Consider the following 51,351-nt stretch of genomic DNA (forward strand, 5'->3'; position numbering starts at 1 on the left):
CGCCGCGCTCCCGGCGATCGGCCGCGAGCGGGCCCTGGCCGTGCTGGAGGCTCGTCACCGCGGTCGCCACCGTCCATGGCCGCCACGGTGACGCGACGGCGGGTGAAGCGGCCTCACCCCGGCGATCGGCCGCGAGCGGGCCCCGGCCATGCCGGAGAGCAGCCGGGCCGGCGTGTTCGCGGTCGGCGACGTGCGCGGCGGGTCGGTGAAGCGGGTCGCCTCGTCGGTCGGCGACGGGGCGACGGTCGTACGCCTGTCCGGATCACCTCACCGGCCGCACGCCAGGCCGCCACGGGTAACCACGGCCGGCCCGCCGAGCGCGGCGACGAGCCCGCCGGCCACCACCGCGGCGACGCAGGTCACGCGCGGCCGGTCGAGGCGGTGTCCGGCGGCGCCGGGACGCCGCATATGGTCTTGGTGCGCCGGGCCTCGGGTGTCGCGGCGCGCAACGCCGAACCGGGTGCCGGAGGGGACGTCGCGCATGTCGTTGAAGATCGGGGTCAACCTGCCCCAGCTCAAGAGCTTCGACCCGGCCACCGCGGTCACGCGGGCCGCGCGGGCGGCCGAGGAGATCGGGTTCGACAGCGTGTGGGTCTTCGAGCGGCTCCTGCTGCCCGAGGACCAGAGCGGCGAGCACGGCCTGTACGGGATGCCGGGCGTGCCGTGGCCGAAGCGCTACGGCGGGATCCTCGACCCGCTGGTCGCGCTCACGCTGGCGGCCGCGGTCACGGACCGTGTCGAGCTGGGCACGTGTGTGCTCGTGGCGCCGCTGCACGGACCGGTGCGCCTGGCGCGGACGCTGGCGAGCATCGACGCGGCCGCCGGCGGGCGGCTCGTCGCCGGGCTGGGCACCGGGTGGAGCGTCGACGAGTTCGCGGCGTTCGCCCCGCGGCCGTTCGCGCAACGCGGCGCCGCGCTCGACGAGTTCCTCGACGTCGCCGCGGCGGTGTGGGGCGCCGACCCGGTGTCGTTCCGCAACGAGCGGTACGAGATCGCGCCGGCCGAGGTCGGCCCCAAGCCGGCCCGCCGGATCCCGGTGTACGTGGGCGGCATCTCGGACGTGGCCCTGCGCCGCGCCGCGCGCCGCGCCGACGGCTGGTTGCCGACCGGGCTGCCGCCCGCCGCGGTGGGCGGCACGCTGACGCGGCTGCGGCAGATGACGGCCGACGCGGGCCGGGACCCGTCGGCGATGGGCTGCACGTTCCAGGTCGGCGTCGCCAGCACGGCCGAGGTGCCGCCGCAAAGGCGCAAGCCGTACACGGGCAGCGTCGACCAGATCGTCGGCGACATCGCGCAGCTTGCCGAGGCCGGGGTCGACCACGTCTTCGTGACGGTGCCGAACGTGGCCCGCGACATGGATGAATACGTGGACGTGGCGGCGGACTTCCACGCCCGGATCCGGGCCGCCGGGCTGTAGACCCGCGCGGCACGCGGCCCGGCGCACCCGGCCGCATCGTGAACGCCGCGTTCGCCCACCGATCATCCACTGTGGACTCCCGGTGGCTCGAGCGGTTGTGAGCTGGTAACATTCACTCACGGCGAACGCGGCGCGACGGGAGGTGGCGAAGGGCATGCGAGTCAGCCCCGCGCTGCGCGCCGTCGCGGCCACGATCGCCCTTGGCGTCTGCACGTTGTTGCTCGGGCTCTCGCAGGCCCATCACGCCGTGCCCGGCGACACGTTCCAGGTCGTGCGGGCCGCGCATACAACGGTCGTTCCCGGCGCCGATACGGCGCACGGACGCAAACACTTCCAGCCGCGGGACGGGGCGCCGTCCGGGCCCCGCTGGTTCGCGCCGGCGGCGTCCGCGGCCGGCCTCGAGCCCCGCTTCGCAGCCTTCGCCGCGGCACGGTCCGGCGGCGGCGCGCACGCGGGGCGGGCGGCCGAGACCACGGGCTGCCGGGGCCCACCCACCGCTTCCTGAAGCGCAAGCATCCTGAAGCCGTGACCCACTCGGGTTGACGGCTCTGTCCCGTCTTGTCTTTCGGAGGTGCTCCCATGTCTTACATACCCTTGCACCACACCCGCGCCGCGGCCCAGCACGCCCCGCCGGGCACCGAGTGAGCGCGATCGCGGCGATCGCAATCTTCACGATCGCCTTCGTCCTCATCGCCACGGAAAAGATCCACCGCGTCGCGGTCGCGCTGACCGCCGCGGGGCTGATGGCGCTGCTGGGCTTCGTACCCGGCAAGGACGTCTTCTTCTCCGAGCACGCCGGCATCGACTGGAACGTCATTTTCCTGCTGCTCGGCATGATGATCATCGTTGGGGTCATCAAACAGACCGGGTTGTTCGAGTTTCTCGCGATCTGGGCCGCGAAACGGTCGCGCGGGCGGCCGTACAAGCTGCTCGTGATGCTGATGGTGATCACCGCCGTCGCCTCGCCGTTCCTGGACAACGTGACCACGATCATGCTGGTCGCGCCGGTGACCGTGCTGGTGTGCCGGAAGCTCGGCATCCCCGCCGCGCCGTACCTGATCGCGGAGGCGCTGGCCTCCAACATCGGCGGGGCGGCGACGCTCATCGGCGACCCGCCGAACATCATCATCGGCAGCCGGGCCGGACTGACGTTCAACGACTTCATCGTCCACATGTCGCCGATCGTGGTGGTGCTGTTCATCCTGTTCGTCCTGCTGGCCTGGGTGATGTTCCGCAAGCGCTTCGAGTACCACCCGGAGCGCGTCGCCGAGATCATGGAGCTCGACGAGCGGGAGGCGATCAAGGACCGGCGCCTGCTGGTGCGGTGCCTGGTCGTGCTGGGCCTGGTCGTGGCCGCCTTCTCGCTGCACGCGGTCATCCACGTCGAGCCGGCCATCGTCGCGCTGCTCGGCGCGGGCCTCATGGTGCTGGTCTCACGCGTCGAGACCGCCAAGTACCTGGAAGAGGTCGAGTGGTCGACCCTGGTCTTCTTCATGGGCCTGTTCGTCATGGTGGGCGGGCTCGTGGAGACGGGGGTCATCCACCGGATCGGGACATGGGCGACCGGGCAGGTCGGCGACAACTACCTCACCGCCGCGACCGGGCTGCTGTTCGGTTCGGCCGTGCTGGGAGCGTTCTTCGACAACATTCCGTATGTCGCGACCATGGCCCCGATCGTCTCGGACATCGTGGCCACGACGGCCGACCCGGAGACGGGACGCTCGCTGTGGTGGGCCTTCGCTCTGGGCGCCGACCTCGGCGGCAACGGTACGGCGATCGCCGCCAGCGCCAACGTCGTCGTGCTCGGCATCGCCGCGCGGTCCGGGGAGCCGATCAGCTTCTGGCAGTTCACTCGCTACGGCATCATCACCACGGTCATGACCACCATCGTCGCGTGGGTCTACGTCTGGCTCCGGTACTTCTCGTGACGACCCATTGAGGGAGGCAGCATGCAATCCGTCCGCACCCCCCTGCCGGGGGTCGGTTCACTGCACGTCCTGCACCTGCACGACGGGCAACGCATCGGCGTCATCCGCCACCACGACCACCGGCGGGAGATCGTCGTCTACGACCCGGCCGACGCCGGCACACGCCTGACCAGCACCCTGCTCACGGCCGTCGAGGGGCAGATCCTCGCCGGGCTGGTGGAGTCGGACGGCCCGCCGGTGCACTCGGCGCGGCTGGAGCGGGTCAGCACCGACCTGACCGTCGTACAGGTGATACTCAGCGCCGGGTCGCCCTGGCTGCAACGGCCGTTCGGCGAGCTCGCCGTCGACGGCGCCGTGATCGCCGCCGTCATCCGCGACGAGCGGGTGCTCCCCGCCGATCCGCGGCCCCAGTGCGAGCCCGGGGACGTGCTCGTCATCGTCGGGCGCCCGGAAGCGGCGCTCCAGGCGCTCGACGTGGTGCTCGCGGGGTAACCGGGCCAAGCTCGGGCGGACGCCTCACCACCGGGCGTCCGCCGGAGCGTGGCGAGTGTCAGGACCGGGGATTGGCGGCGCGGCGGGCGCGGTAGGCCGCGGCGTTGGCGCGGTTGCCGCAGCCGCCCTCGCAGAAGCGGCGGGACCGGTTCTTGGACAGGTCGACGAGGACGTCGTCGCAGTCGTCCGCGGCGCAGACGCGCAGCCGGTCCAGCTCCTTCATCCGGATCACGTCCAGCATCGCCATCGCGAACTCGACCTGCATGCGCACGTGCAGCTCGGCGTCGGGCGGCGTGGCGTGCATGTGGTAGTCCCAGCCGTCGTGCTTGACGAGCTGGGGCAGCGCGTCGGCCTCGCGCAGCATCGCGTTGACCAGCTCGACCGCCTCGTCCTCCCCCGCCCCCCACAGGCGGCGCAGCCTCGGGCGCAGCGCGCGCACGGCCGCCAGCTCGGCCTCGTCGTGGCGGCGGCGGCCGGTCCAGTTCGACGGGGCCAGGAACGCGTCCAGGGCCGCCACGTCGGGCAACAGCTCCTCGCCGGCGCCGGTGTTCACGGTGGCGGCCGCGGCGACGAGCGCCTGCTCGGTGTCATGAGCAAAAAGCATCTTGACCCCTTATTCTGATCCGCACTACCGTTCGCGTCATGAGCCTAACGCGTTTTGCTGATGACGGGCGCTCGCGGGGTGCCCTCGGGCTCGGCATCGCGCTGCTGTCGGCGGCGGCGTTCGGCACCGCGGGCACGTTCGCCGGGTCCCTGATGGCGACCGGATGGACGCCGGGGGCCGTGGTCACGGTCCGGATCGGCATCGCGGCGCTGGTGCTCACCGTCCCGGCCCTGCTCTCGCTGCGCAACCACCACGGGCTGCCGCGGCGCGCGCTGCCGCGGGTCCTCGCGTTCGGGCTGGTCGCGATCGCGGGCGGCCAGCTGACGTTCTTCAACGCCGTCCAGCGGCTCGACGTCGGGGTGGCACTGCTCCTGGAGTACAGCGGCATCCTCCTCGTCGTCGCGTGGCTGTGGCTGCGCCACGGACAGCGGCCACGACGGCTGACCGTCGCCGGCGGCATCGCCGCCCTGGTCGGCCTGGTCCTGGTGCTCGACCCCGGGGGCGGCGGCCTCGACCCGGTCGGCGTGCTCTGGGCGCTGCTCGCCGGCGTCTCCCTCGCCGTCTACTTCACGATGGCCTCGCGCGGCGACGGCGCGCTGCCGCCGCTCGCCCTGGCGTGGTCCGGCATGCTCGTCGGGGCGGTGGCGCTGGCCGCCTTCGCCGCGACCGGGCTGCTGCCGTTCCACACCGGCGCGTCCGCGGTGACGCTGCTGGGTCGCCCGGTGAGCTGGATCGTCCCGGTCGCGGGGCTGGCGCTGGTCGCCGCCGCCCTCGCGTACGCCGCGGGGATCGCCGCCTCCCGGTTGCTCGGCGCCCGGGTCGCCTCGTTCGCCGGCCTCACCGAGGTCCTCTTCGCCGTGCTGTTCGCGTGGGCGTTGCTCGGGCAGGCCCCGGGCGCGTGGCAGCTCGCGGGCGGGCTGGTCGTGCTGGCCGGCATCGCGCTGGTGCGCGCCGACGAGCGGGCCCCGGCGCCCCGGGAGGGCGACGAACGGCCCGGCGCCGTCGCCGAGCTGGTCGGCCCCGCCGGGTGAGCGGGTCAGACGGTGATGCGCGCCTCGGCCTTCGGGATCTCCTCGACCACGTCGCGGCGCGGATTCAGCGTGTCCGTGGCGACCCGGGGCGCCGTGTTCAACACCGCGGCGAGCACCGGGCGGAACAGCGCCGACGTGTCCCTGACGAACGCGCGCCGAGTGACGCCGAGCCGGCGCAGGGCCGGCCCATGGTCCAGCGCGACCACGACCGCGGCACCCAGCAGCAGCACCCACCACGCGGCGGCCGGGACCGGCCGCAGGACCCGCGGCACGCCGGCGAAGCCCTGCCACAGGCGGTCGCAGTGGAACGGGACGTGCCGCCGCTCGTCGTCCAGGATGCGCCCGGCCACCTCGGTGAGCAGCGGGTCGGCCTCGCCGTCGCGCAGCGCCTCGTAGTACCGCAGCGCGATCACCTCGGCGACCATCAGCGTCATCAGCTCCAGCCGCAGCCCGAGCGACCGCCGCACCCACACGAACACGCGGTCGCTCCAGTGCCCGTCGATGGTCGGCGCACCGGCGGCGCCCAGCAGCAGGCGCAGCAGCCGGGCATGGTTCTGTTCCTCGGCGACGAAGAGCCGCACCGCCGCCAGGTAGGCAAGGTCGCCGGCTCGCGCGCTCTTGGCGAGCAGGCTCGCGCCGTCGCCGTCCTCGCCGGTCTGAAACCGCTGGATGCTACGTACCAGCGCGGCGTCCAGCCTCGCCGTGCGCCCCCAGTCCGGATCCCCGGCGGCCCGGCGCCGCGCGGCGTGCTCCTCGAAACTGCGTACCCATGCCGTGAACATCCGACGCGCCTCCGCTCGTCCGCCATTGCCTGACGGCGATCCTGCCGCGCGCGGCGCCCGATGGGCCGCTCGTGCACCAACCCTCCACAACCTCCCCCCGGAAGCCCCGCAGGGCCGGCCCTACGTGAGCCGACGGTCCTCGCCCGCTCGTGGGGTCAGTTCCCGGGGAGGGTCGGCGTCGAGCAGGGCGAGCAGGCGGGCGAGGAGGGCGTCCAGCTCCTCGCCGACCTCGGCGACGCGGGCATCGCCGTAGCTGGCGAACAGCAGGCTGGGCTGGTCGACGGCCAGCCTGGTGCCGCCGCCGGGGTCGGTGTAGAGCAGCGTCCGCAGCGGGGCGTGCAGCATGACCGACGGGTCGTGGCGGTACATCCGCTCGGCGATCGTGTGGTTGCCCATGAGGTACTGCGTCGCGCTCCACGACCGCGCCGAGCCGGCCATCACGGCGGCGATGTCGCTGGTGTAGTACCGCATGAACCCGTGCGGGGCGTTGCGCCCGGCCAGCTCCAGCGTCTCCCCCCACGAGGCCGACCGGTGGAACGCGGCGAGGTCGGCCTGCGGGACGAGGGCCTCATAGTTTTCCCGCGCCCGTTCGTAGGTGTGCGGGAGGGCCACGACGAGCCGCCGGTCGGGGTGGTCGATAACGGTGTTGAGTGTGGACACGTGGCGTTGTCCTGCCCGTTGCCGGCCCGATCTAACGGACCGCCGTCACGGGTGATCGTTCGGGTGTCCTCGACACTCACGGCGCTACGGCGGCATGGCGCGCGCCAATGCGGGGAATGACGGCACCCGACGCAGACGACAGGTACGGGAGGACCATGGTGCTGCTGGGCCCGCGGATGCCCGCCGCGGTCTCCGGGGCGGTCGGCTTGGCCATGGGGGTGGCGGGCCGGCTGACCGGCGGGGGCCGTGACGTGTGGGCGCGTCCGGGCCGGCTGCATATCGAGACGCATGGCGTGCACGGGGTGGACGGCGCGCGGGTGGCTCGCCGGGTGGAGCGGGCGTTGGAGCGGCATCCGGGAGTGGTGTGGGCGAGGGTGAACGCGCCGGCGTGCCGGGTGGTGGTCGAGGTCACCGATCCGCCGCCGCCGCGCCGGGAGTTGGTGGCGCTGGTGGCGCGCGCCGAGTCGGTCCCGGCGAGCGTGGACGAGGAGATCGCCGAGGAGGAACTGCGCCACCCCGCCGAGGGTCTTCGGCGCAGCGGTGTGCTGGCGAACCTGGCGGTCGACGCGGTCGCGTTGGGACTGGCCGGCCTGACCCGGATAACCGCGTGGGCACCGCTGCCCGCCGAGCTGGCCGGCCTCGTCTCCGCCGTCGAGCTGCATCCCCGGTTACGGGAGTTGGCCGCCAGACGGCTGCACGGGCAGGAGCGGGCGGAGTCCCTGGTGTCCATGGCTGCCGGATTGGCGCAGGCCCTCTCGGTCGGCGGGGCGGGCGTGGTGGTGGACATCGCCGAGCGCGTCGGGCGGTGGCGGGAGGCCCGCGCGGACCAGCAGGCATGGCGTGCGGCGGAGCCGCGGCTCATCCGCGGTCCGCGGGATGCCGGGGCCGACCCGGTGACGGTCGAGCGCCCGCGCCCGCTGCCGGACGGTCCGGTGGAGCGCTACCAGCGGCGGGTGCTTGCCGGCGGGGCGGCCGTCATGGCGGCGGCTGTGCCGCTGGCCGGGCCGCGGCGAGCGGCGGCCGTGGGGATCGCGGCGCTGCCCAGGGCGGCCGAGTCGGGTCGTGCCGCGTTCGCGTCGCAGCTGGGGCTGGCGCTGGCCCGCGACGGCGCGCTGGTGATGGATCGGGCGGTGCTGCGCCGCCTGGACCGGCTGGACACGCTGGTGCTGGACGGCGCGGCATTGCGCTCGGGTCGCTGGGCGCTGACGGACCTGGTTCCGCTCGCCGGCGCCGACCATGGCGAGGTGGCCGAGCGCGGTTTCGCGCTGTTCGCCGCCGAGAATCCGTGGGACGTACGGGAGGCCGACGAGTGGACGCTGGCCCCGGTCGACAAGCTGGAGCTGCGTGGACGCACCGGGGTCCGGCAGCGGCGAGGGCTGGCCGACGCCGGCGCCGAAGTGGTGCTGGGTCTGGCCCGCCGCAGCCGGCTGGAGGCTGTGCTGGCGGTCGAGGCGGATCTCGCACCCGGGCTTGACGCGGTCATCGACGCGGCCCGCCGCGCCGGGCTCAGGATCGTGCTGGCCACGGACGAACCGCGGTCGCCGGCCGGCCACGCCGACGCGCTGGTGGAGCGCGGCGGGAGTCCGGCAGGCGTGGTGCGCGACATCCAGGCCACCGGCGGGGTGGTCATGCTGCTGTCCGGCGACCGGCGGGCGTTGGCCGCGGCGGACTGCGGGCTCGGCGTGCACGTCGATGGCGCACCGCCGCCATGGGGCGCCCACGTGCTGATCGGAACCGAGCTGGGCCCGGCCGCGCTGCTCGTGGAGGCGGTGGTGGCGGCCCGCTCCGTGGACCGGGACTGCATCGCGCTGGCGCGGGCGGCCACCGGCATCGGCGCGCTCGCCGCGCTGGGAGGCGGGGTCACGCGGCCCGCCGCCCGCAGTCTCGGCGTCGTCAACGTCGGTGCGGCGCTGGGGTTCGCCGACGGCGTCTGGCGTGCCCACCGCCTGCACACCGATGCCGGCCGGCGTATGCCGCCGGGTGGCGCCCCCGAGTCGGGGCGGCGGGCCGGGGACGATGACGGCCCGCCCGCGGGGCCGGGTTGAACGGCGACCGCGGCGCATACGGTCGACCCTGATGGTCCCTCGTACCGTGCAGACCGCGCTCGGCGTCGCGATAGCGCTCGCCGGCAACGCCCTCGCCGACCTCGCCACGTTCATCGCCGGACGCTCGGCGGGCGGGTTCCAGGGCTGCAACGCGGTCCTCGACGCCGCCGACCGGTTCGGGCTGTTCACCACCCTCGTCGCGACGTACGTGATCGCCCAGGTGGTGCTCGGCGGCGCCGCGGCCGGGCTGTCGGCTCTGGCGAAGCCCGGCGAGGCCTACTGGCAGGCACTCGGCGGCGGCTGGGCCGTGCTCGCGATGCTGTCCGTCCTGTCGGTGCTCTACCCGGGCTGCTGAGCCCGCCCGATCGCTACCCTGCCTGCTCGCGGCGCTCCTCGAGGCGGCGCTGCTCACGGCGGACCTCCGCGAAGGACTCCCGCTCGCGCACGAGCCACTCCGGCGGGTCGGCGGCCAGGGCGGCGATCTGCGCGGTCGTGAGCGCCTCGGTGATGCCGCCGCGGGCCAGGCCGCTGTTGGACACCCGCAGCCGCGCGGCGATCACGCTGCGCGGGTGCGGCCCGTCGCGGCGCAGGTCGACCAGCCACTGCGGCGGGTTGCGCCGCAGCTCGTCGAACTCGTCGCGGGACACCTGGCCCTCCTGGAACTCCCGCGGGGTGGCCGGCAGATACACGTCCAGCTTCTGCGCGGCCGTCGCGGGCTTCATCAGCTGGGGCTGCTTCGACTTGCTCACCCGGTCAGGGTAGCGGCCGGGCGGCCGGTAGTCTGGTGCGGGAGGTGCCGTGCCCAGCAACGAGGATTCCCGCCCGGTGGCGTTCCGGCTCGCGATCGTTCCCGGCGTCGTCATCGACCGGTGGGCCCGCACCTGGTCCGAGCGGGTGCCGCGGACCGACCTGCGGCTCGTGCCCGCCGAGGCCGCGGAGGCGACCGGGCTCATGCCGCAGCGCGCGGACGCCGCCCTCGTCCGGCTGCCGGTGGACCGCGACGCGCTGCACGCCATCCCGCTGTACACCGAGACGACGGTCGTGGTCATCCCCCGCGACCACGTGCTCAACGCGGCCGACGAGCTGACCCTGGCCGAGCTGGCCGAGCTCGGCGACCCGCTGCTGCGCCCCCTCGACGACGTGCTGTCCTGGGCGGAGGAGCCGGCGACGGCGGTCGAGCGGCCCGAGACGACGGCCACCGCGGTCGAGTGGGCGGCGGCCGGCGTGGGCCTGCTCATGGTCCCGCAGTCGCTCGCCCGGCTGTACCACCGGCGCGACCTCAAGTACCGCACCGTCACCGACGCGCCGACCTCGAGCATCGCCCTCGCGTGGCCGCGCGACGGGCACACCGACCTCGTCGAGGAGATGATCGGCATCGTCCGGGGCCGCACCGCGAACAGCACCCGCGGCCGCGCCGAGCAGTCCCGGCCCCCGGCAGCACGCCGGCGCCGCTAGGGGCCGTTACCGGTCCGGGTCGGGGTTCGGATCGAGGTTCAGCTTGAAGCCGACGTGGGTGGCCGCGAAGCCGAGCTGTTCGTAGAAGCGGTGCGCGCCGGGCCGCGCCACGTCGGAGGTGAGCTGCACCAGCCGGCAGCCGCGCCGCCGCGCCTCGTCGATCGCCCAGCGCATCAGCGTCGCGCCGACCCCGCCGCCCCGCTCGTCCCGCGCCACCCGTACCGCCTCGATCTGTCCCCTGGCGGCGCCGCGCCGGGCCAGTCCGGGCAGCACGGTCAGCTGCAGGGTGCCCACCACGCGCCCGGCCCGCTCGGCGACCACCAGCACCTGGTTCGGGTCCGTGTCGACGGCGGCGAAGGCGGCCCGATAGGGCGCCAGGTCGTCCGGCGACTCGCGGCCCGCGCCGAGCGGGTCGTCCGCCAGCAGCGCGACGATGGCCGGCACGTCCGCGCCGGCCGCCCTGCGGATCCGTAGCTCCGCCACCGCGTCCCCCGTCCCGTGCCACCGTGCGGCGCCCGTCGTCCCCGGCTGGCCGCCGGCGCGGCGTCGCGGCCGCGGCGGGCCGTTCGGACCGGTCAGGCGCATGGTACACAGGTGCGGGCGGAGGGCCGGGCGGTGAGCCGCTCGGCGGGGATCGGCCGGCCGCAACGCTCGCAGACGCCGTAGCTGCCGGCCTCGAGCCGGGCCAGCGCGTCGTCGAGGTCGGCGACGCGCCGCCGGGCCGCGTCCAGCACGGCGGTGAGCTGGGCCCGCTCGTACGCGATGGTGCTGCCCTCGGGATCGTGCTCGTCGTCGGCGTTGGACTCCCGGGAGGCCTCGAAGACGCCGCGCAGGTCGCGCTCCAGCGCCCGCACCTCGTCGCCGGCCCGCTCCCGCAGCCGCCGCAGCTCCGCCCGCGCCGGGGCGACGTCACCGCCCGCCACGCGTCCAACGATACGGCGATTCGTCCCGCCGGCCCGCCCCCGTGGCAGGGTCAGCGCTTGCGCAGCAGCAGCTGGGTGGCCCGCACCGGGTTGCCGTTCATGGTTCGCACCGCGAGCTGCCGGGACCGGGCCACGTCGAAGGCGGCGAACAGCGCGCGCAGCCAGTCCATAGTGTGATGGCGCAGGACGGCGCCGTCGCCGGACTCGAAGACGCCGTACGTGCCATAGGCCGCGGCGAACCGGCCGTACCGCTCGCGGTTGTGCTCGTCGTCCTGCAGGCACAGGTCGCTGACGTACAGCAGGCCGCCCGGCGCCAGCAGCCGGTGCAGCTGCGCGACGAGGTCGCGCTGGCCGCCGTCGGTCGGGACGCACGTGAGCACGGCGAACAGCAGCACCGCGGCCACGCTGCCGTCGGGGTGCGGCAGGCGGGGCGGGTCGTCCAGCAGCGTGAACCGGCCCGCCGGATGGTCGGCGCGGGCGCGGGCCAGCAGGTTCGCCGACACGTCGACCCCCTCGGTGTCGGCGAAGCCGTCGGCGTCGAGCTGGGCGACGAGCCGGCCGTACCCGCACCCGTAGTCCAGGACGCGGGCCCCCCGATCGATCCCGGCCAGCCAGGCGGGGTCGATCGGATGCCCGAACGTCTTCGTCGTGCCGGCCGTGTCCCAGTACTCCCGCTGGCTGTCGAGTCGCTCCACCCGCTCGATCCTGCCCCATGCGGCATCGACACGGGCCCGCCGGGCTTCCTCGGCTCAGCGGGCCGCGCCGCGGCTGTGGGCGAGGAGGATGGCGCGCGTCGAGCCCATGCCGTACCGGTCGGCGTCGCTCGCCATCGTGGCCACCTCCTCCAGCACGGGGCCGACGTCGATCCCGGCCCGGCGGGCGCGGTCGCACAGGTCGCGCAGCGCCAGGATCTCGTCGCGGGTGTCCGGGGCCTGGTCGTGGGCGCACAGCAGGACGAGGCGGGTCCGGAACTCGGCGGCCGTGTCCCAGCACGGGGGCAGGTGCGCGGCCCAGCGGAACGAGGGATACCGCTCGAACAGCCCCCGGATCGCGGCCCGGACCGTCCCGTCCCCAGCGGTGTACGCCTCGGCGACGGCGCGGAGCACCGCCTCGGACCGCCCGCCGACGCCGAGCGCCGCGAGCTGCGCCCCGATCGAGGCGCCGAGGTCCAGCGGCGCGCCGGGATCGGCGAGATCGACGGGCGCGGTGGCCACGGGCCGGTAGACGGCGTCCAGGCGCGCCATCTCACGCTCGATGCCGGCGAGATTCATGCGCCATTGGTACCGCACGATCGCCCGCCGGGGCAGTCGCGTGGGCCACCCGCTCCCCCTCGTTCGCGCCGGTCGGCGCGAACGCTCGTCATGCCCTCGACGGCGAGGGAGGATTGACGACATGAGTTCAGGGCCACAGGTGCGTGCGGTCGGTCTGGTGTTGCATCCGGCCAAGCCGGTGGGCGGCTCGGTGGAGGCCGTCCTCGCCGCCTCGCACCGCCACCCCGTGCGGGTGCTGGCCCGCGAAGGCGACCGGCAGCGCCTCCCCGCCGAGGTCGAGACCGTGCCCGACGCCCGGTTCGCGGCGTCGGTCGACGGCCTCATCGCGCTGGGCGGCGACGGTACCATGCTGGGCGCCATGCGGCTGACGGTCGAGCGTCCCGTGCCCGTGCTCGGCGTCAACCACGGTAACCTCGGCTTCCTCGTCGAGGTGATCCCGGGCGAGCTGCCGTCGGCGCTGGCGAGGCTCGCCGCCGGCGACTTCACCATCGAGCGGCACGCGTGCCTCGAGGCCGGCGCCGGCCGGGTCGAGCTCGCGACCCGGTTCGGGTTCAACGACGTGGTGCTGGCGCGCGAGGGCCGCTCGGGCGGCGTCTCCGTCGACCTGTGGGTCAACGACGTGCGCTACGGCTACTACCGGGCCGACGCCGTCGTCGTCGCCACGCCGACCGGCTCGACCGCCTACAACTACGCGGCCGGCGGCCCGATCCTGTCCCCCTCCTCCGACGCGCTCGTCGTCACGCCGGTCGCGCCGATGGCCGGCATCAGCCGGACCGTGGTCCTGGGCGCGGAGGACCGCATCGCGCTCACCGTCGCGACGGACAGCGCGCCCGTCGCGGTCGACGTCGACGGCACCGCGAGCGGCACGCTCGAGCCCGGCGACCGGGTCGCGATCGCCCTGCGCCGGCGGGCCGCCGAGGTGGTGCGGTTCTCGGCGAGCGAGCACTCCAGCCGTAGCCGGATCAAGCTGAGCCTGCTCGACCTGCCCCTGCGCCCGGACCAGCTGCTCGAGCTGATCCCGCCCGAGCTGCGCCAGAAGGCCGCCGATCAGGCCTTGGGTCGCGCCGAGGGTACCGCCGCCGGGGACGCCGGCAGGTAGCGACCGTTCCCGCCGGCTTCGGGCTACTGCGGCAGCGCGGCGTCCGGGGTCGCGGTGTGGCGCGGGATGAACAGGGCGAGCAGGGCCGCGGCCACCGCGGCCGCGGCGCAGATGGCGAACAGGGTCCGGTAGCCGGCCAGGGACGGCAGGGCGTGGCCGGCCAGGATGATGGTCTGGGTGGCCAGGATCGCGCCGCCGATGGCGCTGGCCAGCGAGCTGCCGACGCTGCGGAACAGGGAGTTGAGGCCGTTGGCCGCGGCCAGTTCCGAGCGCGGGGCGGCGTGGATGATGAGGCCGGGCATGGCCGCGTACGCGATGCCGGTGCCCGCGCCGGCGATGGTGGCGCCGAGCACGACCTGCCAGAGGCTGCCGGTGAGCACGATGCGGGTGCCGAAGCCGGCGGCGACGATCAGGGAGCCGACGATGAGCGCGGTGCGCGGGCGCAGCTTGGCCGACAACGGCGACAGCAGCAGCATGGCGATGCCGCCGGGGAGCATGCACAGGCCACCGGCCAGGACGGACTTGCCGAAGCCGTAGCCCGTCGCGGCGGGCGCCTGCACGTAGGAGGCGGTGCCGATGAGCGTGGCGAACAGCGCGAAGCCGACGAACAGCGACGCCACGTTGGTCAGTAGCAGGGCCGGGCGGGCGGTCGTGCGCACGTCGACCAGCGGCGAGGCCAGGCGCAGCTCGACGGCGACGAAGACGACCAGCAGGACCACGGCGGCGGCGAGCAGGCCGATCGTCCACGGGTCGGTCCAGCCCCAGGACCCGCCCTGGGCCAGGGGCAGCAGCAGGGCCAGCATCGCGCCGCCGAGCAGGACGGTGCCGACGAGGTCCATGCGGCCCTTCGCCACGCGGGCGGGCTCGCGCACCAGCAGCAGGATGCCGGGCACGGTGAGCACGCCGCCGGCGACGCAGATCCAGAACAGCACGTGGTAGTCGGCGTACTGCGCGATCAGGCCGGACAGCGGCAGGCCGAGGGCGCCGCCGACGCCGAGCATGGCGCTGATCAGGGCGATCCCCGCGGGCGCGTGCTTGCTGGGCAGGATGACGCCGATGAGGCTGATGCTCAGCGGTACCGCGGCCATGGCGAGCCCCACCACGGCCCGGCCGATGATCATGACGGTGAGGTTGGTCGCGACGGCGCAGATCAGCGACCCGGCGACCAGGGCGGCGATCGTGACGAGCAGCATGCGCCGGGTGCCGAACAGGTCGCCGAGGCGGCCGAAGGCGGGCACCGCGACCGCCCCGACGAGCAGGGTCGAGGTCAGTACCCAGGCGATGCCGTCGCCACCGGCGTGCAGGTCGACGGCGATCTCGGACAGCACCGGGACCAGCAGCGCCTGTGTCAGCGACACCATGAGTGCCGCCGTGCCGATCACCAGCACGACGACGATCTGGCCGGTGGTCCAGGACCGGCCGGTGCGAGTCCCGGTCCCCGGCGACGCCGTCTCGGCGGCCAGATCGACGGTGTGAGTCATGAACGAGCCCCATCAGCGAAGTAATATGGCACAATCTGCCATGAGGCAGAGCCTGTCACGGGATTGTTACCAACAGGTGGCCAACGGTCGAGTTGAGACCGCACTCACAGCGCCGGGTGTCTACGATCGGCAACTGATCGGCGACGAGGGAAGGGAGCGGGCAGATCGAGAGCCTCAGGGAGCGCAAGCGCGAGCAGAACCGCTCCGCCACCGTCGAGGCGGCGTGGCGGCTGTTCATCGAACGCGGCTACGACCACGTCACGATCCAGGACATCTGCGCGGCGGCGGACATCGCGCCGCGCACGTTCCACCGGTACTTCGCCGCCAAGGAGGACGTCGTCGCCGAGCCGGTCCGCCGGATGTCCGGCATCGGCCACGAGCACATCGCCGCCGCGCCGCCGGGCACCCCCGCCGCCGAGGTGCTGCGGCAGGCGCTGCTGGCCGTGGGCAGGTTCGCGGTCGAGCACCGCGAGCTGCTCACCGGCCTGCGCATGGTGGTGCTGCAGTCCAGCCAGCTGCGCTCGTCGAACCCGGGCGTGCGCCCCGACCAGGAGGCGGCCTTCGTCGCCGAGCTGGCGGCGCGTGACGGCGCGGAGGGCTCGACGGGCTGGCGGCTCCGGCTGCTCGTCGCCTGCGCGCTCGCGGGTTTCCGGGTCTGGTACGAGGAGTATCTCCGCGACGCCCCGGCGGACCCGCTGACCCACCTGGAGGAGATCCTGCGGGCCGCGTGTCCGCCGGCGGCGGCCTGATCAGCGGGCGGCGGACCACCCCGACCAGCGGGTGACGTCGATGCCGATCAGGCTTCCCCTCAGCTCGTACCCCCGGTAGCGGCCCCGCAGCAGGTCGAGCGCCCGGTGCCCCTCGGACCCCGCCGGGTCGATCTCGCGGGCCGTGCCCTCGGCGCGCACCCACCACAGGGCGGCCCAGTCGTCCTCGTAGTGGTCGACGAGCACCGCGGCGCGCGGGTTGGCGGCCAGGTTCGCCAGGCGGCGCAGCGCGGTGTGCCGCTTCGGCTTGGCGTCCACGCCGTGGTAGATCGTGTCCCCGTCGACGGCGAACACGATTGGCACGACGTGCGGGCGGCCGTCGGGCGAGGCCGTGGCCAGGCGCGCCACCGGGGCCTCGGCGAACCGGCGCCGCGCCTCGGCCTCGATCACGCGCCCTCGCCGGCGAAGTCGGCGATCGCCCGCTCCCACTCGTCCAGGGCCCGCTCGACCGTCGAGCGCGGCCCGGAGGGCAGCCAGCGGCTCGCGCGCTGCACCCCGGCGTCGTGCAGGCGCTGCAGTACCGCCGGATCCGCCGGCGCGGAGAGCACCTGCACGTCGATCGGCCGCTCCGCGCGGGCCCGCAGCTGCTCGATGCGCGGGAAGATGGTCTCGTCGTAGTTGGGGAACCAGGCGTCGCCGAAGGCCAGCACGCGGTCGAGCACGCCCGGGCCGGCGCCGCCGACCAGGACCGGCGGGTGCGGGCGCTGGACCGGCTTGGGGTAGGACCAGATCCGGTCGAACGAGACGTACGTGCCGTGGTACGTGGCCTCCTCCTGGCTCCAGATCGCCCGCATCGCCTCGACCCGCTCGCGCAGGATCGTCATGCGCACCCGCGGGTCGGTGCCGTGGTTGCGCATCTCCTCGCGGTTCCAGCCGGCGCCGACGCCGAACTCGAACCGGCCGCCGCAGAGCTGGTCGATCGAGGCGACCTCCTTCGCGGTGATGATCGGGTCCCGCTCGATGACGAGGCAGATGCCGCTGCCGACGCGCAGCCGGCTGGTCGCCGCGGCGGCCGCGGTGAGCGCGACGAAGAGGTCGTAGGTGTGCCAGTACCGCGTGGGCAGCTCACCCTGCGCGTAGGGCGTGTCCCGGCTGGCCGGGATGTGCGTGTGCTCGGCGAAGAACAGCGCCGACTGGCCGCGCTCCTCGACCAGCCGGGCGAGCGGCCCGGGCGCCACCGCGTTGTGCGTGGGGAAGTATCCGACTCCGAAATCCATGCCCTCATCTCTACCCGGTCCGCGGCCCGATACCGGCCGCGACCGAGCGTCAATCGGGAAGGCGGAGCGGATTGCCGTGGCCGGGCAGGCCCCGGTCGTCCGGGATCGGCTCCTCGACCGCGGCGCCGGCGGCGATGCCCTGGCCGCGGGTCTGCTCGGCGAGGCGCTGGTAGTAGGCCGAGACCGCGGCGAGCGCCCCGTGCGCCGCGTTCAGCAGCGTGGCGCCCGCCCGCTCGACGACGTCGGCCTCGTGGAGCTCGAATGCCCGGATTCCCTCCAGCACCGCGGTTTTCAGCTCGCGCAGCAGGTGGACGTCGACGTGCGCGTAGCCACGGCACAGCGTCGTGACCCGCCGGAAGTCGTCCCCGGCGAGCAGCAGCTCCTTGACGGCGGACACGGAATGCCGGACCAGCGCGACGTCCGGCCGCGCCGACATGGCGGCGAGTTCGGCGCCGAAGGAGCGCACGTCCAGGTTCGGGTCGCAGAAGCCGGCGGTGAGCTGCCACAGGGTGCGCAGGTCCTCGTGCACGAGCCCGTCGAGATAGCTGACCAGGAACCGCCGGTGCGCCTCGAGGACGTACTGCGCCTTGAACGGCGTCAGCTCCCGGGGATCCTCGCCCAGGGTCGTGACCGACGTGGTGAACCCATAGTCGGCGGACAACGCGTTCTCCATGCCGACCAGCAGGTACACGAACCGTACCCAGGTCCGGAACAGCTCCTCCAGCGGCAGCGCGTGCAGACCGTCCTCGGTGAGCACCACGCCCCACCGGGCGCCGAAGCTCAGCCGGCGCAGGTGGCCGATCTGGTACATCGCGAGCTGGGCGTCGATCTCGGCGTGCGCGTGGTGCAGCACCTTTCGATACGCCGCCGTCGCGTCGAGCCCGGCGTGGTTGCGGATGATGTGCGCCCCGCCGACGTGCAGGTGCAGGAATTCGCTGACGTCGAACACCGCGCCGCCGACAGCCATCCAGTAGCCCGCTTCGGGCGTGTTGTGCCGCACGAGGTCCGACACCTCGAAGCGGGGCCCCTGCTGCGCGTGGCCCAGATAGGTGGTGAAGACGTCCTGGCTCAGCCGCCCGTCGGCGGTCAGCCGGCGGAGGAACTCGCGGCCGTCGCCGGGCACGATGCCGGTCAGCGCCTGGATGACGGAGACGGCGAACCGTGCGCTGCCGCACACGTAGACGAACGCGCCGCGGCCGCCGTCGTCGGTGGAACGCAGCAGCTCCCAGAGTGCGTCCGCCTCGGCGCGGATCACGTCGTCCACCCGGCGCCGCTGTCCGGGCTGGACGACGTGGCGCCGGCCGTCGAAGCCGATCGCGGCGTCGGCGCGGGAGAACGCGACGGAGAGCCTCAGCCGGCCCGCGGCCGCCGCCGCGTCGAGGTCCGTGTGTTCGACGAACTCCTCCGGCGTTCGGATCCCCAGATAGAGCCGGTTCTCGCCGGACCCGGTGCGCGCGGCGACGAACCCCAGGAACGGGGCGATCCCGGAACCGGCCGCGAACATGATGACGGGCCGGTCGGGATCGGCCGGCGGCCGGAACCGGGGCGTGGAGACGATCTGCAGCGACAGCCGGTGCCGGCCCTCGACGCCCGCCCGGCGCAGGAAGTGCGATGCCGTGCCCTGCCGTTCCCGCGGGTACGACCACGGCGTCCGGGCGGAGGTGTAGCCGAGGCCGGCGACCACCAGCCGCAGCGTGGTGGCCGGTTGGCCGGGCGGCGGCGCCGAGGCGATCGAATACAGCCGGAACGGCTCGGGCGCGATCACGGCGCAGAACGCGTCGTCCTCGCCCGGGTCGGCCTTCCACAGCCGGGTGACGTCATATCCGCCCGCGTACAACAGGTTCAGGACGTCCCACAGCTCCCACTGGTCCTCCATGCGGGCGTCCACCACGCGCTGCCACGAGCTCACGGCGGTCAGGGTCGCCAGCCGCTTCGCCACCTGCCGGTCGATCGGCCGGAGCCTGGCGAAACGCAGCAACGTGCGCAGCGGCAGCACGTCGACGTCGCCGTAGCCGGCCCGGCAGGCCACCGCCGCTCGCCACTTAGGGGTGAGCCGCACCAGCTCGTCGCCGGTCGCCTGCAGCGCGGCAACAGTGCGGCGCACCAGCTCGTCGTCGTTGTCGGCCAGCACGCCGACCCGGTCGCCGGGCAGGTGGTGCACGCCCTGCCCGGCGACGTCGATGTCCAGGTAGCAGGTCCAGGCGCCGGATTCGCCGGTGACGACCCGACCCCGGCGGGCGGTACCGAACACCACCGGTGGACCCACCGGCGGGCGGCGCTCGTCGCGGACGACGGCCAGCTGGTCGTCCACCTTGTCCCAGGTCCGGTCCTTGAACAGCCCGGTGAACCGAGCGCCGGTCGTCACCTGCCGGCCGACCTTGAACGCCACCTCGAGGAAGCCGTACGCCTTGACGCGGTGCAGGCCCATCCAGCCGCGGTCGCCCACATAGGCGTCGAGCATCGCGTTGTAGATGCCGCGCAAGGTGCTGTTGCGGGTGTCCTCGACGTACTGGCGCACCGACACCTCGCGCAACGCGGCCACCAGCTCCCGCCAGTGCCGCGGGAAGAAGCCGGCGAGGTAGACGCTCTGCTGCCCGACCAGCGAGCCGTAGTCCTGGCGCTCGAGAAACGCGTCCAGCGCGTGGATCTGTGGCTGCGCGGTGCCGCTCGGGCTGGGCGCGCCGTCGAAGATCGGGACGCCCGCGGTGCCGACCGTCTTGGCCCACAGCACCTGGTCGAGCGGATGCCGGCCGCGCGGGTTGGGATCGATCTGCGGGTACACGGCCTGGGTGACGTGCTGCAACCGGTCGAGGATCACCAGCAGCGCCCGCTCCAGGGCGACCGGATCGTCCGCGACGACGGCCTCCTGGGCGTCCAGCATGGCACCCAGCACGGGCGTGAGCCCCATCGCGAACTCGGTGGTGACCAGGTAGAACACCCGCTCCGCCGCGTTGTTCCAGGTCGGCACGAGCAGGTCCATGTTGGCGAGCGCCCGCGGGCCGGCCGGATCGCGCAGCCGCCAGTTGTAGAAGAACAGATCGATGTAGGAGACGGCCGGCATCTCCTTGCCCAGCCGGCGCGAGACCGTGGTCCACGGTCGCAGCAGCGACTCGGGCAGCGCGGCCGGCGGATCGATCGCCATGTACTGATAGGCGTGGGCGAACACGCCGAGCAGGGTCGAGGCGCGCAGCAGGTACCTGTCGGGCAACGCCTCGGGCCGGGCATCGAGCACCGGCATCGCGTCGAACGCCCGGCGCAGCGACAGCCGGCGGAACAGGTCGGGGAGCCGGTCGGTCATCTCGTCCCAGGCCCGGTGCGACTCCGGGAAGGCCAGCAGCGGCGGCTCGGCCGGCAGAAACCCGTGCGCGAGCGACAGGAACCCGTCGAGCTCGTGCCCGGCCCGCCGGTTGTGCGCCTCGGCGGCCTGCACCACCCGGCGTGCGGCGACGCCCGGCCGCCCGACCTGCCGCAGGGCCGTGAGCTCGCCCGGATCGATGAAGGCCGTCGCCTCGGGGTCGAAGAACGTCCACGTCAGCTCGTACCGGCCGATGCGCACGCGATCGCCGGGGACGAGCACCCGGCGCGTCACCCGCGCGTCGTTCACGTAGGTCCCGTTGGTGCTGCCGAGATCGGTGAGCACCAGATGGCCGTCGACGACCTCGAGCCGCGCGTGGCGCCGGGAGACGTCGCGGTCGTCCAGCACCACCGCCGCCGCACCGCTGTCCCGGCCGAGCGTGGCCGGCAGCGCGCACACCCGCTCGACGCTCTCCCGGGTGTGCCGATCGACGAGGATCAGCCTGAGCTCAGGAATGGTAGATCACCGCACGGCACAGATCGGCCCGGGACAGCGTGCCCACGAGCGTCCCCTCGTCGACCACGGGAAGCCTTCGGATCCCGCGGTCGACCATCACGATCGCCGCCCGGGCGAGTTCGTCGGTCGATCGCACCGTCGCCGCGTCGCGCACGACCAGGGGGTCGATGACGCGGTCGGCGAGGGCGCGGCCCCGCTCCAGGAAGATCCGGAACGCATCGGCGAGCGTGCCGCCGGCGGCGGTCACGTCGTCGAAGCCGGGCAGCATGGCCCGCACCAGATCCTCCTCGGACAGCGAACCGGCGAACCGGCCGTCGTGGTCCAGGACCATCAGCTGACCGACCTCCGACACGCTGACCACCTCGGCCGCCCGCCGGATGGTCGTGCCGAGCCTGATGTAGGCCGGGAACGCCGCCATGACGTCACTGACCAGCACGCCACCTCCCAGGTCCGAACCGCGGCCGTCCCGCACAACTGTCGTACCCCGGGGTCCAGACGGCCCGCCGCCTGAGTTTAGCCGGGATCCCCCGCTCACGATCATCAGACGATCGGCGGACATCGCGGCCCCGTCAGGGCGGCCGAAGGCCGGGCTCAGGCATCGGGCCACGGCCTACGCGGCGGGCGTGAGCTGCGCGGTGAGGGCGCCGGCGATCGCGGTGGCCGGGCAGGGACGGCCCAGGAGGTACCCCTGGCCGCGGTCGCAGCCGAGGCGGCGCAGCAGGTCGGCGTGCTCGTCGGTCTCGACGCCCTCGGCCACGGTGGTCAGGCCCAGGCCGCGCGCCAGGTCGACGATGGCGCGCACGAGGGGGGTCTGGCCGGCGACGTCGTCGCTGCCGCGCGGCAGGAACGAGCGGTCGATCTTCAGGATGTCGATCGGCAGGTCGCGCAGGTACGCCAGCGACGAGTAGCCGGTCCCGAAGTCGTCGATGGCGACGCGCACGCCGATGGCGCGCAGGGCGGTCAGGTGGGCGATGGTCTGCTCGGCCTGCGGGCCGGCGCCGACCAGCACGCCCTCGGTGATCTCCAGGGTGAGCGCGGTGCCGGGCAGGCCGGAGGACTCCAGCGCGCGCAGGACCCGGGCGACGAACTCGGGCTCGATGAGCTGGCGGGGCGAGACGTTGACGCTGACGCAGGTGCCGTGGCGGGCGTGCCAGGGCGCGGCGTCGCGGCACGCCCGGTTGAGCACCCAGTCGCCGAGGGCCACGATGAGCCCGCTGGACTCGGCCGCCGGGATGAACCGGTCGGGGCCGATCGGGGCGTCGCCGGGCGGGCACCAGCGCACCAGCGCCTCGACGCCGACGACCCGGTTGCCGTTCAGGGCGACGATCGGCTGGTAGTGCACGGCGAGCTCGTCGGCGGCCAGCGCGGCGCGCAGCCGCTCCGCGGTCCGGCCGCGCCGCCGCTGCTCGTCGCGAAGCCGCTCGTCGAACGGCAGCACCCGGTCCTTGCCGGCGGCCTTGGCGGCGTAGAGGGCCACGTCGGCGTCGCTGAGCACCGCGGTGGCGCCGGCCGCGGCCGTGAACTGGCGGGCGCCGGCGGTGGCCGAGACGAACAGCTCGGCGCCGCTCACGTCGACGGGGCGGCGCAGCGCGGCGAGCATCCGTTCGCCGCGCTGCAGCAGCTCGGCGCAGCCGGCCCCGGGGCACAGCAGCGCGAACTCGTCGCCGCCGAGGCGGGCGAGGGTGTCGCCGGGCGACAGCAGGCCCTCCAGGCGGCCGGCGACGGCGACGAGCAGGGCGTCGCCGGTGGGGTGGCCGAAGCGGTCGTTGACGTCCTTGAAGCCGTCGAGGTCGAACAGGACGAGCCCGCCGCCGCTGCCGGCGGCCAGCAGCTCGGTGAGCCGGTCGTCGAGCAGCCGCCGGTTGGGCAGGCCGGTGAGCGCGTCGTGCAGCGCGTGGTGGCGCAGCAGGTCCTGCATCTGCCATTGCTGCCGCAGCGCGTCCTGCAGGTCCAGGGCGCGGCGCTGCTCGGCCCGGCTGGCGTGGCCGAGGCGGACCACCAGCAGGACCCCGGTGATCGCGGCCGCGACCAGCGGGACGACGACGTCGAGCGGGTCGAAGCTGCCCCGGTGCAGCACCAGCAGCGAGTAGGTGGTCGCCGCTGGGCCGATGAGCACGACGGCGGCGTACACCACGGTCGCCCACGTCGAGGACCACGGCCGGGCCGGGGCGGCGGAGGCGGCGGCCGACGGGTGCAGCACCGCGGCGCCGAGGAACAGGTGCGTGCCGACCCAGCAGGCCACCGCCGGGCCGGGCCCGGCCCAGGAGCCGCCGCGGGCGACCGAGATGAAGTACGACACGTCGGCGATCAGCAGGCAGGCGGCGCCGGCCAGCAGGAGCAGGTGCGTGGCCCGCAGCGCGCCGGTGGCCACCACCATCCGCACGGCGGTGGTGAGCACGAGCAGATCCAGCGCCGGGAACAGCACGACGGCGAGGCCGGCGTGGTGCACGGGCTGTTCGCGCACGAACGGGTCGTACAGCAGCACCCAGGTCAGCGCGACGGCCGTGCACAGCGCGACGCCGGCCTCGGCGCACCCGGCGAGCGCGGAGCCGCACCGCTTCGTGGCCGGCAGGCTCACCAGGGCGGCACCGATGAGTGGGTACATCGCGAAGTACACGGCGTTGACCGGCAGCAGCCCGAAGCCGGGGTGGCCGAGGGCGACGGCGACGGCCCAGGCGAGGTTCGCCGCGGCGGCGCAGGCCATCGCGGCGGCGAGCAGCCACCAGGTACGCCGCCGCGCGACCCGCCGGCCACGCAGCGCGGCGACCACGACGCCGATCGAGCAGCCGGCGGTCGCGAAGTACAGGAGCTGCTGGCCGATCGAGGGCAGCAGCGGGGCGGCGAGGGCGGCGGGCAGCCCGCCGAGCAGGTACCACCACCAGGCGTGCGCCCGCGGCGGCTGCGGCCGGGACGGCCCCACCAGCTCCGGCATACCGTCCGACCCTCCCCGAAGTCCCTCGACCTGCCGGACTCCAGGATGGCGCCGCCCGGGTGCAGACCGGTTACCCGCCGGGTTGCGCCGGTCGTCACTCGCTGAGGCGCCGGCGCAGGAAGCCCAGCGCGTGGGCCAGCAGCCGCGAGACGTGCATCTGGGACAGGCCCACCCGCTCGGCGATCTCGGTCTGGGTGAGGTTGCCGTAGAAGCGCATCGCGAGGATGCGCTGCTCGCGCTCCGGCAGGCGCTCGACGAGCACGCGCAGCGCCTCGCGAAACTCGACCATGTTGTACTCCGACGGCTCGCCGCCGATGGTGTCGGCGATGGTGGTCGACTCCTCGGCCGTGTGCGTCGGGGTGTCGAGCGAGACCGGCCGGTACGCGTCCCCGGAGCCGAGCACCTCGATGACGTCCTCCTCGCCGGTGCTCAGGTGCGCGGCCAGTTCGGCGACCGTCGGCGAGCGGCCCAGCCGCTGGGTGAGCTCGTCGCGGGCGTGTCCGACCTGCAGCCGCAGCTCCTGCAGGCGGCGCGGCAGCCGCACGCCCCAGGTGCGGTCACGGAAGTGCCGTTTGATCTCCCCGGCGATCGTCGGCGTGGCGTAGGCGCCGAACTCGATGCCGCGCGCCGGGTCGAACCCGTCGACGGCCTTCACCAGCCCCAGGGCCGCCACCTGGACCAGGTCGGCCAGCGGCTCGCCGGCCCCGCCGTAGCGGCGGGCCAGGCGGCGCGCCGTGGGCAGGCACGCCTCGATCACCTCGTCGCGGAGGTGCCGCCGCCGCGGGTCGTCCGGGTCGAGCCGGTGCATCCGCGTGAGCAGCTCGGTCACGTCCGGGGGCCAGTGCCCGTGGCCGACGCGCAGCTCCTGCAGGGCCACCGGGTGACGCTGGCGCTGGGTGACAGGCCAGTCGAGCTTGTCGTAGGCGCCGAGCTGCTTGGCGACCCCGGCAACCTCCACCGCGCTCAGCACGGTCCCGGCGGTGCCGGTCAGGCGTACGTCACCGTCGAGCTGGCCGGCGCGGCGCTGGAGGTACGTCATGACCTTGATCGCGGCCGCGTCCAGCAGGCGCAGGCCGGAGCCCTCCAGCGCGATCCGCCGGGATCCGGCGTCGAGGCGCTCGAACACGACCTGCCGCAGGTAGGGCACCGACGCGTAGTCCAGGACGCCGGTCAGCTCCAGGAGGCTCTCGTTGCGCCGGGTGGACAGCGCCACGCCCAGGTCCATGGCACACCTCCCCCCGGCGCCCGTTGCAGGGCACGAGGATACGGGCTACCCCGCCGGGGGTCTGGACAAACTCCGGGAAATCAACAAGAAGCGGAGCAGGGGCCGGTCGGCGGTTTGCCGGCCGGGGCGGCGGGTAGGGCGCGGCCCGGCCGTTCACGATGCCGGGGGGCGATGGCGCATGTTCGATCCGCAGGAGCGCGAGGGCGACGTCACCGAGGACCTCGTCGACGTGCTGCTGGCCCAGCACGCCCGCATCGAGGAGCTGTTCCTGCTCGTCGCGGTCGGCACCGGCGACGCCCGGCGGGAGGCGTTCGAGGAGCTGGTGCGGCTGCTCGCGCTGCACGAGAAGGCCGAGCGGCAGATCGTGCATCCCGTCGCACGGGAGGTGCCCGGCGCCGGCGACCTCGTGGTCGAGGACCGCCTCGCCGAGGAGCGGCAGGTGGGCGAGATGCTCGAGGACCTCGCCGGCCCGGGGATGGACGCGCCCGGCTTCGAGGAGGCGGTCGTGCGGCTGCGCGAGGCGGCGCTGCGCCACGCGCGGTACGAGGAGCGCTACGAGTTTCCACACCTGCGCCGGCACGTCCGGCCCGGCCGGCTGCTGGACCTCGCGGCCGAGGTGCTGGACCTGCAACGGCGGGCCGCGACGACGGCGTGAGCCCCGTGCCTGAGGCACCGCGGACGGCGGGTCGTCACGACTCGCCGCGGCTCGTCCCGGTGTAGTACTCGAACAGCATGGCCGCGGCCGACGCGACGGCGAGGAGCAGGCCGGCCCCGGCGAGCCACAGCTGCCACAGCGCGACGCCCAGCGCGAAAACGCCCGCGCCCAGGCCGATGCTGGCCGGCCAGTAGGAGAACGGGCTGAAGAACCCGACGTCGCCCGCTCCGTCGGCCGGGGTGGCGTCGAGGCGGTCCTCCGGGCGCGGCGGGATGCGCCGAGCGATCAGCAAGCAGTCGCCGCCGATCAGCGTCAACAGCGCCGTCGTCAGCCCGAGCGCGACGATGCCGACCCGCTCGGCGTGGCCCATGAGCGCGGCGGTCATCACCCAGTACACGATGGTGAACGTCAGCATGACGGCCGCCAGGAGGCCGAAGAAGCGGGCCTCAGTGCGCATCGGCGCGCTCCAGCCGGCGGTCGAACGCCGGCCGCTCGGAGCGGATCCGCGGCAGCGACTCGAAGTTGTGCCGCGGCGGCGGGCAGCTGGTCGCCCACTCCAGTGCGTTGCCGTGTCCCCAGGGATCGTCGACCCCGGCGACGCGCCCGAAGCGGTAGGAACGCCACACGTTCCAGATGAAGAACAGCGTCGAGGCGCCGAGGACGAAGGCGCCGATCGTGGAGACCGTGTTGAGCAGCGTGAAGCCGTCGGTGGGCAGGTAGTCGGCGTAGCGGCGGGGCATGCCGCGGCCGCCGAGCCAGTGCTGGACCAGGAAGGTGGTCTGGAACCCGACGAACATGGTCCAGAAGTGCAGCTTTCCCAGGCGCTCGTCCATCATCCGGCCGGTGATCTTCGGAAACCAGAAGTACACGCCGCCGAACGCCGCGAACACGATCGTGCCGAACAGCACGTAGTGGAAGTGGGCGACGACGAAGTACGTGTCGGTCACCTGCCAGTCCAGCGGCGGGCTGGCCAGGATCACCCCGGACAGGCCGCCGAACAGGAACGTCACCAGGAACCCGACGGCGAAGAGCATCGGCGTCTCGAACGTGAGCTGCCCGTGCCACATCGAGCCGATCCAGTTGAAGAACTTGATCCCGGTCGGCACCGCGATGAGGAAGCTGGCGAACGAGAAGAACACCAGCAGCACCTGACCGGTGGCGAACATGTGGTGCGCCCACACGCTCATGGACAGCACGGTGATGGCGATCGTCGCCCCGACGAGGCCCTTGTACCCGAAGACCGGCTTGCGGCTGAACACCGGGATGATCTCGCTGATGATGCCGAAGAACGGCAGGGCCACGATGTACACCTCGGGATGGCCGAAGAACCAGAACAGGTGCTGCCACAGGATCGCCCCGCCGGTGGAGGCGTCGTAGACCGTCGCGCCGAGCTTGCGTCCGGCCTCCAGCACCAGCAGGGCGGCGGCGAGGATCGGGAACACCATGATCACCATCATCGCGGTGAGCAGGATGTTCCAGGTGAAGATCGGCATCCGGAACATCGTCATGCCGGGCGCGCGCAGCGTGAGGATGGTGGTGATCATGTTGACCGCGCCGAGGATCGTGCCCAGCCCGGAGACGACCAGGCCCATGATCCACAGGTCGCCGCCGATGCCCGGGGAGTTCCGCAGGCTGTTCAGCGGGGCGTACGCCGTCCAGCCGAAGTCGGCCGTGCCGCCCGGCGTGATGAACCCGGAGACCACCAGCGTGCCGCCGATCAGGAACAGCCAGTACGACAGGGCGTTGAGCCGCGGGAACGCGACGTCGGCGGCGCCGATCTGCAGCGGCACCACGAAGTTGGCGAAGCCGAACACCAGCGGGGTGGCGAACAGCAGCAGCATGAGCGTGCCGTGCGCGGTGAACAGCTGGTTGTACTGCTCCAGCGAGAGGAACTGCAGCCCCGGCCGGGCGAGCTCGGCCCGCATGAGCATCGCCAGGACCCCGCCGATGATGAAGAACACGAACGACGTCACGAGGTACAGCACCCCGACGTCTTTGGCGTCGGTGGTGCGCAGCATGCGCGTGAACACGTTGCCCGGCAGTGTGCGGCGCACGATCGGTGCGCCGGCCCGCGGCGGCTCGATGGTCCTGCTGGCATTGTGCATCCGCCGGACGTCCCCCTTCATCGGCTTCCCCCGCCGCACGCGCTTCCCATCCGCGGCCGGGCGAAACACGCGGCCGCCCGCCGCCGGGCGAATCGGGCGATCGGGGTGGCGGATCGGCGTCGAGGCTCTCCGTGCGGGCTATGCCGGGGAAGCCGCCGGCGCGCCGGGCCCCGGCGGGTTGCCGCCCGTCGTGAGCTCCATGACGAGGATCGCGCCGGTCACCCCGTCCGGCTCGGTCGCCAGCGGGGTGCACACCACGCGCAGGTCGACCGTGCGCCCGCGGCGGTTGACGGCGACCTGTTCGGACTGCACGCGCTCCGAGCGGCCGCCGAGCACGTCACGGATCGCCGGGCGGAGCTGGGCCGTTGACAGCCCGATGTCGATGTTGAGGAAGTGCCGGCCGACCGCCTCGTCCGAGCGTAGTCCCCACAGGTCCTCGGCGCGCCGGTTCCACACCAGGATGCGCATCTCCCGGTCCAGCACGATGACGCCGGCCTGCAGGCTGGTGAGGATCGCCGTCATGAACGAGTTGGCGTTGTTGAGCTCCGCGGTGCGGTCGCGCAGCTCGTCGTTGATGGACTGCAGCTCGTCGTTGGTCGACTGCAGCTCCTCGTTCATCGTCTCGAGCTCCTCGTTGGTCGACTGGAGCTCCTCGTTGGTGGTCTCCAGCTCCTCGACCGTGGACTGCAGCTCCTCGTTGGTGGTCTCCAGTTCCTCGTTGGTCGACTGCAGCTCCTCGTAGGCGGTCTCCAGCTGCCGGTTCGCGAGCTCCAGCTCCTCCTGCAGCCGCCGCGACGCGGTGACGTCATGGAAGACGATCACCACGCCGGACGGCTCGTCGCCGGCGTCGGCCAGCGGGATGATCTGGACGTCGAAGTGCAGCTCCTCGCCCGCCCCCGGGGGCTTGAACACGATGTCGTCGAGGCGGACGGTGCGCCGCTCGGCCCGCGCCTGCTCGATGTGGCCGCGCAGCTCCACCGGCCGGTAGGACAGGTCGAGCTCGCGGAAGGGCCGGCCGACGTCCCGCGGCGACAGGCCGAACAGGTGCTCCGCCTGCCGGTTCGCCACCGCCACCACGCCGTCGGCGCTCACCCCGACCTGCGCCACGGGGCTGGCCAGAAACGCCTCGGTGCGCAGCCGGTCCAAGCCGGGCGGCTGGGCCCAGGCGGGCGTGGGCGGCGGGTCGGAGAGCAGAGGGCCACCGGCGGCGGTCACCCGGTCGGCGCGCTGGAAGATGCGCCGCCGCAGGTCCAGCGGCTCGAACAGTCCCGCGTGGCGCAGCAGCATCTCGGCCTTGCCCATGAACAGCACGCCGCCCGGGGCCAGCGCGAAGTGGAACCGGGACACGACGCGGGCCTGGGTCTCGGCGTTGAAGTACATCAGCGTGTTGCGGCACACCAGCAGGTCGATGCGGCCGATCGGCGCGTCCTGGACCAGGTCGTTGCGGCCGAAGATGACCGAACGTCGCATGTCCTTGCGGAAGGTGTACCGCGGCCCGGCCGGCTCGAAGTACTTGGCGACCAGGTCGGGGTCGACACCCTGCAGGTCGCGTGCGCTGTAGGTGGCCAGCCGGGCGTGGGCGAGCGCCTCGTCGTCGACGTCGGTCGCGTAGATCTTGACGCGCTCGCGGAACTGCTCGATGCCGAGGACCTCGGCCAGCGTCATCGCGAGGGTGTACGCCTCCTCGCCGGAGGCGCACCCGGCGCTCCACACCCGGATCGGCCCCGTCCGCTCGGCCACCAGCCGCGGGAGCACCTCGCGGTGCAGCGCGGCCCAGGCGTCCGGATCGCGGAAGAACCCGGTGACGTTGATCAGGATCGTGTTGAACAGCGCCGTGAACTCGTCGGGGTGAACCTGCAGGTAGTCGAGGTATTCGGCGTAGTCGGCCGGCGGCACCTGGGACATGCGCCGGTCGACGCGGCGCATCAGGCTGGACCGTTTGTAGCCGGTGAAGTCGAAGCCGCGGGTCTCCTTGAGGTACACCAGCAGCGCCTCGAAATCGGGGTCGGTCTCGATCACCGGGCCACGCTACCGCCTCGGCCGTGCTCGAAGCTCGGCCCGTGCCGCGTTTCCCCCGCCCTGATCTCCACCAGGGCCCCAGCCGCTCGCGACCCACGCGGCGGCGGTCTCCCGCAGGGTCGGCCGGCGACCGGCCGTCGCGCATACGAACGCCCGGTGGAGACCTTCGATGCCCCGGGACGGCACCCGCCTGGCCTACCACCGCACCGGCGCCGGCCGCCCGCTGATCTGCCTGCCCGGCGGTCCCATGCGGGCCTCGGCCTACCTTGGCGACCTGGGCGGGCTCGCCGCGCGCCGTCCGCTCCTGACCCTGGGCCTTGTTCCCGGACGCGAAGCTCGCCGTGCTGCCGGGCGGCGGTCACGTTCCGTGGCTCGACGATCCCGCGTGGTTCGCCGATCGGCTCGCGCGCTGGTAGCGCGCCGTCATGGCGTGCCGGGGCCATGGCGCGGCGAGCGTTCTGGCACACTGCCCGAATGCAACGACCGGCGATGCGCTTGACCGTCGGACCTCACCGACCGTCCGTCTACTGGCGCCGCCGCGCGCTCGTCGCCATCGGCCTCGCCGTGCTGGTGCTGCTCGGCTGGCTCGCGGTGCGCGGCTCGGGTGGCTCCAAGCCGGCGGCCGTGAGCAGTACGCCCGCGGCGGCGAGCGGGCAGCCGGCCCCCGTCACCTCGGCCCCCGGCGACCTCGCCTCACCATCGTTCGTGCAGGCGACCCCGGACCCGAGCACGACGCCGTCGATGGTCCACAGCCCGCCGCCGAGCAACGTGGCGCCGTGCGGCGACGACCAGATCGCCGTCACCGTGACCACCAGCCCGTCGCCGGGTGTGGTGGGCGGGACGTTCACGTTCAGCGTCGCCATCGTCTCCACGGCCGGCGACTGGTGCTCCCGCGACCTCGGCTCGGGCGCGCAGGAGGTCCGGGTCCTGCGCGACGGCGCGCTGATGTACTCCTCCGACGACTGCAGCAGCGGCCGCACCAGCGACGTGCGCGCCTTCGCGGCCGGCGACGCGGTGCGGTACCGCTACACGTGGAGCAGCTACCGGATCACGCCGCACAACTGCACGCTCGCCAAGACCCCGGCGCAGCCCGGCACGTATCAGGTCGTGGCCCGCGTCGGGACGAAGGTCAGCGCGCCGGTGGACTTCATCATCAACCGTTGACCGCCCCGCCCGGGTGCAGGGCGGCCCGCTCCGCGGCGTGCGTGACGTCGGCGGACTCCAGGAGGCCGACGAGCGCGCCGCTGTCGGCGACGAGCGCGGTGCCGGCACGCGACACCAGGTTGGCCACGTCGGCGAGCGGCTGGGAGGCCTCGACCACGGTCACCGCGGTGGCCGGCCTCGCGACCTTGGACACCGGTGTGACGGCGCGCTCGGCCGCGGGGACGCGGGCGAGCTCCGCCAGGCGGACGAGGCCGCCGGGGCGCCCGTCCGGGGTGCGCAGGGCGATGACGTACTTGCCGGGCACCGCGTCGGCGGCGGCCACCGCCTCAGCCACGCTGCTGCCCGTGCCGGCGTACGGGACCATGGTCTGCATCGCCGCGGACACCGGCGTCCGGCCGAGCTGGGCGCGGTAGCGTTCGTTGGCCGCCTCGGCCGTCGCGGCCGCGATGAGGAACCATCCGACGAGGATGAGCCAGAGGCCGCCGAGATTGCCGGTGACCACGACCTGCGCGAGCCCGAGGGCCATCAGGCCGCCGCCGATCACGCGGCCCGCATTGGTCGCGGCGAGGGCGGCCCGCTGCCGGTCGCCGCGCCACTGCCACAGCAGCGCCCGCAGCACCCGGCCTCCGTCCAGGGGCGCGCCCGGCAGCAGGTTGAACACGGCGAGCACGAGGTTGATCCCGGCCAGCCAGCCGCAGACGGCGACGACGCCGGCCGGGACGCCGAGTGCGCCGAGGCCGGCCGCCAGCCCGCCGAAACCGCCGCCGAGCAGGGCGCTGGTGGCCGGCCCGGCGCCCGCGGTCAGCAGGTCGGCCCGGGCGGTGGGCGCCTCCTGGCCGAACTCGGCGAGCCCGCCGAGCAGCCACAGCGTCACCTGCTCGACCCGGATGCCGAAGGCGCGGGCGACGAGCGCGTGTGCGAGCTCGTGCGCCAGCAGCGAGAGCAGGAAGACGACCGCTCCGGCCACACCGAGCAGCCACGGCACGACGACGGGCAGCCGGGGCGCGGAGGCCGGGATGATCGTCAGGGCGAGGATCTGCACCAGCAGGACCATGATGACGACGACCGACCAGTTCACGCCGACCCGGATGCCGGCGATGGTTCCCAGACGCAGGTTCTGTTTCACGGCTCCCTCCGACCCCGTAGCGGCGTCCCACATTCATCTTCCCGTGCCGGGAGCCCGCCGGACAGGCCGAACGGCGGCCTTGACCCGATGCGTCGGACCCGGCGCCGCCACACGGAAATCCGCCGCATTCCGGGCCGCCAGCCGTCGGATCATCGGCCCGGCCGAGCGTCCGACCGGCGCCGTACGCTTGGCGCAGGTGCACGCTCGGCGGGGCCGGCCCCGCCGCAGGACATGCGGGGCGGTGGCGCCCATGCCGAGTTGGCTCGGTCGGGACCGGATCGCGCTCGCCGCGGCGCTCGTGGTGCCGCCGGCCGTCTGCGCGGCGCTGACACCCCTGCGCACGTCGGTATCCGACGCGAACCTGGCCCTGGTGCTCGTCGTGGTCGTCGTGGCGGTGGCCGCCTTCGGCAACCGCCCGGCCGGTGCCCTGGCCGCCGTGTCCGCCGCCGTGTGGTTCGACTTCTTCCTCGTCCCGCCGTACTCCACGTGGAGCATCGCCAACACCGGCGACCTCGCCACGATGGTGCTGCTCCTCGCCGTCGGCCTGGCGGTGTCGCAGTTGGCGGCCCGCGCTCGCCGGCTGCGTCTCGTCACGATCACCGACGCCGAGCAGCTGGACCGGATCCACAGCACCGCCGAGCTGGTCCGATCCGGCCGCAGCGGCCCGGACGTGGCCAACCAGGTGCGCGCGCAGCTGGTCGGCCTGCTGGGCCTGCGCGCCTGCCGGTTCGAGTACGGCCGGTTGCTCGGCCACCCGGCGCGACTCGAGCGCGACGGCAGCATCGCCACGGGCGGGCTACGGCGCTACCTCGCCGGGGAGGAACTTCCCGACGAGGAGATCGAGCTGCGGGTCGGCGCGGGCGGGCGCTTCTACGGCCGGTTCATGCTCCGGCCCACCCCCGGCCGCCCCGTCCCACTACGGGCTCGGCTCGTGGCGGTCACCCTCGCCGACCAGGCCGGGGCCGCCTTCGACGCCGCCCGCCCCGACCGCGGGGCATGACCCTGGCGGCAGCGTCCGGTCGGTCGGACGTTTGCCCGGGCCCTTCCGCGGGGATCTATAGCCGATGTGGGCGAGATCAAGGTCGGTACCGCGTCGTGGACGGACCGGACGCTGCTGGAGTCGGGCTGGTACCCGGACGAGGTGAGCACCCCGGAGCAGCGGCTGGGCTACTACGCCCGGCAGTTCCCGCTCGTCGAGGTCGACGCGACGTACTACGCGCCCCCGAACGAGCAGACGACGCGCCTGTGGGCCCAGCGCACGCCCGCCGGTTTCACCTTCAACGTCAAGGCGTTCAGCCTGCTGACCGGCCACCCGACGAAGGTGACGGCCCTGCCGAAGGACCTCCGCCCGGAGACCGGCAAGGCCAGCGTGTACCCGCGCGACCTGCCGGCGCAGGCGTACGAGGACGTGTGGTCACGCTTCCTGACCGCGCTCGATCCGCTGGTGGACGCCGGCAAGCTTGGCCTGCTGCTGTTCCAGTTCCCGCCGTGGTTCACGATCCGCCGGTCCAACAAGCAGACGCTGCTCGAGGTGGCGTCGCGCTGCAAGCCGCTGCGGATCGCCGTCGAGTTCCGGCACGCGTCGTGGTTCGACGGCGACAACGAGCGCGAGACGCTGGACTTCCTGCGCGCGCACGACCTGCCGTACGTCGTGGTCGACATGCCCCAGGGCCACCGCTCGTCGATACCCCCGGTGGTCGAGGCGACCTCGGACCTGGCGGCGGTGCGCTTCCACGGCCACAGCGACCGCTGGACGAGCAAGGACATCCACGAGAAGTTCGGCTACCTGTACGCCGAGAAGGAGCTGCGGACCTGGGCCCCGAAGGTGCGCGCCCTGGCCGAGCGGACCGCACAGACCCACGTGCTGATGAACAACTGCTATCAGGACTACGCCCAACGCAACGCGGCAGAGCTCATTGGTCTGCTGAACAGCCAAAGCACCGAGCAGGCCGTCGGCCAGGTCCGCGCCTGAGCCGAGCGCGGACCTGAGGTCGATGGCCGCGATCAGCCCTCGGCTGCCACCTCGCGCAGCCTGCCGGTGGTGACGTCGTAGACGAAGCCGCGGACGGACTCCTTGCGCGGGATGAACGGGTCGTCGAGGATGCGACGGACCGACTGGCGCACGTCGTCGTCGAGGTCGCTGAACGCCTCCGCGGACCATAGCCCACTACTCAGATGGGAGTAGCGTCCTACTTACTCAATCCCCCCAGGGAGCCCGGGTCCGGATCGTCGGCGGGGACGCTGAATTCCCGTTGGCCAAGCCGATCTCGCTCAGGCCCCGGGCGAGAACGTGACGTGGATCGGGCGCATGACCCGAAAGCCGAAGCCGAGCAGCTGGGGTTGCTCGGCGTCCGGATCGAGCGCGATGTCGGGGAGGCGCTCCAGAATCCGCGACATGCCGACGGTCAGCTCCGCGCGAGCCAGCCCCGCCCCCGCACACGCCGCGACACCGATCCCGAAGGCGAGGTGCTGACGACCGTTGGCTCGCCCCAGATCGACCTCGTCGGGACGCTCGAAACGCTCCGGGTCACGGTCGCCGGCAGCCATGATCGACGCGATCATGGCACCGGCCTTCAGCTCGACACCGTCCAACTCCAGGTCGTGCGCGACCCGCCGGGTGCGGTAGTGGACAGTGCCGAACAGTCGCATCGTCTCCTCGACGAACGCGGCCATGGCCCGTTCGCCGCCAGCCTGGAGCTCATCGCGAAGGCCGGGGCGGGTGAGGGCGAGGTACAGCCCGTTCGACAGGGCCGAGCGAGTGGTCTCGGCGCCACCGCCGAAGAATCCGCGCACCAGGCAGTAGAGCTGCTCGTCCGTCCAGTGGCTGAGCGACGGATCGCGCCAGATCTGGCTCAGCACCGACTCCGACTCGACCGAGCGTCCGGCCTCGAGGTAGGGCCGTAGCAGCTCGTCCGCCGCGTAGGTCGCATCCAGAGCCTGGTCGGCCATGCTCGAGTCCTGCGACCCGACGTACGAGATGTCCTTGAACTGGTCGATGACGTCGAGATGGTGCCGAAGCTCCTCCATCCACGCGTCATCGTCCCACGGCAGCCCCAGCACGCCCGCGATGACGCGGATCGGCACCGGCCCGGCGAACTCGTCGACGAGCTCGGCTCGCCCACGCGGGGCGATCCGTCCGATGATCTCGTCCACGACGTCGAGGATGAGACCGGTGCGCCATCCGGCGATCAGCTTCGGCGAGAGGTGCTTGAGCCACCACTTGTGATGCTCCGCATGCTCCGCCCCGAGCAGTGCGCTGGGGTGCTTCTCGCCGAAGATCCGGACGTACTTCTGATCCGGGACCGCCTCCGCGGGAGCGATCGGGAGGAATGCGTCCCGATCGAGCAGCACGCGCTTGGCCGCGTCGAAGTCGGCGACCACCCAGGCGCCGGTCTTCTCCTCCCAGACCGGAGCGCCATGCCGCCTCACCGCATCGTAGTAGGCAAATGGGCACTTGTTCGCAGTGTCCACCATAGACTCGGCGACACTGGTCTCTGGCTCGATTGCTTGACTCACAGCTGTCTCGCTTCCGTCGTCGGGCGCGTCGAGGCCGCCGCCTCGCTAGACCTGCCTGGGGGCGACCGCCACTCGCAGCCCGTCCAGTGGCACCCGTGCGAGCAGCTGACAAGACAGGCGGCTGGCGGGCGTGCGCCCGAAGGCCACGGCTTCGAGCGTCTCGTTCTCCTCGTCGGAGGGCTTGTCGAGCTGGGCGATCCACGCGGGATCGACCTGCACGTGGCAGGTTCCGCACATCATCTGGCCGCCGCACTCCCCGAGGATGCCATGCACATCGTTCGCGAGGGCTCCGAGCATGAGGTTTTGCCCGGACGGCAGATCCGCGGCCAGTTCGACCCCGTTCGGCTGAACATAGACGACGCGTGGCATGCGTCTCCTCCGATGTTCACATTCAGGATGGTATAATTGTATTCCGTATACCGAGATGCCGCAAGAGGCCGGGTCCTCCCCCGGGGCATCATCAGCTACAGGAGTTCGCTGGGAGTCGAGGTCAGCGGCGGTGGCAGCATGATCCCCTGGCCGCCGTCGACCATGAGCGTCTGGCCCGTAATGAACGACGCCTCGTCGGAGGCCAGGAAGAGGTGCGCGTAGGCGATCTCGCGAGGCTTCGCCCGTCCGCTCGTCCCGGAGTTCCAGTCCGCCGGGATCTCGTCCCGCGCGATACCCATCAGCTCGGCGGTGTGCTCGAACATCTTCGTCTCGACGCGGCCCGACGACACCACGTTCACGCGGATCTGGGGAAAGAGATCTGACGCCAGCGAACGAGCCAGACCGCTCACCGCGGCTTTCGACGCCGAGTAGACCGGCAGTGCGGGGAAGCCGCGGTGCTCGGCCAGTGACGAGGTCGCGGTCAGCGCGCCCCGGCCGGCCTTTCGGATGCTGGGGATGGCGAACTTGAACGAGTAGTACACGCCGAGCCAGTTGACCCGCATGATCTCCTCCGCGTCCTCGTCTCGGACGTCGGCCAGCCTGGCGCGACCCCGCCCGTTGATGCCGGCGTTCGCCGTCATGATGTTGAGCGGCCCGTAGAGCGACTCCGTCCTGCGCACCAGGTCGACGACCTCGTCGCGCACCGTCACGTCGCAGTGGACGTAGGTGCAGTCCAGCCCCTGCCCACGCAGCGCATCGATCTCCGCGGTGCCCTCGTCGTCGCGGAAGTCGGCCGCTACCACCCGCGCACCCTCCTCGGCATAGAGGCGTACCGTCTCGAGTCCGATGCCGCTGGCGCCACCGGTCACGATGGCCACCTTCTTCGCCAGCCTGTTCACCATCTCGTCCCCTCCTCCGACATCCCGAACGGGACGCCTGGTCCCTGATCTCGCCGCTGTCGCGGCATCACGTCAGTCCCAGCGGCCCGGACAGCGCGCTTACCCGGGCCGCCAGCGTCCGCTCCTGCGCCGGCTCCAGCGCGGGTGCGGGCGGCAGCGGGTCTCCGACCGCGCTTCCCCGCCACGAGCTCAGCCATTTGACCACCGCCACATCCGAGCCCCATCTCGCGGGCCGCCCGGGCGGAGGGGTGATCGCAGCGCACAGCACGGATAGCGCCGCAGCCTCCTCCTCGCCCGCCACGCCGGGATCGCTGAACGGTCGCCACGCGGGTGACTCGAGCAGCTGGCTCACGATGTCGGGGACGGGATGACCGTCCCAGGTCCTCGGCCCGGTCATCTCGAGCGCGGGCACGACGCCGGTCACGCCGGGCAGGCCGGCCAGCCGCTCCGCGTCGAGCCGATCGCCCGCGGTCGTGACCCATCCGACGACCGTCGGCGCTTGGATCCTCCCGGCGACAAGCTCGATCCAGTCCTCGGCGAGTGCGACCGAGCTCGACCACTCGTGTGGTGCGGCCAGATAGCACAGGTCGGCTCCAGCGCCGATGGCGATCTCCGCCAGCGCCACCGCGTCACCGATCGCGTCGCAGGTGACGTCGACCACGACCGGGCAGCGCCGCCCGGCCAGTGACGTCACGGTCTCGATGCACGCCCGCCGCTCCTGCGAGGACAGGGCCCAGGGTTCCATCCACGACGAGACCGCGAGCGCCACCGGCGCCGGCGACACGAGGTGCTCGACGTGCTCGGCCAGCGCGCCGCGATCCAGTCCCGCCGCGCCTCGCGGAGCAAGGGCGTACACAATGGGTCCCTCTGTCCCGAAGGGGGTGTCAGATGCCGCCAATGATCCGCACCTGCCGGTTCCATGGCTCCTCGACGCCCCATCGCTCGACGTAGGGCGCCAGTCCGGTCAGGATCCGGCGCTTCTGCGCGGTGCTCGGCTCGGCGAGGGGCCTTGTCGGCGGACCGGCGGGGAGCCCCATCGCCTGCTGCCAATAGCGCGTCTGCGCCAGCGGATGCGCCGCATGTTCCACGTCGAGCGCGGAATGCGCGTAGACCGACTCCCAGAGGGCGCGCAGGGGCTCGATCCGGTCGAAGAGCTCCTGCGCGGCCTCCATCTCTCCCGCGTGAGCGAGCGCGATGTAGTCGCGGATCGGCGTCCACCGCGCCGTCTGCATCAGCAACGAGGCGGTACTGGTCATCAGGATCGGCTGCCCGTACGCCTCCCAGGCTCGGAGCTGGTGTCGCTCGAAGGGATCGCTGACCAGGATGCGGTCGCCCACCGCTCGGTGCAGCTCGACCGAGCTCTCGAAGGTGCCCGCGCCGTTGAGCACCGCCACGACCTGAGGCTGATCCGCCAGCTCGGAGACGGCGCCCGCCCGCAGAAGTATGCCCGAGTGCGCGCTGTTGTAGATGACAATCGATATGTCCATCCCGGTGCGGTCGAGCACGGTGTGGAACCAGCGCAGCGCCGACGCCTCCGTCGCCGCCCACTCGAACGGGCAGTTGAGCAGCGCGAAGTCCGCACCGATCGCTCCGGCGTGACCGACAAGGTCGATCGTCGTCCCGACGCTGTGTGCGGTGGCGTACACGGCGACCGGCACGCGACCGCCCACCGTCTCGGTCATGAGCTCCACCAGCTCCTTGCGCTGTTGAAGGGACTGGGCCCACGGATCGGCGAGGAGGCTGTGCGAGATCGTGCCGACACGGAGCTCGGCGCAGTGGTCCATCAGCCGGACCCAGCCTTCACGATCGAACACGCCGGAGTCGGTGTAGGTCGCGTGCGGCGCCAGCCAGATCCCCGAGGTGCCGATCCGCGTCGCTTTCGCCGGCAGCGCACGCGCGCTCACTGCCCGGACACCGTGCGCCGCAGGCGCCGTTCCGCGACCGTTCGTGCTCGACCGGCGGCCCGGCGGATCAGTCCGGCCAGCCCGGCAGGCGCCGCGACGATGAACACGACGACCAGCAACGCGTACACGATCACGGCGTACCGAGCGCCGTTCAGCGACGCCTGGTTGGCGCCGAGGACAGCGCTCACGGCGTCCTGCATGACGAACGGCAGCGCCGTGAAGATGGCCGCCCCGAGTACCGCGCCGAAGACGCTGTCGAGCCCGCCGACGAGGACCATCGCCAGGAACTGTATGGCGAGGATCAGGGTGAACTGCTCGCTGGAGACCTGGCCTGCGACATAGGCCGTCAGCGCCCCCTGCAGACCCAGCAGGAAGGACGAGGCACCGAAGGCCAGCATCTTGTAGGCCGTCACGGGAACCGCCTGGGTACCGGCGATCGCCTCCTGGTCCCTGATGAGGCGCAGGGCGCGACCCGTCCGTCCGCTGGCCAGCCGGGAGACGGCCAGGATGACGACGGTGACGACACCGCAGAGCAGCCATGCCCACTTCGATTGCGTGTTCGTCCCGGTGAGGCCGAACACCGCAGGAAGGCTGAACCCGGCCGGTCCCGCGTCCGGCGTGTCCTGCTGGTACTTGTCGACCACGAACACGATGACGTAATGGGCGGCGATCGTCCCCAGCCCGAGCGCCAGGCCCCGCAGCCGGATCGCGGGCAGCGCCACGATGAGGCCAAGGACCGCCGCCACGAGCGCGCCCCCGAGGGCGCAGACCACGAACGGCATGCCGGACCGGTCGAACCAGACCGCGCTGAACGCGCCGGCGGCGAGGAAGCCCGCGCTTCCCGCGGACACTTGTCCCGTGGTCCCCATCAGCAGGCTCAGCGCGAGCGAACCGATGCACATGAGCAGGAAGGTGTTGTAGACGAAGACGTTGTGGTCGGCTTGCGTGCTCGTGACGTAAAGCGTCACCAGCGCGATGAGCACGATCACGGGAGCCCCGAGCCGGGTGAGCACCGTGACGACACGGGCAGCGCGCCACTCATGCGATGGGGCCACGGGCGCCGTGGCGACGCTGTCCAGAGGCTGTGTCATATCTTCACGACCTCCTTGGTGCCGAACAGGCCACGCGGCAGGACGAGCAACAGCACCAGCAGGAAGCTGTAGGTAGCGGCGTTCACGTACTGCCCGCCTATGTAGACAGTGATGAATCCCTGGATGACCCCGACGATGAGCCCGCCGACGACGGCGCCCTCAAAGCTGTCGAGGCCACCGAGCACCATGGCCGGGATGGCGATGAGGGCGACGCCGCTCATCGAGGAGTCGACCACGGTCGTGCTGCCGTAGAGCACCCCGGCGAGCGCGGCCAGGATGCCGGCCACGACCCAGGAGCCGACATACAGCGAGCGCACCTGAATGCCTCCCTGGCTGGCGAGCACCGGATCCTGACCCGCCGCCCGCACCTGGATGCCGAGCCGGGTGTACCGCAGCGCCGCGATGAACACGAGTGCGAGCAGCACGCCGATGCCGGCGATGATGAGCTCGCTCTGCCCGACCCTGACGCCGAAGATGGCGACCGCGCCCTTCGGCATGCCGGGGATGGAGACGACGTAGCTGGGTGCGGAGAAGTAGAGCGACATCGCCGCGTCGAGCAGCTGCCCGAGGACCAGCGTGGCGACGAAGGCCACCCAGTGGGGCTGCCCCACCGTCCTCTTCAGCACCAGCACGTAGAGCACGACGGCCACGATGCCCGCGACGGCCAGTCCGATCAGTAGGCCGAGGACGAAGGGACCACGCGAATGCTGCTGCCAGGACGCCAGGACGAAGGCGCCGAGGAGCATCAGCTGTCCGTGCGCCAGGTTGAAGGTACCGGTCGTGCGATAGACCAGCACGAGGCCAAGCGCGATCAAGGCATAGGTCGCGCCCAGCGGCAAGCCTCCGAAGACGGCCAAGAGGACGTTGTCCACTACGTGCTCCTTCCGCCGCTGCGGGAGTCTGCGACCGCGCCGACCAATGCGGCCCGGAACTCGTCCGAATCGAGCACGTCGGCCGTGGGTCCCTGGGCCACGACCTCACCGGCCTGAAAGCCGATGACTCGTGAGGCGGAGTTGCGGACGAGATCCATGTGGTGCTCGACCATGAGGATGCTGATGCCACCGCCCTCGCGCAGTCGCCGAAGGATCTGCTCCATGGTCGCCTGCTCGTTCTTGTCGAGCCCGGAGGTGGGCTCGTCCAGCAGCAGGACCGACGGCTCGCTCGCCAAAGCGCGGGCGATGTCGACAAGCTTGCGGGGCCCGTACGGGACGTGGCTGGTCTCCAGGTCGGCGATCTCCGTGAGTCCCATGAATTCGAGGACTCCACGGGCCTGCTCCTCGCGCTTCCGCTCGCTTCGCGCGACGGTCCGCCAGCGCAGCAGGTGCCCGAGGACGCCATAGTCGCGCGACGGGAAGGCGCCGACCATCACGTTCTCGACGACCGTCAACGCGTCGATCAGCGGAGGGTTCTGGAAGCTCCGCCCGATCCCGCGCGATGTCCTGCGGGCGGCCGACATCTGGTCGATGCGCTCGCCGTGGAGCCGGACCACGCCGCGCGCCTCGCGCCGCAACAGTCCGGAGACGGCGTTGAGCAGCGTGCTCTTGCCGGCGCCGTTCGGCCCGACCACCGCGACGATCTCGCCCTGGTGGACATGCGCCCGGACGTCGGCGAGAGCACGGTTACCGCCGAACTGGACGCCGACGCCGTCCAATTCGAGGACTGGCGCCTCCGTTGGCTCAGGCGTCGACATAGCCCGCCACCAGCAGTTCATTCCCGACGAAGGACTCGCTCGCACCGGCGACTCTCACCTGGCCCGACGCGAGGAGCACGCAGTGATCGGCGACGTCGAGGGCGTTCCTCGTGCTCTCGTCCACCATGATCACCGCGCTCCCCGACCTCGAGATTCCCTTGATCGCCTCGAAGAGCGGCTCGTGCAGACTGTGATGCAGACCGAGCGTCATCTCGTCGATGATCAGGAGCTTCGGATCCGACATCAGCGCCCGGCCGATGGCGAGCATCTGCTGCTGTCCGCCGCTCAGCCGGCCGGCGAGTTCGCGCCGCCGGTCGGCCAGGGTCGGGAACAGGCCGAAGACTCGCTCCTCCACGGCCGCCTTGGCGGCGCCGCGCGGCATCTGCGCGCCCAGTGCGTTCAAGTTCTCCGAGACTGACAGGTTCGCAAAGACCTTGCGCCGCTCGGGAACAATGCACACGCCCCGCTTGCAGATCTGATGCGGCTCCCAGTTCGTGATGTCCTGCGAGCCGAGCCGGATCGTGCCGGCCTGCACACGCGCCCCCTCCGAGCGGAGGAAGCCGCTGATCGCGCGGACCGTGGTCGTCTTCCCGGCGCCGTTGGCGCCGAGCAGGGCCACGATCCTGGCGGTCCCGACCGTGAACGAGACGTCCCGGACGCCGAGCGCGCCGTTCTTGTATCTGACACGCAGGTTCGACACCTCGAGCAGGGCCTCATCTGCGGGATCTTCGTGGTCGCGCACCGCCGTCGCACCGGCGGTGGGCGCGTGCTCTGGTGTCACGTCAAGGTCTCCCTGATTTCCGGGGCCGCTCAGCGGGTCGCGATCGGTTGTCCGACAGGAACACTCTTCCCCTGCGACGCGTCCCATTTGAAGAACTGGATCGTCCCCTGCAGAACGTGGCTGGAGTCGGTGAACTGCGCCGTGCCGAACGGGATGTCGCCCGGAGCGCGGATCGGGCCCGCGGAGGCCATTGCGGCGGGAAGCGACTTCGCGTCGCAGTCCGCCCCGCACTTTTCCAGTCCGGCTTTCAGCGAGTAGGCGAGCATGTAGCCCTTCGAGAAGTAGATCCCGGCCTTGGCCGCGCCGGTGGTGCCGTACTTCTCCGCCGCAGCCATCAGCGGGCTTCCGTCGACGGCCGTGTTGAACTCACGTGGTCCGCGGTAGTCGGCGCCGACCTCGGCCGCCTTCTGGAGTGTGGCGTCGTCATTCGCCCCGGTACCACCGAAGATCGGGCCCTTGTAGCCCGCCTTCGACAGCGCGGCGATCTCGATCGCGGTGCCCACCGGAGTGTCGGTGGCCATGATCGCGTCCGGCGGGTCCTGCATGATCTTGCCGGCCTCGCTGGTGAACGACGCCAGGGCGGAGTCGGTCTTCAGCCACTGCGTGACCGTGCCGCCGGCCTGCGTGACGAGGTCGTGCACCTGCTGGCCGTACTTGACCGTGGTCGCGCTGTTGTAGGTGATGATGGCGATCTTCCTGCCCGTCAGGCTGCCGCCGAACTCGGTCTGGATCGCGTTGGTGTAGGCCTTGCCCGCCTCGTGGCTGCCCAGGGTGGCCGAGAAGTAGTACGGCTTGGGCGGCGTGCTCTGAGCATCGTCGTTGGTGACCGTCAGCGTCGTGAGCTGCGCCGATCCGAGGATGCTGGCCACCGAGGCGACCTCCGTCGAGACCATGCTGATGGCGATCGCGATCGGCTTCTGTCCGACGGCCTGACGCACCGCCGTCTGGACGCCTGCCGGGGTCGACTGTGTGTCGATGGCGGGAAGTAAGGAGATCTTCTTCCCGTTGACGCCACCCGCGTCGTCGATCTCCTTGATCGCAGTCTGGAAGCCCGCCACACCCGGCGAGTTGACCGCCTGCTGCACACCGGACAGATCTCCGAGGATGCTCACCGTATAGTCGCCACCGGCTCCCGAACCGTTGTCGGCCGTGTCGGAGCTGTCACCGCCGCAAGCGGCAACCGTGCCCAGCAGCGCCGAGACGGCCAGCGCAGCGACTGCCCTACCGCGGCCTGACCGCGCAGTTCGTGCGTACACCTGTTGAGTCCCTTCTTTGGGCTCCGCAGCAGCGGCGCCGGTCCGAGATTTCCACTACGCGGCACGAAGAAGATGGATGCGGCATACGGTATACAGGATATGCCTATATGGCAAGCATCACATCCAGCGCGGTCATCGGGTTGTGCGATGGGCCGATCCGCCGCTCCCCCGGGCGGCCAGCCCGGTGCCCGATGCGGGAAGTGTCCACTGTGGAGGCGGCATCGCGGCCCACGTAATGCGCGCGCCCACACGCCGGTCGGGGAAGCCTTACGTGAGGATGCCGGTCATGAGATCGCCGGGAGGACGTGGTCGGCGATGATCCTGGCGTTGCGCAGCCGGTGCTCGTTGCTCTCGCCCCACAGTGCGAAGACGATGTTGCGCACGCCGTACTCGGAGACCTCCTGGATCCGCTCGACGAGGCGGCCTGGCGGACCGGCCAGGACCTGTCGCTGTGCGATCCAGTCGGTGAGACCGAGCCGGTCCAGCAGCGCACCGTTGTAGCCCAGCTCGTACTTGCCGTGCTCCGCGGGCCGAAACTCGCGCTGGAACTCCGCGACCGCGCCGAGCAGATGCTCAGGCACGCCCTTCTCCTTGGGGTACTTGAAGATGGAGTTGATCCGCATCGCCAGGTAGAACTTGAGCCGGTCGATCGCCTCCGCCTCGGTGTCGGCCACCATCGTGGTGGGGATGTGCCACACGTCGACTGCCGAGGCGTCCCGCCCGCCCGCCGCCGCCCCCTCGGCGAGACCGGTCTCCAGCTGCGTGACGGCATCGCGACTGATCCCGTACGCGGTGACGACGCCGTCCGCGATCTCCCCCGCGAGCCGCGCGCTCTTGGGTCCCGAGACATCAAGATAGAGCGGGACCGGGCTGGGCTCAAAGCCCCAGATGCTCAGCCGGTGGCCCTGGTAGTCCACCTCCTCGCCCGCGCATAGTCCCTTGACCGCCAGGGCATACTCGCGGAGCTCGGCCAACGTGGCCGGCTTGCGGCCGTACTGGCGGAGACTCGCGGTGACCACACCGCGACCGGTCCCGAGGCCGAAGAAGGCCCGCCCGCCCGAGACCCAGTTGGTCATCATGATCTCGCCCGCCGCGACCGTCGGGTTCTTGGACGCCGGTGTCGCCATCACGGGTCCCACCATCGCGTGGGTGGTGTGCTCCGCGGTCAGTGCGAGCCCGCCGCACATGCCGTTCTCCATCGCGTCCGAGGTCCCCGCGATGTGGAGCAGACCCATCGCCTCCAGCTCTCGCAGATACCTGATCTGCTCCGCCAACGAGGTCGCGTAGGTCGTGCCGTTACTCGTGTGCCCGATGCCTGCGAGCGCGGACAGGCGTACTTTCGTCATCGAAGATCTCCTGCCGTTAGTCTGTATACCGTATCTAAATTTTTCGGCAAGGCAATGGGTCAGCACGCCTGGTGGCCCAGCGCTAGCGGTGTTACGGTATCCCGTATTCCAGGTGTCGACCGCCGAGCCCAAACCTTCTCTACCAGGACGTAGTGATACGCCGTGGCTGACTGCTGATCACCGGAAGGATGGCCACATATGCGATACGAGCGCTCTGAGGCCCGCGCTTGGGCGCGTGAGTCACTCCATGACTACATGGTCGTGCTGACGACCCCGTTCGACGAGAACCTCGAGATCGACGAGGCAGGTCTCCGCTCCAACGTGAACCACCTCGTCGCCCTCGAGTGCGTCGGCTCCCTCTATGTCGGCGGGATCTACCAGGAGGCGCAGTCGCTCACGTTCGCTGAGCAGAAGCGCGTCATCGAGATCGTTCTCAGCGAAGTCGCCGGCCGCAAGCCGGTCATGGTGAACACCGGCATGACGGCCATCGCCGAGACCGTCGAGTTGACGCAGCACGCGCAGGAGCAGGGCGCCGACCTGGCCATGATCTTCCCGCCGCTCCTCGGTGCTCGCACGCGCCAGGGCGTCATCGACTACTACCGGACGGTCGCCCGCTCGGTCGACATGGGGCTGGCCCTCTACAACACCACGCTCAAGGAAAACGGCTTCTACATCGACGTCTCGATGCTCGAGGAGATCCTCAACGAGGAGAACTACTGCGCGCTCAAAGAGGCGTCGTTCAGCCCGAGCACCTACCTCGACACGCTCCAGCGGCTGGGCAAGGACATCGTCGTCAGCTGCCCGGTCGAAGAGTGGTGGATCTACGGCCGGACGATGCTGCCCGACTACGCGGCAGACGTGCTGCTCGCGACGTCGCGCCCGCTGTATCTCCAGACCGACAAGAAGCCGTACCTCAGCAACTTCCTCGACGCCGCACGCTCCGGCAACTCTCGCGATATCGCCGCCGCGCTCCAGCAGGTGCTGAAGGTCGCCGACCCGATCCACAACAGCTCACTCAAGACGGGCTCCCACAACCCAGCCCTCACGAAGGCGGTCACCGAGATGATGGGCATGGTCTCGGGGCCGGTGCGTCCACCGCTGAGCTGGCCGGAGCCGGCGGCGCTCGCCGAAGCGCGCGAGGCGCTCGAGGCCGCCGGCCTGATCGACACGTACAGAGCGCCATCCGCGACGTCCTGACAGCGAGCGACGCGATGCACCGGGCAGGACTTCTCACCCACGAGGTTGGTTTTGGCTGAGTTCACCTTCGCGCCGCTGACTCCGCCGGCGTTTCTCGAGCGTTCGCGTTCGGCGTTCGCCACCCGTACGGCAGTCGTCGACGGTGAGCGCCGCCTGACGTACGCCGAGCTGTCCGACCGGGTGGACCGGGCAGTGTCGGCCCTGGTCGCCTCCGGCATCCTGCCCGGCGACCGGGTGGCCGCCCTGTGCGCCAACAGCCACGTCATGCTCGAGCTGCACAACGCCGTGCCCGCACGGGGGGCCGTGCTGGTCTCGGTCAACGTCAGACTCTCCGTCGAGGAGATGTGCTACATCGTCGAGCACTCCGGCTCGTCGCTGCTCGTCGCAACGCATGAATTCGAGAAAGCCGCCCGGGAGGTCGGCCGGCGCACCGGGGTGGCGACGATCGTCGAAGGTGCCGGCAACGAGTACGAGCAATGGCTGGCGGCCGCCGATCCCGACCCCTCGCACCGCGTCCAGGTCGACGAGCGCGATCCCCTCGCGATCAACTACACCTCCGGCACCACCGGCCGGCCCAAGGGGGTCGTGTACCACCACCGCGGCGCCTATCTCCAGGCCACGGCCATGGCCTATCACGCCCGCCTCGGCCCGGGCAGCAGGTACCTCTGGACGCTGCCGATGTTCCATTGCAACGGATGGTGTTTCACCTGGGCGGTGACCGCGGCCGGGGGAACACACGTGTGCCTGCGCGGCGTCGATACGGAGCGGATCTGGCAGCTCCTTCGCGGCGAAGGCATCACGAACTTCAGCGCCGCCCCGACCGTACTGACCATGATCGCCGAGGCCTCCTCGGCGGCGCCGCTTCCTGACCGCGTACACGTCGACACCGGCGGGGCACCGCCTTCGCCCGCGCTCCTCGCCAGGCTCGAGCCGCTCGGCCTGGACGTGACTCACCTGTACGGCCTCACCGAGACGTTCGGCCCGGTTGCCATCAACGAGTGGCAGCCCGAATGGGACGGGCTGGACACCGCCGAGTCGGCGCGCCTTCGGGCCCGCCAGGGGGTGGGCAACATCGTCACGCGTCCGCTCAGGATCCTGGATGCCGACGGTGAGGACGTGCCGGCCGACGGCGTGACGATCGGCGAGCTGGCCGTCTCCGGGAACGAGGTCATGCTCGGCTACTACCGCGACCCGGCCGCCACCGAGGCGGCCACGAGATCGGGATGCTTCCTGACCGGCGACCTGGCCGTGATGCACCCCGACGGCTACGTCGAAATCCGCGACAGGAGCAAGGACATCATCATCTCGGGCGGTGAGAACATCGCATCCGTGGAGGTCGAGCAGGCCATCGACTCTTATCACCATGTCGTTGAGTCCGCCGTGGTCGGGCTACCCGACCCGAAGTGGGGCGAGGTGCCGGTGGCGTTCGTGACCCTCCGCGAGGGTGCCGTCGTTGACCCGAGCGAGATCGTGCGACACGTGCGTCAACGTCTCGCGGGGTTCAAGGTGCCGCGAAAGGTCGTCTTCACCGCACTTCCCAAGACTCCGACCGGGAAGATCCAGAAGAACGTTCTTCGCCTCTCCGCGCGAGAGCAGGCAGACCAGGGCCGCGCGAACTGAGCGGCGCCGGACCCGGTCCGGGTTACCGGCTGTCCTGCTCCGCGAACTGGCGCCTGAGCTCGGACTTGCGGATCTTCCCGGTAGTCGTCATCGGCATCGACTCGACGATCTCCACCCGTTCAGGAAGCTTGAACTTCGCCAGACCCCGCTCAGTCAGGTAGGCGCAGACCTCGGCCAAGGACAGCTGTTCACCCTCGACGAGCACGAGGACGGCGCAGCAGCGCTCGCCCAGCCTCGCGTCCGGATAGCCGACGATCGCCACGGACTCGATCGCGGGGTGGACGATCAGGAGCTCCTCCACTTCGCGAACACTGATGTTCTCTCCGCCGCGGATGACGATGTCCTTGATCCGGCCCGTGACGCGCAACATCCCGGCCTCGTCGATCACGCCGAGATCGCCGAAGTGGTACCACTCGCCGTCGAACGCGCTCCGGGTGAGCTCGGCGTCGCCGAGGTAGCCGAGAAAGACCTGCGGACCCCGGGTGACGATCTCCCCTTCGCGGCCGCGGGGCAGTGGCTCGCCGAGCTCGTCCACGATTCGCACGCTGACGCCGGGCAACGCCACCCCGTCGGAGGCTTGGAGATCTCCCGCCATGCCGGGAAGGGTCGTGGTGGTGATGTAGGTCTCGCTGGCACCGAAGACCGAGATGAGCTCGGCGCCGAACGCCTCGCGCACCGCAGGACCGAGGTGCCGCGGGATCGGAGCGCCGCCCGACCCGAGGTACCGCAGCGACCTTCCGGACCGCGGCCGGCGACGCTGGGCCTCGATGAGGTCGAGGATGAACGGAGTCGCGGCGAGCGTGTAGGTGCAGCCGTGAGTGTCGATGAGGTCGAGGGCCACGCCCGGGTCCCACTTGTCCTGCAGGACCAGCGGGACGCCCGCGTACAGCGCCGTCCGGAGCCCCCATTGGATGCCGGACGCGTGGCAGAGCGGCGAGGGCATGAACACCCCGTCGCCGGCGTCGAGGCCCAGCACCCCGGTGATGAAGGAACGCAGGCCGAACATCGTGGACTGGTGGCTGTGCACCGCGGCCTTGGGCAGCGACTCCGTCCCCGAGGTGAAGGTGATGGTGTCCCAGTCCGTCGCCTCGACAACGACCTCGGGCAGCCCGACGTCGTACGCCGGATCGTCGACGATGCCCTCATAGGGGCGCTCTCCACCACGTACCGAGATGATCTCGATGACGTGGTCCAGCCCGTCCGATGCCTCGACCGCGGTCCGGTACGGCGACGACCCGCGGTTCTCCGCCGCGGCGAAGACGAGCCGGCTCCGCGCGGTGCTCAGCACGTGGCGAAGCTCGTTCCGGCCGACCCTCGGGAGCACGGGATTCACCACGCCGCCGACGAGGCCCACCGCCGCGTGGATCACGACGAACTCGCGCCAGTTGGGCACGGCCAGCGTCACCACGTCGCCCCGCGCGACGCCACTGCGGTGCAGGTATGCCGCCAAACGACGCGCTTTCCGCATGACCTCGGCCCGAGTCAGCGCACCGGTCTCGTCCACGACGGCCACGCCGTCGGACGGCAGCGGGCGACGTAGCAGGTCGAGCCAGGTCGCCTTCGTCCAGTGCCCTTCCCGCTCGAACTCCGCCCTGATCTCCCGGGTCACCCAGGTCGTGACGCCAGGACGCGGGTCCACCACCGAATCCGTCACGTCGGCGCCTCCATCATCCTGCCGGCGTGACCATGGTCATCGTCACGCTCTATTCGATGTTGGAGAATACGGTATACAACTTCCGCCGGGAGTTCCAGAGCCCCGAATACCGCGGCGGCTTGCCGGTGGCTGACGCCGGCTCACGCCGTGTACAGGTCCCGGTGCTGGGCGACGAACTCCTCGACGGATTCGGCGGGCTCGCCGGTGACCTCCAGCACCGTGCCGGTCAGGCGGTCGTACCGGTTCTCGCGGTGCAGCCGGGCCATCGTGGTCACGTGCTCCTCGACGTGCGCCCCGAGCCCGGCGTGCTCGACCACCTCCTCGGCCCACGCCTGCGGCGGGACGTCGACGTACGTCACCGGCCGGCCGAGCGCGCGGGAGTACGCCGCGGCGACGCCGTTCATGTCCTGCGACCGGGGGCCGGTCAGCTCGAGCACCCGGCCGATGTACGGCGCCGGATCGGTGAGGACCGCGGCGACGACCCGGGCGACGTCGACGGAGGCGATCGGCGACGTGCACCCCTTCCCGAACGGGAGCCGGATGGTGCCGTCGTCGGCGACGGAGCGTGCGGCCAGCGTGGTGAACAGCGGAGACTCCAGGAAGATCGTCGGGCGCACGTACACCATCGGCAGCCCCGACCATCCCAGGATCTGCTCCGCGAGCCAGTGCAGCCGCTGATGATGCGACTCGGCCGTGCTGAGCACGTCCATCTGGGACACGGTCATCTGTGAGATGGAGACGAGCGCCTCCAGGTCGCCCTCGGCGCGGGCCACCGTCGCGACGGTGGCGGCCGCCTCGAGGTAGGAGGGGGCCACGCTCATGCTGAAGTACATCCTGCGGACCCCGTCGAGGGCCGCCGCGACGTCCGTGGGCCGGGTGAGGTCGCCGGCGACGACCTCGGCGCCGAGCGCGCGCAGGGCGTCGGCGCGCTCGTCGTCGTGGTGCACCATCGCGCGCACGGCCAGGCCGCGCCGGCGCAGCATCGCCACGACCTGCCGGCCCACGCCGCCGACTCCCCCGCCGGCCCCCGTCACCAGCACGGGCTCAGTCTCGGCCATCGTCTGCCTCCCCGGTCGTCGCTGCGCGTCGCCGGTCCGCGCCGGCGCCGAGCGGCGACTACCCCGATCGCCGGGGGTCTACCTGGAACTTCGCCGCGCCGCCGCGCAACATCCCCCGCATGGTGCGGCCCGGCCGGGGTAGCGGCACGCGGCGTGCATCGGTTCCTCGGTCGGTTCCTGGGGCAGTGCGCCGCGCTCGTCGGGCCGGCGGTATCCGCGGTGCGGCAGCGGCGGTACGACCGGCTCTGGCTGGGTCCGGCCGCGGCGCTGCTCGTCGCCGGCCTCGCCGTCGCGGTGCGGACCGGACCGGGAAGGGCGTTCGTGGCCCGCTGGGGCGTCACGCACCCGGATGACCCGCTGCTCGCCACGGTGTGGCGCCTGCCGCTGTCCATGTTCGCCCCGGCCGCGCTGCTGCCGTTCTGGTTCGCGGTGCTGCAGGTGCTCATCGTGTACTGCGTGACGCAGGCTGCCGCCGGCACCTGGCGCACGATCGGCGTCGCGTTCGCCGGGCACGCCCTCGCCACGCTGTCGGCGCCGGCCTGGATGCTGGCCGGGCCGCCGGTCGGCGTCGGACATGCCCTCGCCCACTACGCCGACGCGGGCCCGTCGGCGTCGGTCGTGGCGTTGCTGGCGTACCTCGCGGTCACCCGCCGCGTCGCCTGGGCCGCGGCCGCCCTGATCGCCTACCACGCCACGGAGGTCGCCCTGATCCCCGGGCTGACGCCGCGCGAGCACCTGGCCGGCACCCTCGTCGGGGCGTG

50 protein-coding genes are annotated in these 51,351 nt (G+C 72.1%); 17 read left to right on the top strand and 33 right to left on the bottom strand.

From position 1 onward, the window contains the following. Nucleotides 1–267: 267 nt before the first annotated feature. Entirely contained in the window at nt 268–483 is a 216-nt protein-coding gene (locus ABT297_RS31365) for a hypothetical protein (RefSeq protein WP_350556014.1), read from the bottom strand. On the opposite strand from ABT297_RS31365, the gene ABT297_RS31370 reads away from it, so the two are divergent. From ABT297_RS31370 to ABT297_RS31385, 4 genes are all read left to right on the top strand, one after another. After that, nucleotides 482–1,417 (top strand): TIGR03619 family F420-dependent LLM class oxidoreductase, encoded by a 936-nt coding sequence (locus tag ABT297_RS31370; protein WP_350556015.1) that lies wholly within the window; start codon nt 482–484, stop codon nt 1,415–1,417. The genes ABT297_RS31365 and ABT297_RS31370 overlap by 2 nt on opposite strands. A gap of 154 nt (nt 1,418–1,571) precedes the next feature. Continuing rightward, the gene (locus ABT297_RS31375; RefSeq protein WP_350556016.1) at nt 1,572–1,922 is read left to right on the top strand and encodes a hypothetical protein; all 351 of its coding nucleotides are present in this window, start codon (nt 1,572–1,574) and stop codon (nt 1,920–1,922) included. Between the two features lie 136 nt (nt 1,923–2,058). Next, nucleotides 2,059–3,345, top strand: coding sequence for an ArsB/NhaD family transporter (locus ABT297_RS31380; protein ID WP_350556017.1), 1,287 nt, complete (start codon nt 2,059–2,061; stop codon nt 3,343–3,345). A gap of 21 nt (nt 3,346–3,366) precedes the next feature. Beyond that, complete coding sequence (locus ABT297_RS31385; protein WP_350556018.1) at nt 3,367–3,837, top strand: cation:proton antiporter regulatory subunit; 471 nt, start codon at nt 3,367–3,369, stop codon at nt 3,835–3,837. Nucleotides 3,838–3,895: 58 nt separating this feature from the next. Here the strand turns inward: ABT297_RS31385 and ABT297_RS31390 are convergent, their stop codons facing one another. Continuing rightward, nucleotides 3,896–4,441, bottom strand: coding sequence for a CGNR zinc finger domain-containing protein (locus tag ABT297_RS31390; protein WP_350556019.1), 546 nt, complete (start codon nt 4,439–4,441; stop codon nt 3,896–3,898). 38 nt (nt 4,442–4,479) lie between these two features. On the opposite strand from ABT297_RS31390, the gene ABT297_RS31395 reads away from it, so the two are divergent. Next, nucleotides 4,480–5,472 carry an EamA family transporter gene (locus tag ABT297_RS31395; protein WP_350556020.1) on the top strand — a complete coding sequence of 331 codons (993 nt, stop codon included), beginning with the start codon at nt 4,480–4,482 and terminating at the stop codon, nt 5,470–5,472. Nucleotides 5,473–5,477: 5 nt separating this feature from the next. On the opposite strand, the gene ABT297_RS31400 is transcribed toward ABT297_RS31395, so the two are convergent. Both ABT297_RS31400 and ABT297_RS31405 read right to left on the bottom strand, forming a co-directional pair. Continuing rightward, nucleotides 5,478–6,254, bottom strand: a complete 777-nt coding sequence (locus ABT297_RS31400; RefSeq protein ID WP_350556021.1) for a hypothetical protein — start codon at nt 6,252–6,254, stop codon at nt 5,478–5,480. Nucleotides 6,255–6,374: 120 nt separating this feature from the next. After that, entirely contained in the window at nt 6,375–6,914 is a 540-nt protein-coding gene (locus ABT297_RS31405) for a DUF302 domain-containing protein (RefSeq protein WP_350556022.1), read from the bottom strand. Nucleotides 6,915–7,069: 155 nt separating this feature from the next. On the opposite strand from ABT297_RS31405, the gene ABT297_RS31410 reads away from it, so the two are divergent. After that, nucleotides 7,070–8,959 carry an amino acid adenylation domain-containing protein gene (locus tag ABT297_RS31410; protein WP_350556023.1) on the top strand — a complete coding sequence of 630 codons (1,890 nt, stop codon included), beginning with the start codon at nt 7,070–7,072 and terminating at the stop codon, nt 8,957–8,959. Nucleotides 8,960–8,990: 31 nt separating this feature from the next. Then, nucleotides 8,991–9,314, top strand: a complete 324-nt coding sequence (locus tag ABT297_RS31415) for a hypothetical protein (protein WP_350556024.1) — start codon at nt 8,991–8,993, stop codon at nt 9,312–9,314. Between the two features lie 13 nt (nt 9,315–9,327). Here ABT297_RS31415 and ABT297_RS31420 read toward each other — a convergent pair whose 3' ends face one another. Further along, on the bottom strand, nt 9,328–9,708 hold the full coding sequence (locus ABT297_RS31420) for a DUF5997 family protein (RefSeq protein ID WP_350556025.1): 381 nt from the start codon (nt 9,706–9,708) through the stop codon (nt 9,328–9,330). Nucleotides 9,709–9,757: 49 nt separating this feature from the next. Here ABT297_RS31420 and ABT297_RS31425 point away from each other — a divergent pair, with 49 nt between their 5' ends. After that, nucleotides 9,758–10,414, top strand: coding sequence for a LysR family transcriptional regulator substrate-binding protein (locus tag ABT297_RS31425; protein WP_350556026.1), 657 nt, complete (start codon nt 9,758–9,760; stop codon nt 10,412–10,414). 6 nt (nt 10,415–10,420) lie between these two features. Here ABT297_RS31425 and ABT297_RS31430 read toward each other — a convergent pair whose 3' ends face one another. The 4 genes from ABT297_RS31430 to ABT297_RS31445 all read right to left on the bottom strand — a co-directional run bounded on the left by ABT297_RS31430 (nt 10,421) and on the right by ABT297_RS31445 (nt 12,608). Further along, the gene (locus ABT297_RS31430; RefSeq protein ID WP_350556027.1) at nt 10,421–10,897 is read right to left on the bottom strand and encodes a GNAT family N-acetyltransferase; all 477 of its coding nucleotides are present in this window, start codon (nt 10,895–10,897) and stop codon (nt 10,421–10,423) included. A 92-nt stretch (nt 10,898–10,989) separates the two neighbouring features. Beyond that, a complete protein-coding gene (locus ABT297_RS31435) occupies nt 10,990–11,337 on the bottom strand; it encodes a TraR/DksA family transcriptional regulator (RefSeq protein ID WP_350556028.1) in 348 nt (115 codons plus the stop codon). A 50-nt stretch (nt 11,338–11,387) separates the two neighbouring features. Beyond that, nucleotides 11,388–12,032, bottom strand: a complete 645-nt coding sequence (locus tag ABT297_RS31440) for a class I SAM-dependent methyltransferase (protein WP_350556029.1) — start codon at nt 12,030–12,032, stop codon at nt 11,388–11,390. A 54-nt stretch (nt 12,033–12,086) separates the two neighbouring features. Next, nucleotides 12,087–12,608, bottom strand: a complete 522-nt coding sequence (locus ABT297_RS31445; protein ID WP_350556030.1) for a hypothetical protein — start codon at nt 12,606–12,608, stop codon at nt 12,087–12,089. Between the two features lie 121 nt (nt 12,609–12,729). Here ABT297_RS31445 and ABT297_RS31450 point away from each other — a divergent pair, with 121 nt between their 5' ends. Next, nucleotides 12,730–13,707 (top strand): NAD(+)/NADH kinase, encoded by a 978-nt coding sequence (locus tag ABT297_RS31450; RefSeq protein ID WP_350556031.1) that lies wholly within the window; start codon nt 12,730–12,732, stop codon nt 13,705–13,707. A gap of 23 nt (nt 13,708–13,730) precedes the next feature. Here the strand turns inward: ABT297_RS31450 and ABT297_RS31455 are convergent, their stop codons facing one another. After that, nucleotides 13,731–15,188, bottom strand: coding sequence for an MFS transporter (locus ABT297_RS31455; RefSeq protein WP_350556032.1), 1,458 nt, complete (start codon nt 15,186–15,188; stop codon nt 13,731–13,733). Between the two features lie 359 nt (nt 15,189–15,547). On the opposite strand from ABT297_RS31455, the gene ABT297_RS31460 reads away from it, so the two are divergent. After that, on the top strand, nt 15,548–15,937 hold the full coding sequence (locus tag ABT297_RS31460; protein WP_350556033.1) for a hypothetical protein: 390 nt from the start codon (nt 15,548–15,550) through the stop codon (nt 15,935–15,937). Here ABT297_RS31460 and ABT297_RS31465 read toward each other — a convergent pair whose 3' ends face one another. From ABT297_RS31465 to ABT297_RS31490, 6 genes are all read right to left on the bottom strand, one after another. Continuing rightward, nucleotides 15,938–16,345, bottom strand: coding sequence for a TIGR03668 family PPOX class F420-dependent oxidoreductase (locus ABT297_RS31465; protein ID WP_350556034.1), 408 nt, complete (start codon nt 16,343–16,345; stop codon nt 15,938–15,940). It abuts the gene before it with no gap. After that, entirely contained in the window at nt 16,342–17,172 is an 831-nt protein-coding gene (locus ABT297_RS31470; protein ID WP_350556035.1) for an LLM class F420-dependent oxidoreductase, read from the bottom strand. Before ABT297_RS31470 ends, ABT297_RS31465 begins: the two co-directional genes overlap by 4 nt. A gap of 49 nt (nt 17,173–17,221) precedes the next feature. Further along, the gene (locus tag ABT297_RS31475; protein ID WP_350556036.1) at nt 17,222–20,926 is read right to left on the bottom strand and encodes an FHA domain-containing protein; all 3,705 of its coding nucleotides are present in this window, start codon (nt 20,924–20,926) and stop codon (nt 17,222–17,224) included. A gap of 49 nt (nt 20,927–20,975) precedes the next feature. Beyond that, nucleotides 20,976–21,419 (bottom strand): CBS domain-containing protein, encoded by a 444-nt coding sequence (locus tag ABT297_RS31480; protein WP_350556037.1) that lies wholly within the window; start codon nt 21,417–21,419, stop codon nt 20,976–20,978. A gap of 174 nt (nt 21,420–21,593) precedes the next feature. After that, nucleotides 21,594–23,915 (bottom strand): putative bifunctional diguanylate cyclase/phosphodiesterase, encoded by a 2,322-nt coding sequence (locus ABT297_RS31485; RefSeq protein ID WP_350556038.1) that lies wholly within the window; start codon nt 23,913–23,915, stop codon nt 21,594–21,596. 94 nt (nt 23,916–24,009) lie between these two features. Then, nucleotides 24,010–25,140 carry a SigB/SigF/SigG family RNA polymerase sigma factor gene (locus ABT297_RS31490; RefSeq protein ID WP_350556039.1) on the bottom strand — a complete coding sequence of 377 codons (1,131 nt, stop codon included), beginning with the start codon at nt 25,138–25,140 and terminating at the stop codon, nt 24,010–24,012. Between the two features lie 178 nt (nt 25,141–25,318). Here ABT297_RS31490 and ABT297_RS31495 point away from each other — a divergent pair, with 178 nt between their 5' ends. Further along, nucleotides 25,319–25,795, top strand: coding sequence for a hemerythrin domain-containing protein (locus ABT297_RS31495; RefSeq protein WP_350556040.1), 477 nt, complete (start codon nt 25,319–25,321; stop codon nt 25,793–25,795). A 34-nt stretch (nt 25,796–25,829) separates the two neighbouring features. On the opposite strand, the gene ctaF is transcribed toward ABT297_RS31495, so the two are convergent. The 3 genes from ctaF to ABT297_RS31510 form a co-directional block, all read right to left on the bottom strand. Next, a complete protein-coding gene (ctaF, locus tag ABT297_RS31500; RefSeq protein WP_350556041.1) occupies nt 25,830–26,252 on the bottom strand; it encodes an aa3-type cytochrome oxidase subunit IV in 423 nt (140 codons plus the stop codon). Beyond that, the gene (gene ctaD / locus ABT297_RS31505; protein ID WP_502885678.1) at nt 26,242–27,921 is read right to left on the bottom strand and encodes an aa3-type cytochrome oxidase subunit I; all 1,680 of its coding nucleotides are present in this window, start codon (nt 27,919–27,921) and stop codon (nt 26,242–26,244) included. Before ctaD ends, ctaF begins: the two co-directional genes overlap by 11 nt. Nucleotides 27,922–28,038: 117 nt before the next feature. Further along, complete coding sequence (locus ABT297_RS31510) at nt 28,039–29,919, bottom strand: CheR family methyltransferase (RefSeq protein ID WP_350556042.1); 1,881 nt, start codon at nt 29,917–29,919, stop codon at nt 28,039–28,041. A gap of 489 nt (nt 29,920–30,408) precedes the next feature. On the opposite strand from ABT297_RS31510, the gene ABT297_RS31515 reads away from it, so the two are divergent. Next, nucleotides 30,409–31,083 (top strand): hypothetical protein, encoded by a 675-nt coding sequence (locus tag ABT297_RS31515; RefSeq protein ID WP_350556043.1) that lies wholly within the window; start codon nt 30,409–30,411, stop codon nt 31,081–31,083. Here ABT297_RS31515 and ABT297_RS31520 read toward each other — a convergent pair. Continuing rightward, the gene (locus ABT297_RS31520; protein WP_350556044.1) at nt 31,073–32,209 is read right to left on the bottom strand and encodes a site-2 protease family protein; all 1,137 of its coding nucleotides are present in this window, start codon (nt 32,207–32,209) and stop codon (nt 31,073–31,075) included. The two genes, ABT297_RS31515 and ABT297_RS31520, sit on opposite strands and share 11 nt — an antisense overlap. Nucleotides 32,210–32,459: 250 nt before the next feature. On the opposite strand from ABT297_RS31520, the gene ABT297_RS31525 reads away from it, so the two are divergent. Together ABT297_RS31525 and ABT297_RS31530 are read left to right on the top strand one after the other, a co-directional pair. Then, nucleotides 32,460–33,209: a DUF4118 domain-containing protein gene (locus tag ABT297_RS31525; RefSeq protein ID WP_350556045.1), complete on the top strand. Its 750-nt coding sequence runs from the start codon at nt 32,460–32,462 to the stop codon at nt 33,207–33,209. Nucleotides 33,210–33,275: 66 nt separating this feature from the next. Further along, entirely contained in the window at nt 33,276–34,181 is a 906-nt protein-coding gene (locus tag ABT297_RS31530; protein WP_350556046.1) for a DUF72 domain-containing protein, read from the top strand. A gap of 299 nt (nt 34,182–34,480) precedes the next feature. On the opposite strand, the gene ABT297_RS31535 is transcribed toward ABT297_RS31530, so the two are convergent. The 11 genes from ABT297_RS31535 to ABT297_RS31585 all read right to left on the bottom strand — a co-directional run bounded on the left by ABT297_RS31535 (nt 34,481) and on the right by ABT297_RS31585 (nt 45,061). Continuing rightward, nucleotides 34,481–35,638: a cytochrome P450 gene (locus ABT297_RS31535; protein ID WP_350556047.1), complete on the bottom strand. Its 1,158-nt coding sequence runs from the start codon at nt 35,636–35,638 to the stop codon at nt 34,481–34,483. Nucleotides 35,639–35,770: 132 nt separating this feature from the next. Then, on the bottom strand, nt 35,771–36,094 hold the full coding sequence (locus ABT297_RS31540) for a 2Fe-2S iron-sulfur cluster-binding protein (RefSeq protein ID WP_350556048.1): 324 nt from the start codon (nt 36,092–36,094) through the stop codon (nt 35,771–35,773). Between the two features lie 95 nt (nt 36,095–36,189). After that, nucleotides 36,190–36,996: an SDR family NAD(P)-dependent oxidoreductase gene (locus tag ABT297_RS31545; protein ID WP_350556049.1), complete on the bottom strand. Its 807-nt coding sequence runs from the start codon at nt 36,994–36,996 to the stop codon at nt 36,190–36,192. A gap of 64 nt (nt 36,997–37,060) precedes the next feature. Beyond that, nucleotides 37,061–37,849: a dihydrodipicolinate synthase family protein gene (locus ABT297_RS31550; protein ID WP_350556050.1), complete on the bottom strand. Its 789-nt coding sequence runs from the start codon at nt 37,847–37,849 to the stop codon at nt 37,061–37,063. Nucleotides 37,850–37,877: 28 nt separating this feature from the next. Continuing rightward, a complete protein-coding gene (locus ABT297_RS31555) occupies nt 37,878–38,897 on the bottom strand; it encodes a dihydrodipicolinate synthase family protein (protein WP_350556051.1) in 1,020 nt (339 codons plus the stop codon). Further along, nucleotides 38,894–39,988, bottom strand: a complete 1,095-nt coding sequence (locus ABT297_RS31560; protein ID WP_350556052.1) for a branched-chain amino acid ABC transporter permease — start codon at nt 39,986–39,988, stop codon at nt 38,894–38,896. The genes ABT297_RS31555 and ABT297_RS31560 overlap by 4 nt, the downstream gene beginning before the upstream one ends. After that, the gene (locus ABT297_RS31565; RefSeq protein ID WP_350556053.1) at nt 39,985–40,860 is read right to left on the bottom strand and encodes a branched-chain amino acid ABC transporter permease; all 876 of its coding nucleotides are present in this window, start codon (nt 40,858–40,860) and stop codon (nt 39,985–39,987) included. Before ABT297_RS31565 ends, ABT297_RS31560 begins: the two co-directional genes overlap by 4 nt. Beyond that, nucleotides 40,860–41,678, bottom strand: a complete 819-nt coding sequence (locus ABT297_RS31570) for an ABC transporter ATP-binding protein (protein WP_350556054.1) — start codon at nt 41,676–41,678, stop codon at nt 40,860–40,862. The genes ABT297_RS31565 and ABT297_RS31570 overlap by 1 nt, the downstream gene beginning before the upstream one ends. After that, entirely contained in the window at nt 41,665–42,420 is a 756-nt protein-coding gene (locus ABT297_RS31575) for an ABC transporter ATP-binding protein (RefSeq protein WP_350556055.1), read from the bottom strand. Before ABT297_RS31575 ends, ABT297_RS31570 begins: the two co-directional genes overlap by 14 nt. A gap of 68 nt (nt 42,421–42,488) precedes the next feature. Further along, entirely contained in the window at nt 42,489–43,571 is a 1,083-nt protein-coding gene (locus ABT297_RS31580; RefSeq protein ID WP_350556056.1) for an ABC transporter substrate-binding protein, read from the bottom strand. A gap of 428 nt (nt 43,572–43,999) precedes the next feature. Then, entirely contained in the window at nt 44,000–45,061 is a 1,062-nt protein-coding gene (locus ABT297_RS31585; RefSeq protein ID WP_350556058.1) for an LLM class flavin-dependent oxidoreductase, read from the bottom strand. Nucleotides 45,062–45,316: 255 nt separating this feature from the next. Here ABT297_RS31585 and ABT297_RS31590 point away from each other — a divergent pair, with 255 nt between their 5' ends. Together ABT297_RS31590 and ABT297_RS31595 are read left to right on the top strand one after the other, a co-directional pair. After that, nucleotides 45,317–46,258 carry a dihydrodipicolinate synthase family protein gene (locus ABT297_RS31590; protein ID WP_350556059.1) on the top strand — a complete coding sequence of 314 codons (942 nt, stop codon included), beginning with the start codon at nt 45,317–45,319 and terminating at the stop codon, nt 46,256–46,258. A 51-nt stretch (nt 46,259–46,309) separates the two neighbouring features. Next, on the top strand, nt 46,310–47,878 hold the full coding sequence (locus ABT297_RS31595; protein ID WP_350556060.1) for an acyl--CoA ligase family protein: 1,569 nt from the start codon (nt 46,310–46,312) through the stop codon (nt 47,876–47,878). Nucleotides 47,879–47,900: 22 nt separating this feature from the next. On the opposite strand, the gene ABT297_RS31600 is transcribed toward ABT297_RS31595, so the two are convergent. After that, nucleotides 47,901–49,532 carry an AMP-binding protein gene (locus ABT297_RS31600; RefSeq protein WP_350556061.1) on the bottom strand — a complete coding sequence of 544 codons (1,632 nt, stop codon included), beginning with the start codon at nt 49,530–49,532 and terminating at the stop codon, nt 47,901–47,903. Nucleotides 49,533–49,672: 140 nt separating this feature from the next. Further along, nucleotides 49,673–50,590, bottom strand: a complete 918-nt coding sequence (locus tag ABT297_RS31605) for an NmrA family NAD(P)-binding protein (RefSeq protein ID WP_350556062.1) — start codon at nt 50,588–50,590, stop codon at nt 49,673–49,675. Nucleotides 50,591–50,743: 153 nt separating this feature from the next. Here ABT297_RS31605 and ABT297_RS31610 point away from each other — a divergent pair. Next, on the top strand, nt 50,744–51,351 hold a 608-nt coding region (locus ABT297_RS31610), incomplete at its 3' end, for a hypothetical protein (RefSeq protein WP_350556063.1).

Source organism: Dactylosporangium sp. NPDC000555 (genome assembly GCF_040300025.1).
Classification (GTDB): domain Bacteria; phylum Actinomycetota; class Actinomycetes; order Mycobacteriales; family Micromonosporaceae; genus Dactylosporangium.

Coding starts and splice junctions, on each gene's coding strand:
- ABT297_RS31375 (WP_350556016.1), top strand. CDS start 1,572: ATGCGAGTCAGCCCCGCGCTGCGCGCCGTCGCGGCCACGATCGCCCTT.
- ABT297_RS31515 (WP_350556043.1), top strand. CDS start 30,409: ATGCGCTTGACCGTCGGACCTCACCGACCGTCCGTCTACTGGCGCCGC.
- ABT297_RS31370 (WP_350556015.1), top strand. CDS start 482: ATGTCGTTGAAGATCGGGGTCAACCTGCCCCAGCTCAAGAGCTTCGAC.
- ABT297_RS31545 (WP_350556049.1), bottom strand. CDS start 36,996: ATGGTGAACAGGCTGGCGAAGAAGGTGGCCATCGTGACCGGTGGCGCC.
- ABT297_RS31390 (WP_350556019.1), bottom strand. CDS start 4,441: ATGCTTTTTGCTCATGACACCGAGCAGGCGCTCGTCGCCGCGGCCGCC.
- ABT297_RS31590 (WP_350556059.1), top strand. CDS start 45,317: ATGGTCGTGCTGACGACCCCGTTCGACGAGAACCTCGAGATCGACGAG.
- ctaF (WP_350556041.1), bottom strand. CDS start 26,252: ATGCGCACTGAGGCCCGCTTCTTCGGCCTCCTGGCGGCCGTCATGCTG.
- ABT297_RS31490 (WP_350556039.1), bottom strand. CDS start 25,140: ATGGACCTGGGCGTGGCGCTGTCCACCCGGCGCAACGAGAGCCTCCTG.
- ABT297_RS31400 (WP_350556021.1), bottom strand. CDS start 6,254: ATGTTCACGGCATGGGTACGCAGTTTCGAGGAGCACGCCGCGCGGCGC.
- ABT297_RS31455 (WP_350556032.1), bottom strand. CDS start 15,188: ATGACTCACACCGTCGATCTGGCCGCCGAGACGGCGTCGCCGGGGACC.
- ABT297_RS31605 (WP_350556062.1), bottom strand. CDS start 50,590: ATGGCCGAGACTGAGCCCGTGCTGGTGACGGGGGCCGGCGGGGGAGTC.
- ABT297_RS31385 (WP_350556018.1), top strand. CDS start 3,367: ATGCAATCCGTCCGCACCCCCCTGCCGGGGGTCGGTTCACTGCACGTC.
- ABT297_RS31540 (WP_350556048.1), bottom strand. CDS start 36,094: ATGCCACGCGTCGTCTATGTTCAGCCGAACGGGGTCGAACTGGCCGCG.
- ABT297_RS31585 (WP_350556058.1), bottom strand. CDS start 45,061: ATGACGAAAGTACGCCTGTCCGCGCTCGCAGGCATCGGGCACACGAGT.
- ABT297_RS31525 (WP_350556045.1), top strand. CDS start 32,460: ATGCCGAGTTGGCTCGGTCGGGACCGGATCGCGCTCGCCGCGGCGCTC.
- ABT297_RS31485 (WP_350556038.1), bottom strand. CDS start 23,915: ATGCCGGAGCTGGTGGGGCCGTCCCGGCCGCAGCCGCCGCGGGCGCAC.
- ABT297_RS31460 (WP_350556033.1), top strand. CDS start 15,548: ATGTCCGGCATCGGCCACGAGCACATCGCCGCCGCGCCGCCGGGCACC.
- ABT297_RS31395 (WP_350556020.1), top strand. CDS start 4,480: ATGAGCCTAACGCGTTTTGCTGATGACGGGCGCTCGCGGGGTGCCCTC.
- ABT297_RS31495 (WP_350556040.1), top strand. CDS start 25,319: ATGTTCGATCCGCAGGAGCGCGAGGGCGACGTCACCGAGGACCTCGTC.
- ABT297_RS31365 (WP_350556014.1), bottom strand. CDS start 483: ATGCGCGACGTCCCCTCCGGCACCCGGTTCGGCGTTGCGCGCCGCGAC.
- ABT297_RS31450 (WP_350556031.1), top strand. CDS start 12,730: ATGAGTTCAGGGCCACAGGTGCGTGCGGTCGGTCTGGTGTTGCATCCG.
- ABT297_RS31410 (WP_350556023.1), top strand. CDS start 7,070: ATGGTGCTGCTGGGCCCGCGGATGCCCGCCGCGGTCTCCGGGGCGGTC.
- ABT297_RS31445 (WP_350556030.1), bottom strand. CDS start 12,608: ATGAATCTCGCCGGCATCGAGCGTGAGATGGCGCGCCTGGACGCCGTC.
- ABT297_RS31570 (WP_350556054.1), bottom strand. CDS start 41,678: ATGTCGACGCCTGAGCCAACGGAGGCGCCAGTCCTCGAATTGGACGGC.
- ABT297_RS31470 (WP_350556035.1), bottom strand. CDS start 17,172: ATGGATTTCGGAGTCGGATACTTCCCCACGCACAACGCGGTGGCGCCC.
- ABT297_RS31415 (WP_350556024.1), top strand. CDS start 8,991: ATGGTCCCTCGTACCGTGCAGACCGCGCTCGGCGTCGCGATAGCGCTC.
- ctaD (WP_502885678.1), bottom strand. CDS start 27,921: ATGAAGGGGGACGTCCGGCGGATGCACAATGCCAGCAGGACCATCGAG.
- ABT297_RS31560 (WP_350556052.1), bottom strand. CDS start 39,988: ATGACACAGCCTCTGGACAGCGTCGCCACGGCGCCCGTGGCCCCATCG.